Origin of the sequence: Chryseobacterium arachidis (genome assembly GCF_900129245.1) — a bacterium.
Taxonomy (GTDB): Bacteria; Bacteroidota; Bacteroidia; order Flavobacteriales; family Weeksellaceae; genus Chryseobacterium; species Chryseobacterium arachidis.
On sequence record NZ_FQUT01000008.1, the window covers coordinates 1 to 57,671 of the forward strand.

General features: G+C 35.6%; 49 protein-coding genes (1 of these 49 running past the window's edge). 17 read left to right on the forward strand and 32 right to left on the reverse strand.

The genetic code is table 11. From position 1 onward, the window contains the following. Positions 1 to 388 precede the first annotated feature (388 nt). The 3 genes from BUA89_RS14115 to BUA89_RS14125 all read left to right on the forward strand — a co-directional run bounded on the left by BUA89_RS14115 (position 389) and on the right by BUA89_RS14125 (position 3,745). Complete coding sequence (locus tag BUA89_RS14115) at positions 389 to 1,048, forward strand: YggS family pyridoxal phosphate-dependent enzyme (RefSeq protein ID WP_072959172.1); 660 nt, start codon at positions 389 to 391, stop codon at positions 1,046 to 1,048. Between the two features lie 56 nt (positions 1,049 to 1,104). Further along, positions 1,105 to 2,289, forward strand: coding sequence for a sigma-54-dependent transcriptional regulator (locus BUA89_RS14120; protein WP_072959176.1), 1,185 nt, complete (start codon positions 1,105 to 1,107; stop codon positions 2,287 to 2,289). Between the two features lie 94 nt (positions 2,290 to 2,383). Then, a complete protein-coding gene (locus BUA89_RS14125; protein WP_072959179.1) occupies positions 2,384 to 3,745 on the forward strand; it encodes an MATE family efflux transporter in 1,362 nt (453 codons plus the stop codon). 370 nt (positions 3,746 to 4,115) lie between these two features. On the opposite strand, the gene BUA89_RS14130 is transcribed toward BUA89_RS14125, so the two are convergent. Together BUA89_RS14130 and BUA89_RS14135 are read right to left on the reverse strand one after the other, a co-directional pair. Continuing rightward, complete coding sequence (locus BUA89_RS14130; RefSeq protein ID WP_083531686.1) at positions 4,116 to 4,619, reverse strand: GNAT family N-acetyltransferase; 504 nt, start codon at positions 4,617 to 4,619, stop codon at positions 4,116 to 4,118. A gap of 56 nt (positions 4,620 to 4,675) precedes the next feature. Continuing rightward, on the reverse strand, positions 4,676 to 5,260 hold the full coding sequence (locus BUA89_RS14135) for a Crp/Fnr family transcriptional regulator (RefSeq protein WP_072959182.1): 585 nt from the start codon (positions 5,258 to 5,260) through the stop codon (positions 4,676 to 4,678). Positions 5,261 to 5,349: 89 nt separating this feature from the next. Between BUA89_RS14135 and BUA89_RS14140 the strand changes: the two genes are divergently transcribed. After that, positions 5,350 to 6,036, forward strand: coding sequence for an HAD family hydrolase (locus tag BUA89_RS14140; protein ID WP_072959185.1), 687 nt, complete (start codon positions 5,350 to 5,352; stop codon positions 6,034 to 6,036). Between the two features lie 42 nt (positions 6,037 to 6,078). Here the strand turns inward: BUA89_RS14140 and BUA89_RS14145 are convergent, their stop codons facing one another. The 7 genes from BUA89_RS14145 to BUA89_RS14175 form a co-directional block, all read right to left on the reverse strand. Continuing rightward, complete coding sequence (locus tag BUA89_RS14145) at positions 6,079 to 6,807, reverse strand: hypothetical protein (RefSeq protein ID WP_072959188.1); 729 nt, start codon at positions 6,805 to 6,807, stop codon at positions 6,079 to 6,081. A gap of 38 nt (positions 6,808 to 6,845) precedes the next feature. Next, complete coding sequence (locus BUA89_RS14150) at positions 6,846 to 7,283, reverse strand: hypothetical protein (protein ID WP_072959191.1); 438 nt, start codon at positions 7,281 to 7,283, stop codon at positions 6,846 to 6,848. A 68-nt stretch (positions 7,284 to 7,351) separates the two neighbouring features. Then, complete coding sequence (locus tag BUA89_RS14155) at positions 7,352 to 9,754, reverse strand: alpha/beta hydrolase family protein (RefSeq protein WP_072959194.1); 2,403 nt, start codon at positions 9,752 to 9,754, stop codon at positions 7,352 to 7,354. Between the two features lie 230 nt (positions 9,755 to 9,984). Beyond that, positions 9,985 to 10,413: a DoxX family protein gene (locus tag BUA89_RS14160; protein WP_072959199.1), complete on the reverse strand. Its 429-nt coding sequence runs from the start codon at positions 10,411 to 10,413 to the stop codon at positions 9,985 to 9,987. 68 nt (positions 10,414 to 10,481) lie between these two features. Further along, positions 10,482 to 11,357: a GTPase Era gene (era, locus tag BUA89_RS14165; RefSeq protein WP_072959202.1), complete on the reverse strand. Its 876-nt coding sequence runs from the start codon at positions 11,355 to 11,357 to the stop codon at positions 10,482 to 10,484. A 110-nt stretch (positions 11,358 to 11,467) separates the two neighbouring features. Continuing rightward, positions 11,468 to 12,370, reverse strand: coding sequence for a carbohydrate kinase family protein (locus BUA89_RS14170; RefSeq protein WP_228420562.1), 903 nt, complete (start codon positions 12,368 to 12,370; stop codon positions 11,468 to 11,470). 23 nt (positions 12,371 to 12,393) lie between these two features. Continuing rightward, a complete protein-coding gene (locus tag BUA89_RS14175) occupies positions 12,394 to 13,392 on the reverse strand; it encodes a LacI family DNA-binding transcriptional regulator (protein ID WP_072959209.1) in 999 nt (332 codons plus the stop codon). Positions 13,393 to 13,734: 342 nt separating this feature from the next. Here BUA89_RS14175 and BUA89_RS14180 point away from each other — a divergent pair, with 342 nt between their 5' ends. From BUA89_RS14180 to BUA89_RS14190, 3 genes are all read left to right on the forward strand, one after another. Next, positions 13,735 to 14,298 (forward strand): Crp/Fnr family transcriptional regulator, encoded by a 564-nt coding sequence (locus tag BUA89_RS14180; RefSeq protein ID WP_072959212.1) that lies wholly within the window; start codon positions 13,735 to 13,737, stop codon positions 14,296 to 14,298. A 339-nt stretch (positions 14,299 to 14,637) separates the two neighbouring features. Continuing rightward, entirely contained in the window at positions 14,638 to 14,967 is a 330-nt protein-coding gene (locus tag BUA89_RS14185; protein WP_072959215.1) for a DMT family transporter, read from the forward strand. Between the two features lie 136 nt (positions 14,968 to 15,103). Beyond that, entirely contained in the window at positions 15,104 to 15,805 is a 702-nt protein-coding gene (locus tag BUA89_RS14190) for a T9SS type A sorting domain-containing protein (RefSeq protein WP_072959218.1), read from the forward strand. Between the two features lie 50 nt (positions 15,806 to 15,855). Here the strand turns inward: BUA89_RS14190 and BUA89_RS14195 are convergent, their stop codons facing one another. The 5 genes from BUA89_RS14195 to gpmI form a co-directional block, all read right to left on the reverse strand. Further along, the gene (locus BUA89_RS14195) at positions 15,856 to 16,623 is read right to left on the reverse strand and encodes a class I SAM-dependent methyltransferase (RefSeq protein WP_072959221.1); all 768 of its coding nucleotides are present in this window, start codon (positions 16,621 to 16,623) and stop codon (positions 15,856 to 15,858) included. After that, complete coding sequence (gene map, locus BUA89_RS14200; protein ID WP_072959224.1) at positions 16,623 to 17,432, reverse strand: type I methionyl aminopeptidase; 810 nt, start codon at positions 17,430 to 17,432, stop codon at positions 16,623 to 16,625. The genes BUA89_RS14195 and map overlap by 1 nt, the downstream gene beginning before the upstream one ends. A gap of 170 nt (positions 17,433 to 17,602) precedes the next feature. Beyond that, a complete protein-coding gene (locus BUA89_RS14205) occupies positions 17,603 to 18,034 on the reverse strand; it encodes a BT0820 family HAD-type phosphatase (protein WP_072959227.1) in 432 nt (143 codons plus the stop codon). A gap of 91 nt (positions 18,035 to 18,125) precedes the next feature. Next, positions 18,126 to 19,106, reverse strand: a complete 981-nt coding sequence (locus BUA89_RS14210; RefSeq protein ID WP_072959231.1) for an acyl-ACP desaturase — start codon at positions 19,104 to 19,106, stop codon at positions 18,126 to 18,128. Between the two features lie 140 nt (positions 19,107 to 19,246). Further along, positions 19,247 to 20,788 (reverse strand): 2,3-bisphosphoglycerate-independent phosphoglycerate mutase, encoded by a 1,542-nt coding sequence (gpmI, locus tag BUA89_RS14215; RefSeq protein ID WP_072959236.1) that lies wholly within the window; start codon positions 20,786 to 20,788, stop codon positions 19,247 to 19,249. Positions 20,789 to 21,340: 552 nt separating this feature from the next. Between gpmI and BUA89_RS14220 the strand changes: the two genes are divergently transcribed. After that, positions 21,341 to 21,664, forward strand: a complete 324-nt coding sequence (locus tag BUA89_RS14220; protein ID WP_072959239.1) for a translation initiation factor — start codon at positions 21,341 to 21,343, stop codon at positions 21,662 to 21,664. 164 nt (positions 21,665 to 21,828) lie between these two features. Here the strand turns inward: BUA89_RS14220 and BUA89_RS14225 are convergent, their stop codons facing one another. From BUA89_RS14225 to BUA89_RS14265, 9 genes are all read right to left on the reverse strand, one after another. Beyond that, positions 21,829 to 22,728, reverse strand: a complete 900-nt coding sequence (locus BUA89_RS14225; protein ID WP_072959242.1) for a leucine-rich repeat domain-containing protein — start codon at positions 22,726 to 22,728, stop codon at positions 21,829 to 21,831. A 59-nt stretch (positions 22,729 to 22,787) separates the two neighbouring features. Next, on the reverse strand, positions 22,788 to 24,932 hold the full coding sequence (locus BUA89_RS14230) for a PhoX family protein (protein ID WP_072959245.1): 2,145 nt from the start codon (positions 24,930 to 24,932) through the stop codon (positions 22,788 to 22,790). A gap of 249 nt (positions 24,933 to 25,181) precedes the next feature. Further along, on the reverse strand, positions 25,182 to 25,700 hold the full coding sequence (locus BUA89_RS14235) for a DUF2911 domain-containing protein (protein WP_072959248.1): 519 nt from the start codon (positions 25,698 to 25,700) through the stop codon (positions 25,182 to 25,184). A 36-nt stretch (positions 25,701 to 25,736) separates the two neighbouring features. Continuing rightward, positions 25,737 to 27,428 carry a sodium:solute symporter family protein gene (locus BUA89_RS14240; RefSeq protein ID WP_072959252.1) on the reverse strand — a complete coding sequence of 564 codons (1,692 nt, stop codon included), beginning with the start codon at positions 27,426 to 27,428 and terminating at the stop codon, positions 25,737 to 25,739. 100 nt (positions 27,429 to 27,528) lie between these two features. Continuing rightward, a complete protein-coding gene (locus tag BUA89_RS14245; protein ID WP_072959255.1) occupies positions 27,529 to 30,024 on the reverse strand; it encodes a PIG-L family deacetylase in 2,496 nt (831 codons plus the stop codon). 67 nt (positions 30,025 to 30,091) lie between these two features. Continuing rightward, positions 30,092 to 30,763 (reverse strand): hypothetical protein, encoded by a 672-nt coding sequence (locus BUA89_RS14250; protein ID WP_072959258.1) that lies wholly within the window; start codon positions 30,761 to 30,763, stop codon positions 30,092 to 30,094. Between the two features lie 204 nt (positions 30,764 to 30,967). Further along, positions 30,968 to 31,735, reverse strand: a complete 768-nt coding sequence (locus tag BUA89_RS14255; protein ID WP_072959261.1) for a hypothetical protein — start codon at positions 31,733 to 31,735, stop codon at positions 30,968 to 30,970. Positions 31,736 to 31,951: 216 nt separating this feature from the next. Continuing rightward, a complete protein-coding gene (locus BUA89_RS14260) occupies positions 31,952 to 32,797 on the reverse strand; it encodes a tetratricopeptide repeat protein (RefSeq protein WP_072959265.1) in 846 nt (281 codons plus the stop codon). Positions 32,798 to 33,051: 254 nt separating this feature from the next. Further along, positions 33,052 to 34,878, reverse strand: a complete 1,827-nt coding sequence (locus BUA89_RS14265; protein ID WP_072959268.1) for a cytochrome-c peroxidase — start codon at positions 34,876 to 34,878, stop codon at positions 33,052 to 33,054. Between the two features lie 240 nt (positions 34,879 to 35,118). Between BUA89_RS14265 and BUA89_RS14270 the strand changes: the two genes are divergently transcribed. Both BUA89_RS14270 and BUA89_RS14275 read left to right on the forward strand, forming a co-directional pair. Then, positions 35,119 to 35,577 (forward strand): hypothetical protein, encoded by a 459-nt coding sequence (locus BUA89_RS14270; RefSeq protein WP_072959271.1) that lies wholly within the window; start codon positions 35,119 to 35,121, stop codon positions 35,575 to 35,577. Between the two features lie 15 nt (positions 35,578 to 35,592). After that, positions 35,593 to 36,447: a nucleoside phosphorylase gene (locus BUA89_RS14275; RefSeq protein ID WP_072959274.1), complete on the forward strand. Its 855-nt coding sequence runs from the start codon at positions 35,593 to 35,595 to the stop codon at positions 36,445 to 36,447. Between the two features lie 116 nt (positions 36,448 to 36,563). On the opposite strand, the gene BUA89_RS14280 is transcribed toward BUA89_RS14275, so the two are convergent. Further along, positions 36,564 to 37,928 carry a hypothetical protein gene (locus BUA89_RS14280; RefSeq protein ID WP_072959278.1) on the reverse strand — a complete coding sequence of 455 codons (1,365 nt, stop codon included), beginning with the start codon at positions 37,926 to 37,928 and terminating at the stop codon, positions 36,564 to 36,566. A 531-nt stretch (positions 37,929 to 38,459) separates the two neighbouring features. Here BUA89_RS14280 and BUA89_RS14285 point away from each other — a divergent pair. The 4 genes from BUA89_RS14285 to BUA89_RS14300 all read left to right on the forward strand — a co-directional run bounded on the left by BUA89_RS14285 (position 38,460) and on the right by BUA89_RS14300 (position 40,706). Then, entirely contained in the window at positions 38,460 to 38,759 is a 300-nt protein-coding gene (locus BUA89_RS14285) for a hypothetical protein (protein WP_072959281.1), read from the forward strand. A 120-nt stretch (positions 38,760 to 38,879) separates the two neighbouring features. Continuing rightward, on the forward strand, positions 38,880 to 39,689 hold the full coding sequence (locus BUA89_RS14290; protein WP_062670284.1) for an enoyl-ACP reductase FabI: 810 nt from the start codon (positions 38,880 to 38,882) through the stop codon (positions 39,687 to 39,689). Between the two features lie 85 nt (positions 39,690 to 39,774). Next, a complete protein-coding gene (locus BUA89_RS14295) occupies positions 39,775 to 40,233 on the forward strand; it encodes a hypothetical protein (protein ID WP_072959285.1) in 459 nt (152 codons plus the stop codon). Positions 40,234 to 40,250: 17 nt separating this feature from the next. Then, complete coding sequence (locus BUA89_RS14300; RefSeq protein ID WP_143152348.1) at positions 40,251 to 40,706, forward strand: hypothetical protein; 456 nt, start codon at positions 40,251 to 40,253, stop codon at positions 40,704 to 40,706. Positions 40,707 to 40,782: 76 nt separating this feature from the next. Here BUA89_RS14300 and BUA89_RS14305 read toward each other — a convergent pair whose 3' ends face one another. The 7 genes from BUA89_RS14305 to BUA89_RS14335 all read right to left on the reverse strand — a co-directional run bounded on the left by BUA89_RS14305 (position 40,783) and on the right by BUA89_RS14335 (position 52,667). Next, on the reverse strand, positions 40,783 to 42,225 hold the full coding sequence (locus tag BUA89_RS14305; protein WP_072959288.1) for a glycoside hydrolase family 30 protein: 1,443 nt from the start codon (positions 42,223 to 42,225) through the stop codon (positions 40,783 to 40,785). Positions 42,226 to 42,282: 57 nt separating this feature from the next. Next, positions 42,283 to 43,092, reverse strand: a complete 810-nt coding sequence (locus tag BUA89_RS14310) for a glycoside hydrolase family 16 protein (RefSeq protein ID WP_072959291.1) — start codon at positions 43,090 to 43,092, stop codon at positions 42,283 to 42,285. A 392-nt stretch (positions 43,093 to 43,484) separates the two neighbouring features. Beyond that, positions 43,485 to 45,707, reverse strand: coding sequence for a beta-glucosidase BglX (bglX, locus tag BUA89_RS14315; protein ID WP_072959294.1), 2,223 nt, complete (start codon positions 45,705 to 45,707; stop codon positions 43,485 to 43,487). A 161-nt stretch (positions 45,708 to 45,868) separates the two neighbouring features. Then, the gene (locus tag BUA89_RS14320) at positions 45,869 to 47,311 is read right to left on the reverse strand and encodes a glycoside hydrolase family 30 protein (protein ID WP_072959298.1); all 1,443 of its coding nucleotides are present in this window, start codon (positions 47,309 to 47,311) and stop codon (positions 45,869 to 45,871) included. A gap of 22 nt (positions 47,312 to 47,333) precedes the next feature. Further along, the gene (locus BUA89_RS14325) at positions 47,334 to 48,194 is read right to left on the reverse strand and encodes a hypothetical protein (RefSeq protein WP_072959300.1); all 861 of its coding nucleotides are present in this window, start codon (positions 48,192 to 48,194) and stop codon (positions 47,334 to 47,336) included. A gap of 10 nt (positions 48,195 to 48,204) precedes the next feature. Then, a complete protein-coding gene (locus BUA89_RS14330) occupies positions 48,205 to 49,746 on the reverse strand; it encodes a RagB/SusD family nutrient uptake outer membrane protein (RefSeq protein WP_072959303.1) in 1,542 nt (513 codons plus the stop codon). Positions 49,747 to 49,757: 11 nt separating this feature from the next. Continuing rightward, positions 49,758 to 52,667 carry a SusC/RagA family TonB-linked outer membrane protein gene (locus tag BUA89_RS14335; RefSeq protein ID WP_072959307.1) on the reverse strand — a complete coding sequence of 970 codons (2,910 nt, stop codon included), beginning with the start codon at positions 52,665 to 52,667 and terminating at the stop codon, positions 49,758 to 49,760. Between the two features lie 177 nt (positions 52,668 to 52,844). Here BUA89_RS14335 and BUA89_RS14340 point away from each other — a divergent pair, with 177 nt between their 5' ends. From BUA89_RS14340 to BUA89_RS14350, 3 genes are all read left to right on the forward strand, one after another. Further along, on the forward strand, positions 52,845 to 54,032 hold the full coding sequence (locus tag BUA89_RS14340) for an MFS transporter (RefSeq protein ID WP_072959311.1): 1,188 nt from the start codon (positions 52,845 to 52,847) through the stop codon (positions 54,030 to 54,032). A 23-nt stretch (positions 54,033 to 54,055) separates the two neighbouring features. After that, a complete protein-coding gene (locus tag BUA89_RS14345) occupies positions 54,056 to 54,844 on the forward strand; it encodes an NUDIX hydrolase (RefSeq protein WP_072959315.1) in 789 nt (262 codons plus the stop codon). Positions 54,845 to 54,966: 122 nt separating this feature from the next. Continuing rightward, complete coding sequence (locus BUA89_RS14350) at positions 54,967 to 56,145, forward strand: acyl-CoA dehydrogenase family protein (RefSeq protein WP_072959319.1); 1,179 nt, start codon at positions 54,967 to 54,969, stop codon at positions 56,143 to 56,145. An 80-nt stretch (positions 56,146 to 56,225) separates the two neighbouring features. Here the strand turns inward: BUA89_RS14350 and BUA89_RS14355 are convergent, their stop codons facing one another. After that, positions 56,226 to 57,671, reverse strand: partial view of a PD-(D/E)XK nuclease family protein gene (locus BUA89_RS14355; protein ID WP_072959322.1) — the 3' portion only. It continues 1,248 nt past the right edge of the window; the window shows 1,446 of its 2,694 coding nt (coding positions 1,249-2,694); the start codon falls outside the window, past its right edge; it ends in the stop codon at positions 56,226 to 56,228.

A 57,671-nucleotide genomic window follows, 5' to 3' on the forward strand; every position in this document is an offset into this window, starting at 1 on the left:
TCTGGCAATCTGTTTAGTTCACTTTATTTTCTCTGGTTCTTCAGAATTATAATTATTATCTAAGTTAATGCTAAATCCTTTGGCAAATCTAAAGGCGATCTGTGGGAATTTATATATAAAACTTGTTTAAACTTTTTATTTAACCACAAAAGACACAAAAGATTTAGATAATATGTTTAAAGTTTATCATTAAATTGACATAAAAAGAACACATAAGTTTAAAAAAAATCTTTGATTTTTATTCTTTTGAGAGCTTTTATTATCTAATAATAGCTGGAAGAATATCTTTTGTGCCTTTTGTGGTTAAATTTAAAATTAGTTTAAACAGACTTATAACTAAATTCAATTTCATTCGTTTTTTGCTTTTAAAATTCAGAAATTTGCCTTTATGAATATTCAGGAAAATTATAACCATATAAAAAATCAGCTTCCGGAACATGTGCAATTGGTAGCTGTTTCAAAAACGCATCCCGTTTCGGCTATTCAGGAAGTTCATGATCTTGGACAGAGAGTTTTTGGCGAAAATAAAGTTCAGGAACTGATGGAGAAATATCCTCTCCTTCCTAAAGATATCCAGTGGCATTTGATCGGGCATCTTCAGACGAATAAAGTAAAATATATTGCTGAATTTGTGGACACGATCCAAAGTGTAGATTCTGACAAACTATTGTTGGAAATCAATAAAGAAGCAGGAAAACATAATAGGATAATTAAAGTTCTGCTTCAGGTAAAAATCGCTGAAGAGGAAAGCAAGTTCGGATTGGAAATTGAAGAAGCAAAAGATCTGTTCCAAAAATATATCAACGGAGAATATCAAAATATTGAGATCACAGGTTTAATGGGGATGGCAACATTTACCGAAGACGAATCTCAAATAAAAGAGGAATTTTTAAACCTAAAAAGTCTTTTTGACGAATTAAATCAACAAAAACCGTTAAAAACATTATCAATGGGAATGAGTGACGATTTCCCGATAGCCATTGATTGTGGCGCTAATTCCGTAAGAGTAGGATCGGCAATTTTCGGAAGAAGGGATTATTCGAAATAATGTTTTAGGTATAGTTTTTGCTAATAATTCAATCAAAAAAATCTAAATTTGCAACTATGCAAAAAATCCTTATTGTAGAAGACGAAAAAGCAATCTCAGGGGTACTTCACAGTATTCTTTCTGACGAACTAACTGACTATGAATTTGTAATCGCCGAAGACGGGTTGGAAGGTTATAAACAGGTAGAAAAAGAAGATTTCGCACTGGTGATTTCTGATATCAAAATGCCTAAGCTTTCCGGAACTGAACTTTTAAAACAAAGTTTAGCCTTAAAGCCCGATTCCACTTTTATCATGATCTCAGGACACGCGGACATTGATTCTGCGGTTTCCTGTCTGAGAGATGGCGCTTATGATTTCATTTCTAAGCCTATCGACATCAACAGATTGATTACCAGCGTAAAAAATGCGTTAGCCAAAGAAACTTTGAAGAAAGAAAACAAAAATCTTCAAACTGAAAATAAAACATTAAAGAAGAAAGTTAACAAAAAGTATCAAATGATCGGTGAATCCGCTGGTTTGCAGAAGATCCAGGATATGATCGAGAAAGTTGCTGCTTCTGATGCAAGGGTTTTGATTACAGGACCAAACGGTGCAGGAAAAGAACTGGTTGCTCATGCCATTCATAATCAAAGTGACAGAGCAAGAGGTCCGATGGTGGAAGTAAACTGTGCCGCAATTCCTTCAGAATTGATTGAGTCTGAATTATTTGGACACGTAAAAGGTTCTTTTACAGGTGCAATCAAGGATAAGCAAGGAAAATTCGAACAGGCAAACGGAGGTACTATTTTCCTCGATGAAATCGGAGATATGAGCTTAATTGCTCAGGCTAAAGTTTTGAGAGCACTTCAGGAAAGCAAAGTTTCTCCTGTAGGAAGCGATAAGGAGATAAAAGTTGATGTAAGAGTTCTTGCAGCAACCAACAAAAATATGCAGAAGGAAATTGAAGCCGGAAGATTCAGAGAAGACCTTTACCACAGACTTTCTGTGATCGAGATCTATGTACCGCCGTTGGATGAAAGAAAAGAAGATATCAAATTATTGGTAGAACATTTCTCTGGAATGATCGCCGATGAACACGGTACTGCCGTAAAAAAATTCGATGATAAAGCTGTTGATGCGTTAAAAGCACTTTCATGGACAGGGAATATCAGAGAATTGAGAAACGTTGTAGAAAGGCTGATTATTTTAGGAGGAAACACAGTTTCTGCTGAAGACGTTGCAAGTTTTGTAAGGAAGTAATGTAACATTACTCATTATAAATTATAAAAATTGCAGTATCATTTGTTACTGCAATTTTTTTTGTATTAGAACTATATATGAACGATAAACTATTATGAACTTTTTAAATAAAAATTACACGAAAGAATGCCTGACTCTGGCTCTTCCGGTCATGTTGACGCAGGTTGGACAGGTTTCGGTAAATCTTTTCGACAATATTATTGTAGGAAACCTTTTGGGGGCGGATGCACTGGCTTCTGTTTCATTAGGAAATGCAGTATTTTTCTCCATGTTTGTGTTGGCATTAGGATTTTCTTTTGCCATTCCTCCATTGGTTTCTGAAGCACATTCACAAAATGATCACAAAACGATCAATTCAGTTTTCAGTCATGGATTTGTTATTAATATAACGGTGGGTATTTTATTAATGGGTATTTTGCTTTTGGGAATGCCACTACTCTACAAATCGGGTCAGCCAGAAAAAATTATTCCGGATACCGTTGACTTTTTAACGATTATGGCCATCAGTATTGTTCCGTTCATGGCGTTTCAGACTTTAAGAGAGGTTTCTGAAGGGTTATCTTACACGATTGGAGTTACTAAAGCAACCATTATCGCCAACGTAATTAATATTGTTTTAAACTATGTTTTCATTAAAGGTCTCTGGATTTTCCCTGAAATGGGAGTGAAAGGTTCTGCATTAGCCAGTCTGATTGCCAGAATTTTTATGGTGGTATTTCTTTATTTCGTTCTTTTGAATGAGAAGAAAACCCAACAGTATATCAAGGATTTTTCATTAAAGATCCAGATTTTCACCAAAGAAATGTTTGAAAAAATGATCCGATTAGGCTTTCCGACCGCTTTGCAGATGTTTTTTGAAGTAACGGCTTTTGCAGGTGCGGCATTTATTTGCGGATTAATTTCTGCTCATGATATTGCTTCTCACCAGATCGCATTGAGTATGGCTTCATTTACCTTTAATCTCTGCATTGGTTTCAGTGTGGCCTCAACGGTGATGATCGGCCGAAAATTAGGAGAACAGAATTTTGTTGAGCTAAGAAAGATCGGGATCAATAATCTGAAAATTGCGTTTATTTTCATGACGATCTGCGGGATTATTTTCATTTTGGGACGAAATATTCTTCCGACATTCTTTACAAAAAAAGAAGAAATTGAGGTAATTACCTTAGCTTCAAAACTCTTGATTATTGCTGCTTTGTTCCAGCTTTCCGACGGAATCCAGGTAACAGCCTTAGGAATGTTAAGAGGTTTGCAGGATGTGAAAATTCCTTCCATCTATACTTTCATTGCGTATTGGATCATTACAATTCCTTTGGGATATTTGCTTTGTTTCGTCCTGAAAATGGGCGCTTTCGGAATGTGGATCGCATTAGGTTTGGGATTAACGGTTTCCGCCGTGATGCTCGTGAAACGATTTTTGAATATGTCTGCAAAGAGAATTAAACAGAATTTATAATATTGAAAGCGGCTTTTGGGATCGCTTTTTTGCTTGTTTTAAATTTCCAAACCTTTTTAACAGCTTATTGCTTTCATAATATAGTTAATGTATTTTCCGTATGAATTTCAGTTCATTTTTAAATTATTATGAAAAATTATTTTGTCTAGATTCCTACGGAATGACAAAGCGTGAAATCATACTTTACTATTGTAATACCTACAAATTCTAGCCCCGATTGAACGGCATGTTTGAGCTCTTTTCGGGTTTAGGCGGCGGCTTTTAGCCGCCGCCTAAACCCGAAAAAGCGAGTAGTGAAAGCGGGAAATAGCTCCTTAAAATAAATATTCTTCTGAGATTACTTCGTCGCTTCGCTCCTCGCAATGACAAACTATCCTACCCTTTTTCCCAAAATCACCAAAGTTCTTTCCACACCATCCAAAACCGCAACATCACGGAAAACACCCCAATCTTCAAAACCAAAATGCCTGAATAATTTCAGGCTCGGTTCGTTGTGTAAAAAGATGAAACCCAACAATGTTTTCACTCCGAATTTTCCGGCGTTGTCAATGCAGTATTGAAGAACTTTCTTGCCCAATCCTTTTCCACGGCAGCTTTCATCCATGTAGATGCTCATTTCCACGGTTCCGTTGTATGCAGGTCTGCCATAAAATGAAGAAAAACTTACCCAACCCATCGTTTTATTTTTCTGATCCTCGATTATCCAAAGTGGTCGTGTTTCAGCATTATGCTCTTTAAACCATTGCAATCTGCTTTCTACGGAAACAGGCTCTGTATCGGCAGTTACCATTCTTGAAGGGATGGTGGAATTGTAGATTTCAACGATTTTTGGTAAGTCCTCCAGGTTTGCATTCCTGAATTTTATTTCTTCCATTGTATGACAGCATATTTCTGCAAAGATACAGGAAGATTTCTACTGTAGGACAGGAATTATTCTTCGTTATTTTTTTCTTTTTCTTCCAGTTCTTTCAGAGCACGGTTGAGACTTCTCACCGTAATTCCAAGATAGGCAGCCATATCTTCTTTTGAAATTTCCATTTCTTTGGATTTCAGGTCAAGAAGCTGGGATAAAGTATGTTCTGTCGTATGAAGCTGTTGGTAAGATGCTCTGCTCGAAGTATTAACGATACGTTCTGCAAAGACATCAAGCAAAAGATTATTTAAGCCCAAATCATTTTTAATTAATGACTGAAAATAAGGAATCGTCATGGAATATGCTGTAACTTCCGTAATCGCTTCAATGCTGCAAAGACAGGGAACATTTTTAATGACCTCAATTTCACCGACAATTTCGCCTTTTCCTAAAAATTCAACAATATATTCTTTGTCGTTTTCTTCCACGAAATAACATTTGGTAATTCCGTTTTTCACGAGCATTATCTTCGTTGATATTTCATTCTGCGTCAATATTTTATCACCTTTATCGAAAGATTTCAATACAATATTTCCTTTATGATCTTTTTTGCTGTAAAGCTCTTCCAAATAATCTAAAAATGTCTGGTTTGTACGTAACATATCTCGTTGGGGACAAATGTCCTTTTCTGGTTTATTTATTATACTGAATTTTGTCGGCAGAAAATTACAAAATCTAAAATGAATACAATATGAATTCTATTACTACCATTGCTTTTGATGCAGATGATACACTTTGGATTAACGAACCTTATTTTCAGAAGGCTGAAAAAGAATTTTGTACTTTGCTGGAAGACTATCTTCCTCAACATAATGTTTCCCAGGAATTATTTAAAACCGAAATGCAGAATCTCAGTTTGTACGGATATGGCGTAAAAGGTTTCATGCTTTGTATGGTGGAAACCGTTTGCAGGGTTTCAAATAATACGGCATCATTGGAATTAATCAATAAAACGATCGAAATTGGGCATGAACTTCTTCAAAAACCGCTCGAATTGTTAGAAGGAGTTGAAGAAACACTGGAAAATTTAAAAGGAAAATACAGGTTAATTGTTGCTACAAAAGGTGATTTGCTCGATCAGGAACGTAAACTTAAAAAATCCGGACTGCAGAATTATTTTCATCATATCGAAATCATGAGCGACAAAAAAGAAAGCGATTATTTAAAACTCTTAAAGCATTTGGATTGTAAACCGGAGAATTTTTTAATGCTTGGAAATTCAATTAAATCAGATATTTTGCCTGTATTAGAAATCGGAGGATCTGCAGTACATATTCCTTATCATGTGACTTGGGCGCATGAACAGCATGATTTGAATTTGGAGGATGAACGTTTTTTAGAGTTTAAAAGTATTAAAGAAGTTTTGAATTACTTATAAAAAAATCTCGTTCAAAACTGAACGAGATTTTTTTAAAACAATTTATTTTGAACAAAATTCAATATATTTTTTGATTATTTCTGAACTATATTTTTCATTAAAATAAATGAGTTTCTGGAAATAAGGGCGTTTTGTCTCTGTATAAAAATTCAGTTCAGCTACCATTTCAACCAAACGTTTTGAAGATTCATGATCGTCTAAAATAATGATATCTAATTTATTGATTAAAGAATCAATTTCTTTTTGAGTCCAATTTGTTTTTGTATTAAGTAAATTTTCTGTTCCTAAGTATTCTGCGGTGTTTTGCTTATTATTAATGATCATACTGTCTTTCCATTTTTTTTTCCATTCCGTCTGTTTTATAACTTGCTTTTCAAAGAAAATATTCAAATACATTTCCTCATCTAAACGTGAAAACCCACCTACACATCCTTTCAAAATCGATACAGAATCATTACTTTTTCGATAATGTCTGAATAATTTTTCTAAAGATTTTGATTTTTGTCTAAATAGATTAATCATAGCATAATATTTAGGGACGTGATGTCCATTGTAAGCAATATATTCCAATTCCTTATTGCTAGCTGCGTCTCCCATGTTTTCGCCAACTTTATACAAATCGCTTTCATGTCCATCTATACTTATATTTTTACTTTCAGCCCTTTTTGACTGAGATAATTGTTGATACAGTTTATTTACTTTCGGAGACAACTGTCCAAAATATAAAATCGGAATACATGTTAAAAGAATTAATATTTTCGTTTGTTTCATGGTTATTATTATTGTGTATTTAGTTTTTTAGTGATTTTTTAGAGCTCTTTTATTTCTTTATATAAATTTCCCAGTTCCAAGTTATCTTTCCAGCCACCCGATTCTACCATAGAAATAATAATCATCTTTTTGAAATCTTCAAATTGTCTGGTTTCTCCTCTCACAACAGCATTTCCCCATGGAGCTGTGTCTTTAGGAATTACATATTCAACAGCAAATTCATTATAATTTTCCGATTGATATCCAACAATTACAACATAATGTTCATTACTTTTATCATGGTTAAACAAAAGTAGATGAGCATGTGAAGTCAATCCATAAATCTTAGTATTCATAAAGCTTATATTTAAAAATTCCAATACCTTCAACATCGGAGTTCCTATATCTGAAAATGTATCTTCAGGTTTAGGAATAAATTCTTTATAAAATTCTTGAAGTGTTTGTCTATCTTGTTCTGGCCGTCTTACAATTGGCATATTTTCGATTTTAATACAAATAAAAACAAAAAACTCGTCCAAAACTGAACGAGTTTACTATGAATTTATTATTTCTTCAAACATTTCTCCAAGAACTGATCCTGTTCCCAAAGTAAATGCAAGATATTTTCTTTTGCGGCATATCCGTGTGCCTCTTTAGGTAAAAGAACCATTTTTACGGGTGCTCCAAGGTTTTTCAAAGCCTGAAAATATCTTTCTGTCTGCAAGGTGAAAGTTCCTGGGTTGTTATCCGCATCACCATGAATCAATAGCAAAGGAGTCTTCATTTTATCAGCATTCATAAATGGAGACATTGCGTTGTAAATTTCCGGAATATCCCAATAATTCCTTTGTTCGCTTTGGAACCCAAAAGGCGTTAAAGTTCTGTTGTACGCTCCACTTCTCGCAATTCCGCAAGCATAATCTTTAGAATGTGTCAAAAGGTTTGCTGTCATAAAAGCGCCGTAAGAATGTCCTCCCACAGCCACTTTTGTTCTGTCGATGTAGCCTAATTTATCTACCGCATCAATGGCTGCTCTTCCGTTAGCAACCAATTGCGGAATAAAAGTATCATTCGGTTCGGTTTTTCCTTCTCCAATGATCGGGAATGAGGCATCATCCAAAACCGCATATCCTTTTGTCGTCCAATACACGAAAGATCCGTAATATGGGAATGTAAAATCGTTCGGATTTTGTGTATTTTGTCCTGCAGTATTTTTGTCCTTATATTCTGTCGGATACGCCCAAATTAGCAAAGGAAGTTTTTCCGTTTTTGCCTTTCTGTCGTAGGTTGCGGGAAGATAAAGTGTTCCGGTCAAAGTAACTCCGTCATTTCTTTTGTAAGTAATCACTTCTTTGTAAACATCCTTGATACTTTCAAAAGGATTGGCGAAATTAGTTACGGCTTCAGCCTTATTTGATTTTATATTCTTTTTAAAATAATTCGGATATTGACTTGAAGATTGTTCAATTGTTAAAACTTCACCCTTTGAAGGATTCAGAATATCAATAATTTCTTCTTTTGAATTTTTAAGATTTGAAGTGTACAATCTTTTTTTCTTCAACGTTTTCATATCCATTTCGTCGATGAAGGGATGCTGTCCGTCTTTGGTAAAACCTGCTCCGATAAGGTATGACTTTCCTCCTTTCATATCCACCACATATCTTCCGTATTGATTTTTTGTGGTATTAAAATTCCCCGGATCACTGTAAACATCCTGATAATTTCTATCGTCGATTACTTTCGATTCACCATTATTAAGATCAACCAAGAAAGATTTTGTGTTCCTTGTATCATACCAGCCTTCGGAAACGATTGCATAATGATCGTTGGTCCAGCTTACATCTTCATATCTTTGTTTTGTTTTAAAGAAAGACTTTGGCGCATTGTTAAAAGGTGCTTCCCAAGTGAAAATCTCATCTCTGTAATCTGCAGTTTTCGACTGATCTCCACCATCCAAAGCTTCCGCATACACCAAAGTTGCGGGAAGGTCGCTTCTCCAGCCCATATCTCTTTTTCCGGTTCTTACGGAAGAGAAACCTTTTGGCATAATTTCATTAAGCGGGGTTTCATTCACCACTTTTACAACGTTTCCATTATTATCGTAAACTGTTGTTGTCATCGGGAATCTGCCTAAAGGCACGATGTATGAGAAAGGCTTTTTAATGGTTGTCGCCATTAGGTAATTGCCGTCCGGAGAAAAGCTTAAGCCGTAATATAAATCCTGATCCTTCATTTTTTTCAAACCTCCGTTCAAATCAACATTATAAATTTCGGATGCGGTAAGAATCTCAAAATTCTTTTCATCCTGAGGATTTTTCAGTAAGTCTTGATACGTTCTGTTTTGTGAAACTTTTCCGTCTGCTGTAGAAACAATCGGGCCTGTCGGAAGATCTTTACTCGAATCAATTAAAGCCTCTCTGTTTTGCGGAAGCGTTTTGATCAATAAATTTTGAGAATCTTTATTCCAAACATATGGACTTCCTAAGTTGGCATTCAGATTGTCGTTGGTAATTTTCTTTGCTGTTGCCGTTTCCAGATCAACAATCCAAAGCTCTACTCCTTTATTGGTTGTATTGGTAAAAGCTAATTTCTTCTCATCCGGGGAAAATGAAGTATAGGTAATTTTTGGGTTTGATGGTAAATTTTTAACCTGAACTTCTGTTTTGTCATTTAATTTCCTGACCTTTAGATTATTAATATACGTTACAGAACTTGAAATATTCGTTACAGGATTGATTCTCAACCCTCCCAACTTCATTTCCTGCTGGCTGAGATCTTCCAACGTTTTATACGTCGGGCGGTAAGTGAAAACGATCCAGTCCTTTTTACTGTTCATTAAAACGCTTGGAGGTCTTTCATAATCAGCCAATTTTAAAATTTCGGCAGACGGTTTCTGGTAAGTTATACTTTCCTGAGCTTCGTAAAAATTAAGAAACGCAAGAAGGCATATCGTTAGTTTTATCTTCATAATATTTCAATTTTCACGAAATTAAGGAAAATAAAAGAATATTTTAAACTTTAATTAATACGCATTAAAGTGATTTAATTAAATATTTATCTCTATTTCAATTCAATTAAAATATATGGAAAAGTTGGCTCAAACATGAAGAATCTTGATATTTATTTACTCTGAACGGACGGGTCAAAAAAAATAAAGAGCGGTACATTTTACCACTCTTTATTTATATTTAAGAATAATTACCAATCGTTGGCTCTTTTTCTCTTTTCGATCATATAATCTACAGAAATTTTTCCGACACCGAAAACCATTAACATTAGATAAACCGAAAGATAAATCAAGCTCATTTCTTGCTTTTCAAAAGGATCTGTCCCATGAACCACAAAGCCTGCTATGATCATCGTGAAGATCAGGAAACCTAAAGCAACTCTTGAAAACAGCCCTAAAATAAGAAGAATTGAACATACAAACTCTGCGAAAACAGTTAATCCTAAAGATATCTGCGGCCCCAATCCTAAAAAATTAAAGAAGTCGGTCTTCCCGTCCAACAGCATCTGAAGTTTAGGAAATCCGTGTGAAAGCATGGCAAAACCGATAAATACTCTCACTACCAATAATGTAGTATCTTTTAAAACCGAATTAGAATTTGTTGAGCCTGAATAGTTCATTAAATGAGGATTTAAATTTAAAGATAACAAAAATCTTTTAATACAACGGCTAATAAAGACTTTTTAGTCTATCGGTACCCGAAATTTTTCAAATCTCTGTCATTTTTTCTCCAATCTTTTTTCACTTTTACGAAAAGATTCAGGTGAATTTTTTTGTTGAAGAATTTTTCAAGATCAATTCTCGATTCTGTTCCTACTTTTTTAATTGCCTCTCCTTTATGCCCGATAATGATCCCTTTTTGGGTATCTCTTTCAACATAAATAATAGAATCTATAAAAATAATTCCTTCTTTTTCTTTGAACTGTTCTGTCACAACTTCTACCGAATACGGAATTTCCTTTTCATAATTCAATAAGATTTTCTCACGAATTGCCTCATTTACAAAGAATCTTTCCGGCTTATCCGTATATTGATCTTTGTCGTAGTAAGGTGGATTTTCAGGAAGCATAGACTTCAGCTTAGGTAGAATAACATCCGTATTGAAAGCATTTAAAGCAGAAATCGGCAAAATTTCAGCCTTTGGAATTCTTTCGTGCCAGGTTTCTACCAATTTTTCAAGACCTTCCTGGTTGGTCTGGTCTACTTTATTCAATAAAAGTAAAACCGGAACAGGAATTTTATTCAGCTTATCAATTAAAAATTCTGAAGGTTCTGCTTTATCCGTAACGTCTACAATGAACAGGAAAACATCAGCATCCTGCAAAGAATCCTTCACAAAATCCATCATTTTTTCCTGCAAACCGTACTTCGGATCCAGCACTCCCGGAGTGTCTGAAAATACGATCTGTAAATCATCTTCATTATAAATTCCAAAAATTCTGTGGCGTGTTGTCTGGGCCTTTTGGGTAACAATTGCCAGTTTCTCCCCCATCAGTTGATTCAACAAGGTAGATTTTCCGGCATTCGGCTTTCCAACTATATTTACAAATCCTGCTTTGTGCATAAAAATTATATTAGGATTTGCAAAGTTAGTAAACAAAATCGGTCTTTGGAATTAATTGGGAACTTTTACCAACAAAAAAGCCTTTCCTGAAGAAAAGCTTTGTTCTATATTTAAAAATAAAGTCCTTTAAATTGTTCAAATTCCTGAGAAGTGTAATCCGGACAGGCGCCAGGTTTTGAAGTAATGAATGCACCCAAGGCAATTCCCTGTTTTATAATTTCTCCGGGATTATCATCTTTAATTCTTTTCGAAATAAAACCGGCAAGAAAAGCATCCCCGCTTCCCACTGTATCTGCAACTGTTATCGGAACGGCAGAAAAACTGAAATTCTGATCTCCGACAAAATATCGTGCTCCTTCATTTCCTTTGGTTAAAACAATTTCATTGATATTAAAATTTTTCTGAATAAACGCAACGCTTTCTTCTTCACTTGAGTATTCTTCACCCATAAAATCAAGGATTTGCTGCATTTCAGCTTTATTCATTTTAACGATATCAGCCTTTTGTAAAAGTATTTTAATTAATCCGAAATCAATGAACGGTGGCCGGAAATTGACATCAAAAATCTTCAGCTTTGCCAGATCCAGCAACTGGAGCAATGTTTCTTTTGTCTTTTTATTCCGTGCAGACAGGCTTCCAAAAACAAAAGCTTCAGCATTGGAAACCAAATCTTTATCTTCAGACAGAAATTCTATGTGATCCCATGCAACATCGTTTATAATTTCATAAGTTGCCTCATTATGTTCATCAATTTTGCCAATTACGGTACTTGTAGGATAATTTTCGTCAACTTGAATATATTCTGTGGTTATTCCCCAGTTTTTAATCTGATCGGTTAATTTTTTTCCTAACTCATCAGTTCCGATTTTGCTTAACATTTTCACATCAATACCCATTTTATAGACATTGTAAGCTACATTGAAGGGCGCACCTCCTGCTCTTGAACCTTCAGGAAAAATATCCCAAAGAACTTCACCAAAACATACGATATAAGGTTGTTTTTCTATCATCATAAATCTGCTAGCATTTCAATTTATTAAATTACCGAACTTCTTTCCATAAATTTTGCATTGAAAGTCACTCTTTTTCCGTTATTTGTATAGTTCGTAATCTGGTCATCCAATAGTTTCACCGATTCTTTTGCCATGTCTACCAAGGGCTGCTGTACGAATGTTACCTCGGTAGGGAAAAGGTAATACGCTTCCGTTTCATCAAAAGCGACTAATGAAATCTGCTGTGGAACCTGTATATTATGATCAATTAAATATCTTAATCCTGCTATTCCTAATTTGTTGCTTGAAAAATAAATGGCTGTTTTTTTCGAAAGATCAAGATTCTCTTTCAGTTTGGTATGAACTTCTTCCGTAATATTATGAATCCCTATTAAAATTTTTTTGGATAAAACATCAGATTCTGTAATTCTCTTGTCAAAACCGTGCTGTCTGTCCAACAAATGCGGCAGCTCTGTATCGTAACCCACATAAATAATTTCGTCGAAATTCTTTTTAACCAAATGATCACAGATATATTCTGAAATTTCAAAATTATTGATCATCACGCCCGGCAGACTTACATTTTTCAGGTATCTGTCGATGGTTACGATGGGATATTCTTCATTGATTAATTTAATAATCGCTTCATCAGAATCTACAACCGGGGCGATAATCATCCCGTCTACCTGCTGTTCGGAAAATAATTCGGTCAGTTTTTTGAATTTTTCCGGATTTTCGTCGCAACTTCCAATTAAAAGCGTGTATCCCAGCTTCATTGCTTCATCTTCGATACTTCTTGCAATATTAGAGTAAAAGTCATTGGAAATATCGGCTACAATTAAACCTATCAGCTTGCTTTTATTCATTTTCAGGCTTTTAGCAATCTTATTTGGTGTATAATTAATGCTTTTGGCGACTTCCAGAATTCTCTTTTTGGTAGCCTCACTGATGCGGCTTCCTTCTTTCTTGTTGAGGACATAAGAAACCGTCGCCACCGATACTTCTGCTATTCTTGCAATGTCTTTTATAGAAGCTCTTTTCATATTCTTTGACTTTAATGCAAAAATATTTCATAAAAGAAATAAAAAACAATAGTCCTAAATTTTGGCTGTATTAAAAATAATTGTAGCTTCGCGGATTTTTAAATTCAAGAACACAAAATCATATAAATAATTGATTTAAAACAGTTTAAAATATTAAATAAATTTTTATTCTTTCAAATATGAATTTAATATTAACAATTAAGCTGTATCTAAGTCAGGATTCGGTTAAACGTTTTACTCTTTAAAATCGGTTTAAATAAGAAATAATTCATTGTCCTACCGAAATATTTTTTACTTTATGTTGTTAAAACTTATAATTTAGACAAATTTAGATATCCTGATATGGAAATTGATGCAATTCTTGATACAATATATATTCTTCCTGAAACTTCAAAAATAAATTTAACGCAAAATATTACCGAAGTATCACATCCCAAAAACTATTGTCTGATGCAGGCTGATAAAGTTGTCCCTTATGTTTACTTCATCAAAAAAGGAATTGTACGGGCTTACGCTTCAAAAGATGAGAAAGATATTACTTTCTGGTTTGGGAAAGAAAGTGAACCCATAGTTTCAATGAAAAGCTATGTGGAAGATCAGCCCGGTTACGAAAATATAGAACTTCTCGAAGATTGTGAACTGTATAAACTTGAAACGCAGTGCCTCAGAAAGCTATTCGAAGAAGATGTCCATATCGCCAACTGGGGGCGAAAGTTTGCAGAAAGAGAGCTGATGAAAACAGAAGAACTGATTATTTCAAGGCAGTTCAAAACCTCTTTGGAGCGATATAAAGATCTTACGAGAGATAAACCTGATCTTCTTAAACGTGTTCAGCTGGGACACATTGCATCTTATCTGGGAATTACACAGGTGAGCCTGAGCAGAATCCGGGCGGAGATTAAGTGAGAGAGTTAATGAGTTGGAGGGTTTGAGAAAGTTTAGAGTCTGTTTAAATTTAGGATTTACTTTTAACATTAAGAAATTAAGAGTATTTAGCTTAAAAAACTTAATAAAAAACAATTTATTGATTTCTTAACCAAAAAATATCTTAATCAACTGTATTGCTTAATGTTAAGAAAAAGAATAAACAACGTTTATTTAATTTAGAAAAATTAAGAAAGAGCTAAAAAAATTTAAACAGGCTCTAAGAGATTGGGAATTAGGTGGAAATTATTTTCATTTTTTAACAATTGTAAAATTTTAATCTTATTTAAATCCTGACCTTTGCCACAGAAAATCAAAAAAATGAATTGGATTATCTTAATTATTGCGGGATTATTTGAGGTTGCCTTTGCATCGTGCCTGGGAAAAGTAAAAGAAACAAGCGGAACGGCCATGTATTTTTGGTTTGCCGGCTTTTTGATTTCCTTAACGGTAAGCATGCTTCTGCTGATCAAAGCGACCCAAACTTTACCGATCGGGACAGCGTATGCCGTATGGACAGGAATCGGCGCAGTAGGAACTGTTTTAACGGGAATTTTCTTCTTTAAAGATCCTGTAAGTTTCTGGAGAGTTTTCTTTATTGTAACTCTAATCGGCTCTGTCATTGGATTAAAGGCAGTTTCTTCTCACTAAATCAAAATTAAAGATAAATTAATCTTAGAAATAATCTTGTTAAATGCTTTATAACGAAGCCGTTTTCATAGTTTGAAGGCGGCTTTGTATTTCGTGAGAAAATATAAATCATTATCTTTCGATAAAATTATTAACCATGAAAAAAACTTTACTTTTATTATTTACAAGTAGTCTTTTATTTGCTCAAAATACTTCTGAATTATTCAATACAAACTGGTACATCTCACAAATGATTATCGGAGGACAGACAATTGTTACCCCAACAATGGATCAGTCGCTTCAGCCTTCTACATTTATTGCCGGATCCGGTAATTCTGGTTTTAGCTCAAAATATTTTAATGTCGCCGTAATGTCGTTTACATTCTCTACTCTGGATAATTCATTTATAAAGAATAGCTCTGGATGTACATTGGGACAATATGGCGGAAGCAATACGGCAGCTGTACAAGGATATGATCAAAAAAACTGCGATTTTTATGGATATCCTGCTAATGGAAGTGTCTTTAATTATCAGGTTATTCCCAATGGTTCCGGAAAAACATTGATTATTACAGATTCTAATAACGGAAATAAAGTTTATTATAACAATATGTTTTTAGCGACAAAAGAAAATCGTTTTAAAACATCAATTACTTTCCAAAATCCAGTAAAAGAAAGTTTAATAATCGAAAACGTTGAAAATGATCTTACAGTGAAGGTTTTCAATATGCTTGGACAAGTGGTTTATGAAGGAAAAACGGCTGACAAAAAAATAAAAATCGATACCAAAAATTTTTCTAAGGGACAATATATCTTAATGATACAAGGACAACAGTCTCAGAAATTCATTAAAGAATAATTATTTTAACTTAAATAAATAACAAACGTCTCCAAATTTGGAGACGTTTGTTATTTTTTATAGACTACAGGAAGAATTTCATTCACTCTTAACCCGTATTTTTTAATTTCTTCTTCTGGAAAGGTCTGAGAGTAGAAATTGATATCCGTTTCAAAACCTGCTTTTTTCAGGCGATCAAAATAATCCATTCCGTACCAGCGAACGTGATCGTACTGCCCGAAATGTTTCTGACGTTCTTTCGGATCTTTAATCGTGAAATCCTCATACGTTTTTTCCAAAGAATTTTTCATCGGAACCTGTAGAATTCCCCATCCTCCAGGCCTTAAAACTCTGTACAATTCACTCATCGCCTTTGCATCGTCCTCAATATGTTCCAAAACGTGGTTGCAAAACACGATATCAAAACTTTCATCCGCAAAAGGAAGATCCAGAATATCCGCTTTTACATCTACAATCGGAGAAAATAAATCGGCTGAAATATAATCCAGATTCCTCATTCTCTTGAATTTCCTTAAAAATTCCTGTTCCGGAGCAATATGTAAAACCTTATAGTTTTTAATAAAAAAATCGGTCTCATTCTGAAGATACAGCCACATCTGGCGGTGTCTTTCCAAACTTAAAGTTCCGGGAGACAAGGCATTTTCACGCTGGCTTCCGTATCCGTAAGGAAGAAACTTCCGATAATATTTACCGTCAATAGGATCCTGAAATTTGTCACCTTTGAAAAACTGATAAATAAGCGGTCGTGCCCAGATGCTCATTTTAATAAGCAGTGGACGCGGGATTTTATTTAGTAAAAGCTTCGTTACTTTTTTCATTAAAAATCCAATTGGAACGCTTTTTCTTCATCATTTACAATTCCCAATGCATCATAAATGTACTGGAAGGTAGACAGCAATACCGGTTTTCCGTTGATTACCGCTACATCGTGCTCGAAGTGCGCCGAAGGTTTATTATCCAAAGTAGTTACCGTCCAGCCGTCATTATGGAACTTCACTTTTTCAGTTCCAAGGTTGATCATCGGCTCGATGGCGATGGTTAATCCGTCTTTAATCACCTTTCCGCTGCCCTGTCTTCCGTAGTTCGGAACCTGCGGATCTTCATGCATCTGTCTTCCCACACCATGTCCTACAAGCTCTTTTACCACTCCGTATCCTTCTTTCTCGCAGTGGCTCTGGATGGCATAAGAAATATCTCCGATTCTCTTTCCCCTGATGCACTGTGCAATTCCTTTATAAAGAGATTCTTTTGCTACTTTAAGGAGTTTTTTGGTTTCAGGGCTTACTTCTCCAATTTCAAAAGTATAGGCATGATCTCCTACGAAACCATTTAGAACTGCTCCGCAATCTACCGAAAGTACATCACCTTCTTTGATCTCTTCCTTGCTTGGAAAACCGTGAACAACCTGTTCGTTCGGTGAAATACACAAAGAATACGGGAAACCTCCGTATCCTAAAAATGCAGGTTCAGCGCCATGATCTTTGATAAAATCGTGCGCTAATTTATCTAAATACAAAGTGGTAATCCCAGGTTTGATCTCTTTTGCCAACATTCCCAATGTCCTAGAAACCAACTGAGCACTCTGCTTCATCAGACGAAGTTCGTCTATTGTTTTTAATTGAATCATTTTTGTATAGATGTTAGATAGTAGATGTTAGAAGTTAGACTTACAATTTTATAAATATTTTGAATTCTATTTAAACTTCTAATGATCTATATTATCCTGATAAACTTTAAATTAAAAGCAAAATTTTCAAAACTAATTTCTAAAATCCAGCTTCTAATTTCTAATAAAATCTACCAGAAAAGTCCTTTTTTCTTTTCTTTTTTAAGTTTCGAATAGGCTAAAACTTCTTTACCTTCAACACGGAATTCTATTCTTTCCTGAATAATATTGTAGATCTCGCCCCAGCCCGGAAATCCTCCAAGATTTCTATCATCAATGAACCAGTCTGCATCCAGCTTTCTTGATTGATTTTCTGAATCAAAAACCTCTCCTTCAAAACTTGAATTAACAGCATAAAATTCAATCCCGTTACTTTTGCAGAATTCTACAGCTTCATCCAACGTTTTTCCGTGTCTGTACGTCCAAAGAATCAATCGGTACCCTTCTGCCTGAAGTTTTCTTAATGTTTCAAAAGCAAACGTTTTGGTTTTGCCAATTGCCGGATAAGCATCATCAACAATAGTTCCGTCGAAGTCTACAGCAATTTTTTTGTTATTCATCATATTGAATATTTTTTGAAATGCAAAGATACAAAAATAAAAGAGTGCTAAAATACTTAACACTCTTACTTTTTATATTAAAACCAATATAGAATTAGCTTTTTACCCAATTGAACTGAAACTGCAGATCCGGAGTAGAAATTCTGTCCGTAATTTTCTGAAGTCTTGCAGGAAGTTTCATTAAATATTCCTGCGCTTTTTCAGCTTTTTCATTCAAGCCTTTTACGTGCTCTATTTTCCACTCATCCAACAGATCTTTCATAATATTAATATAATCCTGACCTGTATACACCATGCATCTTTGCGCCGCATCCGAGAAATGCCCCCAAAGCTCACCCGCTTTTTGCCCCGACTGTCTCATCATGTGAGCCGGCATCACGATCTTTTTACGCATCATATCTTCAAACGCCAGGATCATTTCCGAAGGATCTATTTCTAAAATTCTTGCTACGAAATACTTGTATGCTTTTGCGTGTCTTGCTTCATCTGCCGCAATTACCCCACACATTTTTGCTAATTTTCCGTTTCCGGTTTGTTTTGCCAATGTCCCTACTCTTCTGTGAGAAATATTGGTCGCCGTTTCCTGAAAACTTGTGTAAACGAAGTTTCTGTAAGGATCCATACTTGTTCCCAAGTCGAAACCATCATTAATTAAATATTGAGTAGTGACTTCCATCTCTCTCATATTCACCCTCCCACACAGATAAAGGTATTTTCCTAAAAGGTCTCCGTGTCTGTTTTCTTCAGCGGTCCACGCTCTTACCCAGTTTGCCCAGCCTATTTCTTTCTGCTCCTGGTCTACTCCATCTACTCCCATCAGCCAGGATTCGTAAGACGGTAAAGCTTCTTCTGTAATACAGTCACCGATTAATGTTACAAATAAATCGTAAGGCATTTCACGTGCGAAAGTCTGAATTTCTTCTAAATCATACTTAAAATCAGCACTTGAAGGATCCGGAAGATAATCAGAAGGTTGCCATATTTTCTCGATTGGTGTTAAAAACTTATCCAGAAAAGAACCGACTTCCTTTTCTAAAATTCCCATTACTTCTTTCCTTACGAGCTTTTGATACATTTTTAGAATTTAGATTATAATTTGCAAAGATATGATTATTTTATTATTTAAGGCATAGCAATAAGTATGCCTGACATAAATCATAAAAAATTGCCGTCATTAAAGTTATAACGGCAATTTTCATTTAATAGTATTTCATCTTAGCTCACTAAGATATCTCCTGTCATTACTTCGGGCGCATCCACTCCCATTACTTTAAGAATTGTCGGAGCTACGTCTCCTAATTTTCCGGGTTTAAGATTCCATGTACGATCTTTATCCATCACAATAAACGGAACAAGATTCGTTGAATGCTGTGTATTCGGTGTTCCGTCTGCATTGATCATGACATCAGAATTTCCATGGTCTGCAAGGATGAAAACTGCATAGCCGTTTTCGTAGGCCGTTGTTGCCACTTTTTCGATACAGCTGTCAACAACTTCTGCCGCCTTTACTGCCGCTGAAAAAACGCCCGTATGTCCCACCATATCTGTATTGGCAAAATTTAAACAAACAAAATCTGCTGTTCCGTTTTGCAATTCAGGAACGATTGCGTTTGTGATATCGTAAGCAGACATTTCAGGCTTTAAATCGTAAGTAGGCACATCTTTCGGGCTCGGACAAAGCAATCTTCTTTCTCCCACAAATTCTGCTTCTCTTCCACCTGAAAAGAAAAACGTAACGTGAGGATATTTTTCAGTTTCGGCAATTCTGATCTGTGTTTTATGATTTCTTTCTAGAATTTCGCCCATCGTTTCGTGCAATACCTCTTCATCAAAAACAACGTGTACATTCTGGAAAGTTTTATCGTAATTCGTTAAAGTAACATAATACAACGGCAATTTTCTCATGAAATACTCAGGATTATCATGCTGGGAAAGCACTTCCGTAATCTCTCTACCTCTGTCTGTACGGAAATTGAAGCAGATTACGACATCATGATCCGTAATCTTTGCAACAGGAACCACATTTCCAATCTGTGTAGAATCGATCATAATGATAGGCTTAATAAATTCGTCCGTTACATTATTATCATAAGATCTCTGGATCGAAAGCAAAGCGTCTGTAGATTGTTCGCCAACCCCTTCCACCATTGCATCGTAAGCCAGTTTTACACGCTCCCATCTTTTATCTCTGTCCATTGCATAGTATCTTCCGACAATGGTTGCCAGTTTTCCGACGGTTGTCTCCATGTGGTTTTGAAGTTCTTCGATAAAACCTTTTCCTGAATGCGGATCGCAGTCACGGCCATCTGTAAAAGCATGAACAAAGACGTTCTCTTCCAACCCAAATTCATGGGCTGCCGTTAAAAGACCTTTCAAATGATTGATATGGGAGTGTACCCCACCGTTTGAAACCAAACCGATGAAATGTACTTTTTTGTTTTCTTTTTTAGCATATTCAAACGCATCCTGAATGACCTTCTGCTGGCCTAATGAACCGTTTTCAACCGCCATATTCAGCTTAACCAGATTTTGATACACTACTCTTCCTGCTCCCAAGTTCATATGTCCCACTTCGGAATTTCCCATCTGTCCGGCAGGCAATCCCACAGCTAAACCACTTGCTTCCAGTGTTGTATGCGGAAAATTTTTAAGGCAGTTATCTATAAATGGTGTGTTTGCTTTATCAATTGCTGAAACGTCCGGATTCATTCCCAATCCCCATCCGTCAAGGATCGCTAGTATTGCTTTTTTCGACATTATGTATAAACTTTTATACTACAAATTTATTTAATTTGAAATGAATGGAAGAATTGGCGGACTTAAATTTTAAACAAGTTTAAAATTTTTATTAACCACAAAAGACACAAAAGATTTAGATAATGTGTTTAAAGTTTATCATTAAACTGACGAAAAGAGCACATAAGTTTTAAAAAAATCTTTGATTTTTATCCTTTTGAGAGCCTTTATTATCTAATAAATAATAGCTGGAAGAATATCTTTTGTGACTTTTGTGGTTAAATTTAAAATTAGTTTAAACAAACTTTTTGTTTAAATTCTTCATTTTCTTTTGTCTTGAAACAAAAAATAAAAATTCAAGACCTGGAAACTCCGGCTAAAAACTGAAAGATAATCCTAAAATTTCCAAAACTCACACAAATTTGTATGAGGTCTTCGGCTCTAAATTTTATACAGACTTTTAAAACTTAAAAATGGTATCATTATAAACTTCCATCACCCATCTTCCAACTTCCAGCCTTTAAACCAGGTGAACTATTTCTTCAACCTCAAATATTTTATTAATTTTGCTTTATGGATTTAAGAGATCAACTGAAAAACCTTTTTCCTGATCATGAAGAGCAGGATTTTGAGATGCCTGAAGAACAGTTCAAGCAGAAAGAACCTTTGGTATGCAAGTTTGAGAAAAAAGGCAGAAACGGAAAACCGGTAACGATTGTTGAAGGCTGGGAAGGCAGCGAGGAAGAACTTAAGAAAATCTCAAAAAAAATAAAAACCACCTTGGGAATCGGCGGTTCAGAAAAGGATGGGACGATTATCATTCAAGGGGATAATCGTGATAAGATTATGGATATCCTTAAAGAAATGGGGTATAAAACTAAGAGAGTTGGCGGATAGTTTTTATATTGAATAAACCTTGTTTTAATTAAATCTCTAATATTTTAAACGTTAAGGTCACAAAGTTTTTTAATTAAACGAAAATATTTTTCGGCCGCAAAGGCACTTCGCTCAGCAAGTGATAACGGAAGCCTTGCGGATCTTGTATTATAATATTTTTAATTTTAAAAATAAATCTGTGTCTGCGGCATGATTGTTTTTAATCTTTCAATGGTTGATCTTTCCATGGGATTGCCCGTTAATATTAATGTTTTAAGATTCTTCAGTTGTGAAAATTCGGCTGGAAGATCTTTTAAATTATTATTGGCTAAATTGATGCTGACTACATTTTTCAAACCTCTTACTTTGGACGAGATTTCTCTGATATTGTTCTGGCTTGCATTTAAAAATTCAAGACTTTTCAAATGAAAAAGCTTTTCAGGAAGTGCTGCAATGGAATTTTGCTGCAGTTCCAAGTATTTTAACTGTTTAGGAAATTCTAAGTTTCCCAAATCGTTAATCTGATTGGCTGAAAGATTTAATGATCTTAAATTTTTAATCTGATCCAGATCTTTGGCGATAAAACTAATCTGATTTCCCTGCAAATTAATTTCCTCCAACGTCGGAATCTGTAATAAAGCATCTGGAAAAACGTTCAGGTTGTTGGCATCAAGATGAATTACCTTTAATTTCTTTAGTTTTGCCAAGTTTGGATTAACGCTTGTTAAGCTATTTAAATTTATTGAAAAACTTTCCAGTTTCTGAAGTTCCGCAATTTCGTCGGGAATATATTTAATGCTGTTTTCGTTGATATTTAAAATCGTCAATTCTTTTAATGCAAAAATTGACTCATCCATTTTTTCCAGCTTATTTTCCATTAAATTCAGAAAGAAAATAGAATTTAATTTTTGAATTTCCTTGGGGAGATTAAACATTTTTTTTCCTCTGAAACTCATGCTGTAGACGGTTTTTCCGCTTTTCAGAGCATCATCAACGTTGGTATATGTAGGATATTTCACCGGATCGATCTGGGCTTTTGCCTGCGAAAGAATTAATAATGAAATAGAAAAAAATAGCTTTTTCATAAAAATAAAAAACTACCGGCAACACAAGTATTACCGGCAGTAGTGTAAATATTAATAGTTTATTTTTTTAATAGCTTTACCGTTTGCTGGAATCCTCCTTCCGCTTCGATATTTAAAACCAATACTCTTGAAGCCTCAAGCTGTTTCGTAAAATCCAAATCCAGAGATTTGTTTGTTCCAGAGTATTTCTGGTTGAAAACGATTTTACCGTCGATGCTGTAAGCCGTTACCATGATGTTTTTCAATCCTTTTGGAGAATTGATCTTTACCAATCCTGAAGTCGGGTTTGGTGCAACTGTTACGGTATTTTCAGCATGAGTTTCAATAGTTCCCAATGTTCCTGTTGTACCTAAATTATTTTTAAGAGCTACTACGATCGTTGCAGACTTTCCTCTGTAATCAATTGTATTTCCTGTTGCATCAATGTCGGTGGAAATTGTAGAATCAGGATGCTGAATAGAAAAGAATCCGAATTTGTGATCCGGGGTAAAGGTAAGACCAGTTGGCTCAGATCCTGCAGGCATAGAGGCGAATAATCTCACCTTTGGATTTGCCTGAGTGTGATCCGGAGCAATTACCCAAATGTAATTTTTACCACCATCCTGAAGAACCCAAAGGTTACCAAGCTCATCGAAAGTAAGATTATCATTTCCATCTCCCCAAGCTTCAGTTTTTGTTCCCTGAGAGGTCTCAAATGAATAGTTTGTTGTAAGACCTCCTACGAAAGTTTCGACGTTTGAAGCCGTAGTTCCGTTATCCTGTAATCGATAAACTTTATTCAAACCTTTTGCTGTAAAATAAATTTTTCCATCAAGCGGACTGATATCAACATCTTCGATTCCGTTAAAAGAAGTACCACCCAAAGATTGAGCCAAGGCTGTAGTATTATTTTGGTCAGCTTTTGTTTTATTAGGAACCTGAATCCAGGTTGCAGTCGTTGCCACAGGATCTCCATTGCTTAATCCCTGATCTAATTTTAATACATAAAGATTTCCAGACGAAAGGTTATTCGGGGTATCCATCACATATTTGTAAACCATGTGCGTTCCGCCGTCTTCGCCATAATAAGCTGTAGTTCCCGCATTATTGATCACAACGTTTTCGTGATTCATAATACCCATCTGCCAAAGCTTTCCTTTAGATCCATCTGCGTTTTGAGAGATTACCTCAGCTGTTGCAGGATTGATTTCTACCAACCAACCGTAATCTTTCATTCCGTCTGCATTCACATCATTTGACGTTACAGATTCTTCAGCCGTAACTACCGTTCCCCAAGGTGTAATACCTCCTGAACAGTTTCTGATGGTCTGAACCAAGCTCGGAGCCGAGAAGCTTACCGCTCTTGATCTCGTCAGTTGCCAAAGTTTTGTTGTAGCGTTATAATTAACTTCCGCCATGGTAACACCTCCAGGGTTTGTCTCATGGTTTACAGAAAGATATCCGTCTGTGCTGCTTGAATTTTTAGCAACATATGCTGTAAAGTCGTTTTGTCCACCTACTAAACCTCCGCCTTCAGTATAGTTATCTCCTTCTTTAAGGATCAACTGATATTTATGTTCTGTAGGAATGATTAATTTACCCGTCTGAGCAGTTGGTACGATAGAAGTAAAGCAGCTGATATGATTGGCGTTGCAAGGAACCGGCGTTACCGTTGAAGTAGTTTTAAGATATGCATCGATTCTTAAGTCCGAACTTGAAGCTCCTCTGTTGTGCAATTCGATAGAAATTCTGTTGTTTCCGTTTACGAATTTAGATTTTGGGATTGAAAAAACATTATAAACACTTTCTGCCGCTCCATCGATTGTAGTACTTGACCAAGTATTGAAATCAATGGATCCCGCAGGCATATTGTCTCTTACAACTTCTTCTCCGTTAAGATAAACAACGATACCATCGTCTCTCATAACGCCTAATTCCATCGTTGTAGAAAGATCGTTTAAGTTTACTGTAAAGTCTTTAGCAAAATAAGCTGTTACAAGACCCGTAGCCGTAGTAGTTGTCACCGGGTCACCGTAGCCAAGAGGTCCGTTTCCTTGTGACCATGTGGTAACATCATAAGTAGCATCCTTCCATTGTGCCGCCAGAGCGGTATTATTGTCGTTATACTTCCAAGAAGAATTCTTGTTGAAAATAAAAGTCTGAGCGTTTAATAACGAACCCGTGACCATTGCAAGAGCTGCAACTGTAAGTAGTTTTCTTTTCATTATAAATTTTCGATTTATTAGACGATGCAAAACTATCAGATTACTGTGAAGGCCCTGTTAATAGGATTTTAAATAAATCTTAGTCAATATTAATTAATAGAAAACCGAATGTTAATTAGATTAATTTTATGTTAAATTAAAAAAATATTAAAAAGTTTTTGATAGAATTTTAATAGATAAATTATTAAGGGGTGTATGTTAAAAACAGAAAAATCCCGTTAATTCGGGATTTTTTTCTTCTATTTCAATTTATTTTACCTCTACAGGAACCGAGATCTTATCCCAATCCATGGTGAAGCCATTATTATTTACTTTATAAATTAACGATTCTTGTTTTGTCGGTAAAGACTTTGTTTTTACATCAACACGTAAGGCATCTTGTGCTTCCTGGTATTTATAAGCACCCCATTGTTTTGATTCTTTATTAAAAATTGCTGTCCATGTTCCAGATTCTTTAGGGATCAAGAAAAAGCTGTATTTACCTTTAGGAAGTTTTTTACCCTGAACGGTAATGTCTTTATCCGTTTCGAAGGTAGTAGCTTCATTGGCACCTGCACGCCACACTTTATCATAAGGGACTAAATCGCCCCAGATTTTACGGTCCTTAACAGAAGGGCTGTTATAAGCTATAGTGATATTGGCATCTTTAATTTTTCCCGTAGCAGTAGCCGGAGGGCTGGCAGGTTTTTTAGCTTCCTGAGCAAAAGCATTCACTGAAATCGTCATTGCAGCAAAAACCATAGTAGCTGATTTAATCATTGCTTTCATATTATTTTTAATTTGTTTGTTTTAATTATTATTCGCTTACGAATTTACAGCTTTCGGCTTATAAAACAGCAACCCTATTGCAGAAAATATAATGACTGCCGCCGCCCCGATCACATTTAGCCACAGGAAAGAGACGATATCGAACTGATAAACGGCAATCACTGCAATTTCTGATAAAATGGCGGCCATAAACACATTCGGACCTGTGATTTTTTTATAATAAAATGCCACCAGAAAAATCCCCAATATCGGCCCGTAGAAAAACGAACCCAATACATTCACCGCTTCAATAAGCGAACCCATTTGAGTCGCAAACATCGCCACACCAATTGAGAAAATCCCCCACGCTAAAGTGTGTAGGCGGCTATACATCAATTCGGTTTTATCATCAGGAATTTCTTTTTTAAATAGTAAATGAACATCTTTCAATGAGCATGCAGCAAGAGAATTCAGCGCTGCCGAAATGGAACCCCAGCTCGCCAGAAAAATGACAGCAAATAGCAAACCGATCATCCCTACAGGCAAAGTACTTTTCACGAAATACAGGAAAATATAATTCGTATCCGTTTTCTCTGCATTAAAATTTGATTTATTTATTGCTTCTTCTACCCTGCCGTGAAGCGCTTTTACTTCGGTTTGTGTATTTTTAAAATCCTGAATTGTTTTTTGAAGTTGAGGAGATTGAGTTTCTTTCAACTTTAAAATTTCTTTCGATTCTGCATTAAATTTTATTTGTAAATCCTGATGCTCTTTTTCAAAAACCGCAGCCTGTTCAGGTTGTTTTTCCTTTAAATTCTGATAAGATCTTTCATTAAAATAAATCGGAGCCGGTTTCAAAGAAAAGAAAGCAAAAAGCAAAGCCCCAATCAAAAGAATAGCAAACTGCATCGGAATTTTCACCAATCCGTTCAACAGCAAACCCATTTTAGCATTGGTATTGTCTTTCGCAGTAATATACCTCCCAACCTGACTTTGATCTGTCCCAAAATATGAAAGTGCCAGAAAGAAACCTCCAATTAATCCGCTCCAAATATTATATTTATCTTTCCAATTGAATTCTGTGGTGATAACATTAAGCTTTCCTGATTTTCCTGCCAGATAAAGCGCATCATTAAAACCAATTCCATTTGGCATATTTTCAATTAACAGATAACCTGCAAAAGCCATTGTTCCCAAAATAATCAGAAATTGCAATTTTTGAGTGTGAGCGATTGCTTTTGCGCCGCCAACATAGGTGTAGATCAACAGAATACCACCTGTTAAAACATTGGTTAAATAAATATTCCAGTTTAAAACACTTGACAAGATGATACTCGGAGCGTAAATACTGATTCCTGTCGATAAGCCCCTGGAAAAAAGAAAAAGAAGTGAAGTCAATACCCTTGTTTTTTTATCGAAACGGTTTTCTAAATATTCATAAGCCGTATAAACATTCAACCGTTGAAAAATCGGGATGAAAGTGATACAGATCACAATCATCGCCAAAGGCAAACCAAAATAGTATTGCACGAAACGCATTCCGTCTGTATAAGCCTGTCCCGGAGCTGAAAGAAAAGTAATCGCACTTGCCTGGGTTGCCATAATACCGATCAACACAATGTACCACGGCATTTTGTTGTCTGCTTTCAGGTAAGATTCGTTGCTTTTTTGTCCACGACCGATGAATACGCCGTAAACGACCACTGCTACCAGTGTAAAAATAAGAACTGTCCAATCTATCGTACTCATGCCCAGAATTTAGTAAACCAATAATAAAATACGATCTGAGCTACTAATGCACATCCCAAAAGCAGATACCAAATATTCCAATTTTTAAGTTTCTTGTTCATTAGTTTTTTTGTGCAGATAAGAAGTTTAAAAATAATCGTGCCGCACCCACATTTCCCGCAGGTAACTGTCTGAAAAATGCCAATGGTGTATAAATAAAATTACCCTTTCCATATTTGGCATATAGAGTTGATCCCTGCAAAGGTTCTTCACCCGTGTCGTGCATTTCAAAAAGAGGTTCATACGCTGCGTTCCATTTGTCTGGGAAATACGCTCCACGCTCCTGTACCCAGCCTTTGAAATCATCCGCAGTAATTTTGTTTGGATAGTTCAGTAATTTATGATTTGGATTTAAAAATTTAACCTCAGCATTTTCTTCGGTAATACGCTTATTGGCAATCGTAAAATTGTATATTCCCAATTGGTCAACCGTTGTATCCTGATTGGTGTTATATTGCATCACCAAATTTCCTCCGCCTTTTACATAAGACCATAAAAATGGCATCCAACGACCCAATTTTTTCTCTGTGTTATTGGCACGAACACCAAGAACAATCGCATCATATTGTGAAAGTTTATTTTGACTTCCGCCAGATTCATCTAAATTACCATAAAAATCTTCGTCTTTCAGAACATCTACCTGAATTCCTGCAATACGTAAAAACTCGGGAATGAAATCTCCTGCACCTTGTACATAACCTACTTTTTTAACTTTCGTTTGAATATCACCTTTCATCACAGCAACCGTCGCAGGTGTAAAATATTGTAAAGAAGGTAAATGAGGATATTGAATTAGTACCTGTTTTTTGTTATACGTGATTCCATCCGCAACAAAATTGGCATCCAATTGCAACTGATTTGATTTTATTGAAGCAAGCTTGGCTTTTGGAATGACATAATCAACGGTAACATCTTTTCCATTGATTGATTTTAAATCACCACCGCCTAATCGTTCTCCATTATATAACAAATTTACTTTTCCATTATTAAACTGTTTATTTGAATTAACCTTAAAATTTAAACTCAAATGTAAATCTTCATTTTCTTTGACTAAATAAAGTGGTTGTGTAAATTTTATTTCCAATGCAGGAACGATTCGCAAAGCTTCAACCACATCACCACGCACCGGATCTAATTTCTTGAACGATAAAGGAAGTTTAACCTGAAACTTCTCCGAACCAATTTTTAAATCAATCAAAACATTCAGTGGTGATTCTGCCTCGGGTAAACCGACTAAAGTATCATTAGGAACAGAGAAAGTGGCCGCGTTCACAGCTGGTTTTGCCAACCAGTAAGGTTCTGTAAGAGCTGCATCAGCAGGAATCTGAATATCATGCTGAATGGTAATTAAAGAATCTTTTGATAGTTCTCTGTTAAAGTTTTCTGACTGATTTAACCATTTTACATTTTCCAAAACGACAGGGTTTGCAGCTCTTGAAATTAAATTTAATCTGAAATTATAATTATCACCAGCAACAGCCTCCGCTTGATTAGTAAAGACCTCACCCATAAAACCGACACAGCTTAAAATAATATGATCAAGAGATTTAATTTTATCTTTTTTTAAATCTGAATCTTTTGATGCTAAAACTTTTTTTCGCAAATCTAGCAAAGCAGGCAAGCAAAGATCAGGATGATTGAAATTGAAAGCGGAAATAATTTTATCTAATGACTGGTCAATATCAGTGTTTCCTTGTGAAGTCCAGGTTTTAGATATTCCATCAAAAAGCGTTGTTTTTGCAGGTTCACCAGCAACGTGAGAAAAATATTCAGTTTTGATTCCGGCTACAGACTGTGTTCCTGCACCTTGGCTTTTATGTAAACTTCTGCTTAACCCTGCCAACTCACCATAGCCCATTCCGAGTTGCGCATCATATTGTCCAACCGTAATTTTCAGTTGATTTTCAGCGGTCGTATTATTGTTCCCAAATCGGAACGTATTCCACAATACGCGTTTGGGTTGCCATACATTAACATATTTCAGCTGTTCTGGAAAGGCAGTTTTGTCGCCTGCAAGCTTGAAGGCTTTTTCTGCCACAACAGCCGAAGCCGCATGTTGTCCGTGGCCTGCCGCAGCAGTAGGCGGAAAACGACAAATGATCACATCCGGACGGAATTGACGGATTACCCAAACGACATCTGCTGTAATATTGTCTGCATCCCACTGTTTAAAGGTATCGGTTGTATTTTTAGAGAACCCGAAATCAATCGCTCGGGTAAAAAACTGTTGTGCGCCATCTAACTTTCTTGCTTCTAAAAGCTCATGTGTTCTGATTAAACCCAATGCAGCGCCTTGTTCTGTTCCTAATAAATTCTGACCACCATCACCTCTGGTTAAAGACAAATACCCTGTTTCTACATTTTGGTCGTTGATTAACCATGAGAGCAATCCTGTATTTTCATCATCGGGATGAGCCGCAAGATATAAAACTTTAGGCAGATGTTTAAGGGTTTTGAGTTCGCGGTAAATTTCAGATGATTTTGAAGGCCGAATTTGTTGCGCCGAAAAAACGGTATACAATCCAAGGATGAATACAGTGCTTACTTTTTTGAACATATGAATTTGCTTTGTTGCATGGCAAATATAAGTAAATCGGTTTTATTTCGATCTTAAAAGAAATCAGTTATGTTTTTCTAATTGTATTCCGCGTAAGATTGATATAATTGAACATACAAAATGTTGCTACTGCTCCAAAAGTATGCCATAGAAAGTGTGTACCGAAGCCTAACCACTCCCATTTATCCGCAATGCGAAAAGTTAATGCAAAAACAAATGATAATAAAGCAAAACCTACCCATTTTCCGGCTTTCCATTGGGTATAAATCAAATATCTTAGTACCGAAAATAGTACAAATGAAGCCATGATGGCATAATTTACATTGATGAAAAGAGAAGTATTATCAATCAAAATCCAGTTTCTTAAAGCAAACATGAGCAGTAGATATCCGAAAACCATTAACACAGCAAAATACCATCTGGTGCTTTGCGCTACAAAATAAAATCCGGCGGACAAGCAGAGCAACATGATGGGAAGCCAATCCATCATGATAAATACCGGCCATTGTCTGAATGAATGATAAATAGTTCCACCAATAGCTCCAATATACAATAAAACTAAGCAGTAGGCTAAAAAAGGATATTCTTTAAAATTACCTTTTATTTTAATCGTCCAGAAAATGGCTAAGGCTAAAAAAAATACAGCAGTTATCGCGTTTAACGGCTCAGGGAAAAACTGAGCCATATCTGTTTCTTTGTATAACATGCCTCCATCAGGAGGTATTTGGTTTATCGGCATCGTCTTTTTTATGTTTGTTTACAGGCAGAGTTCAGAATGCAAACACAGCCTTTTATTTAATAATAGTAAATCGTTCAGTACACTTATTTACTTTCTAAATATAGACAATTGATTTAATTTTTAATTCATTCTTAAAAAAGACTTTTTTATTCGATCCGTCTTTTAATTTTTTGGATTACACATTCCTTTTAGCAGAAATGATTGTTATCCATAGTTTATTACATTTTCTAATCCAAGTTCTTTTACATCTATTTTGACCGACAAAGGCGATTGTATCAATTTCAAAAACCCTTCATTCATATTTTTTCCGGAAATTACCCCTAAATCGTTTTCAATGGCAATTTCTATGAATTTATAGAAATCTGAAAAATATTTATCTGCGTCTTCCCCGGCAGAGTACAGATTTTCCTTATCAAGCCATAAAAGTTGTAAATCTTCATTTGTCACCCAATTTATAAATCCATTATAATTTGAAAATATACTGCCCAAATCATTACTTGTAAAGTCGGAAATAATGTATTCAGCAATAGATTCCTGTTTTGCATTCACACACCCTGTAAATATAGTTCGTCCCAAAATGAGATGAGGATTAAATGCAGCGCATTCAGAGAAAATAATTAAGGTCAAAATGAGGTTAAAATCTTCAATTACCTGTCCATTTATTGTATAAAAGTCATCTTCGTCTTTATTTCGTTTTTGTATAAAACTACTGTATTCTACATCTACATTTTTTTCCCTCTTTTGAATATTGAGCAAAGTTTCGTGTATCTTAAATTCATCATCTAAAGATTGACTAAATTCAATAATATCTTTAATTCGTCTTTCATCTTGGTCGTTATCATAGACTATATATTTCCCAAATTTTGAATTGAAATAATTCCTCAGCAACTGTCCTTCACCTAATAGATCGGGAACAATTTTCGAATAGAATTTTTTGTCATCAAAATGATGTAAAGTATTCCAATCACCCATCGATTTTGTTATTATTAAGGTTGAGTATTTTTGTTGAATTGAATGTCGTATTATTCATGTTATCATTTTTAAATAAAGACTTTTGGACGTTATTTTTTCGTCAGAAAAAGGCACTGCTAATATAGTATATTGAATTTATTGAAATCATTTATCATTATTAATCAATAAAAAAAGCCATATAAATATATATATGACTTTCAATTATTTTTAAAATATTTAAGACAGGCTATACCATTTTTTGAATAAACTGTCGTAATCTTTCTGATCAGATTTTGTCTTGATTAATGTAGCAAGCTGAGGCAAATGAGTTTCAGCATCAGCTTTTCTCTTGTTATAAACTAAAAAGTCGCAATAGTTCCACACATTGGTAAAATAAGGTTCAATACTAATGCTTTTCTGATAATTTGCTTCCGCTGTAGCCAGATCTTTATTCATCAAATGACACGATGCCAACTGATCGTACAGAAAAGCTTCATCCTGCTGATCCCAACTTTGGGTAAGCGCTTCATTATATACATCAATCGCATTTTGATACTCCCCTTTCATCAAAAATTTTCCTCCGCGGTTGATAAATTCGTTGGTTCTGTTACTTATATTGGGTCCGGAATCCTGTTCAGAATAAACCACACCAATCTCACCCGACATAGCTGCTTTTTTCAAAAATTCAGCTAATTTTTCATCTGATTCTGTATTGTCAAAAAATTCATTAATCGGTTTTAGCAAATACTCTTCAATCTCAATATTTCCTGTAGCCTCATTCAGTCGTTTATACAATTTAGACGTTATTTTATCACTCGTCACATTCATACCGTTTAAAATCTCTGTCAAAAGGTCTAAAACACCTAATACATGAGTTCTGTATTCGAGGGTAACTTTATCTCCAAATGGAAGAACAAAAGCCTCCTTCAGTTCTTTTAAAGCGGCATTGGAGTCACCGTTAGCCTGCAATTTTCTGGCATTGATTAATTTTTCGGGAGCGTTTTTAAGACTTTTACGGCTGGAAATTACCGTGTAGATAATGATAACAGCAAGAATTGCCGCAACAATGATTACGTACTTCATAAATTTTAGTTTTTTAGGTAAATAGTTTTATTGATCGTATTATTTTTTAGTCCTGAAAATCCGCTACGATCCGCAGTTACAGGTGAAATCGATTGTCATATTTTTTTATGAGTGTTGCAATATACTCATTTAAAATAACTTTACAGATAAATTTTTGCCGATAAACAAAAAAGCCTACATCCAAATGAAAATGTAGACTTGAAATGATATAGAATTATAAAAATTTCACGAGATCAATTAGACAACTCTGTCAGCTATTTCCTGCTCACATCCGTTAAAGAATTCAGAAACGCAATAATCTGTTTAATTTCTGTCTGATTTAAATTCAGTTTATCCGGAGCTAAGGTTTGATTTTTTACTTTCAAGCCAAGACCTTCTCCTCCGCCTTCGTTATAAAAATCCATCACTTCTTCTAATGTCCTGAAAGCTCCGTTGTGGAAATAAGGTTTTGTTAAGGCAATATTTCTTACCGTTACCGTTTTGAAAGAATTTTCATAAATCCACGAATTTTCTTTTTTCACAGGGCTGTTTATCCTTCCTTTATCTGCATCCAATTCCATAGGCTTTTGGCTGATGGGTTTTGTTGTAATTCCTAAAACTTCAGATTCATTTTCATTAAAAAACGGTGGAACCAATCCTGAAAAGTTCGGGGCAAAATGGCAGGTAGCACAATTGGCTTTCCCCATAAATAAATTAAATCCTTTCTTCGCATCCGAAGAAATTTCTTTTTCATTTCTCATAAATTTATCAAAATCACTTTCGTAAGAATAGAGCGAGGCGACATAAGAACTTAAGGCTTTAGAAAAGTTTTCTTTGCTGATATTTCCCTCTTTAAAAGCAGTTTTAAATGCCTTTTTGTATTCAGGTTTTGTCTTTAATTTTTTGATGATGCTTTCATAACTTGTATTGAATTCATCTTCGTTGTAAATAACGTGTTCTGCCTGCTGTTCAAGATAAAAAGCTCTTAAATCATAGAAAAATCTTTTGGCAAAAACAGCATTATACAGAGACGGAGAATTTCTTAGCACGGTTTTCCCTTCAACATTGCTTTGAGATTTAGTTTTTAAATCAGTAAAAGCATTTTCGGGTAAATGACAGGTCGCACAGCTCATTTTTCCGTTATCACTTAAATTCTGATCATAGAAAATCTCTTTTCCCAATTGTTTCAGGGCTGCATTGTCTTCCTCTTTCTTTAACAATGTATAAAAATAAGGATTAAGAAAATCGCTACTGAAAAGGTTTTTATTATTGACATTCCAGCCTGAAAACTCTTTTAAATCATCACTCCTTCCATCCCAATTTCCAAATTCTTCATACAATGGCTGAATATATTTTTTGTAAAATTCTATCCTGTCAAATGTTTCAAAATCAGTATTTCTTGCCAAATAATCAATCCCTTCCGCTAAAATTTTATTTGCTTTCTCAACATTATAGTTTTTGAAGTAAGGATCATCATTAATATACCTTTTCATTCCTAAAAAAGCATGGCTTGCCTCATCAGAAACATTTAAAGATCCGGGAGTATCAAAACCCGTCACACCCAAACTGTACATTCTAATCAGTTCGATTCTTAATGGCAGTGTTTTATTATTTCCTTTGCTTAAGCCATTTTTAACCGAGCTTAAATAAAAACTTGCAAAGCTGTTGTATAAAAAATCGGTAATTGTTTTGATCTCTTCCTTTTGTTCGGCTGCTTCGTCAGAAAATATCAGTTCATCCAAAACCTGTAACCCTTCCGGAGGAAGTGTGTATGCTGTTGTTCCGGCTGCTTCGATATGGAATAAAGGCGCTGCATTGAGGTGAGTTTTTGTAAATTCAGGATAATGATAGGCAACGTAAAATTCAATTTCCTTGAATGAATTTCTGGTTTCTTTTAATGATTTTTGCAGGTGTTCAAGAGAGATTCTATCCTCAGAAAATTCGTAAGCATTGGATTTCAACCGGTCAAGTTTTGATTTAAAATCAGTTAATCCTTTATTGACAACAGAATTTTCGGTTTCAACACCTTTGTACGTCGGATTGAATGACATTATTGCAAAACCTATCAAAAGAATTACAATAAGTAACGGATAAGATCTCATGAATTTTTTGCGCAAAACTATTGATAGCAGGCGGATTCAACGTTACCACAACTTTAAATTTGAATTAAATTATGTTTACATTTTATTTAAAGTATTTTTTATTAATTTTAAACCCCGAAAATCAAATTCATTACTAGCAGCCGGCCGGTTTCCATATCGGATTACTTTAATAATGATGAAGGATATTTGGGGAGGAATTTTTAATATTGATGCAAATCCATCATAAAATTTAATAATAGTATGAAAATAAAAATACTGCTGGCTTTTGTGGCAAGTTCTTTTTCGCTGGCTGCTTTTGCACAGAAATCTGAAAGTGAAATGGCGGTGTACGCAGAGAAAAAAGGCAATGAATATTACCTGATACGCCTTCCGAAGGGAAAAAACATCCCAAACGTGTATGTATATTCCAACGGAGAAACAAAGCCTTATAAAAAATATGCAGAGCTGAAAGATGTTGTCATGGATTTTCCGAAGATGATGGAAACTAATAATTCTACCAAAGAAGAACTGGTTTCCGTCCTGAAAAAGGACGATCATTTCTACGAAATCACATCCCAAAGAAAAGATCCGAAAAATTTTGAAAAAACAACATTCACCGTTTACGAAGTCATGAACGGACAAAAGAGAATTGTAGACGATTACGATTCTATCTACGGCTTTATGGCCTCACCTTACAAAGAAGCCATTTTCATAAAATAAATAAAAAAACATATTATGCTTAATAAACTTGCAGCGTCAGAACTTGTTCTGAACGAGGACGGAAGCGTTTACCACCTTAACCTTTTGCCTGAAGATATCGCAGAAAAGATCATCCTTGTTGGCGATCCCGACCGCGTTCCAAAGGTTTCTCAATATTTTGATAAAGTTGAAGTTAAAAAAAATAAAAGAGAGTTTTACACTCATACCGGAACTTTAAGGGGAGAAAGAATCACAGTAATGTCTACCGGAATCGGTACAGAAAACATTGATATCGTGATGAACGAGCTGGATGCTTTGGTAAATATTGATCTTAAAAATAAGGAGTTTAAAAAAGAACATTCGGCACTGCAATTATTCAGAATGGGAACCTGCGGAAGTGTAAACCCTGAAGTTCAGGTTGATAATATGCTGGTGACTCAGAATGTAGTCGGTCTGGACGGATTGATGCATTTTTATCAGGATTATGATTTTGAAAACGAATTTTCGAAAAACTTTTTAGAGAAATTTCCATATGCGAAAATAAAACCGATGTTGTATTTTGCAGATTGGGCGGAAGAATTGGGAGAATTGTACAAAGACGCAAAATATCACGGAAATACGGCAACTTTCCCGGGATTTTACGCTCCACAAGGAAGACAGCTTCGTTTAAAGGCAGTTGATGACAAGTTTCTGGAAACGCTAAATGATCTTGGAGTCACCAATTTTGAGATGGAAACCTCTGCGATTTATGCTTTATCTAAACTTTTAGGCCATAAAGCTATTACTGTAAACAACGTTATTGCCAACAGAAGACGTGGAGAATTTTCTTCAGACCATCACGCTTCCGAAAAAAGCCTTATTACATGGGTTTTGGATAGGATTATTCAGTAAAGATGCTTAAATAAATTATAAAATAAAAGGATTTCATGACTGAAATCCTTTTTTATAAACCATTAAAGAAAAACTTCATAAGACATGAAAACTTATTTGAAGTTATATATTGTTTGTTAAAATTCATTAACTGTAACATAAAAATGAGATGAGTTCAAACTCTCCGGGGTTCCTGAAATATTAGTTAAATTAATTGTAATATTTGAGGTTGACGTCATCCTTGGATTGGAAATTGAAAATGTAGAATTGCCTGCAAAATCTCCTGCTGGGGTAACAACAATCGTTGCTTTTGTGGAACCCGGAATCAATGCTGCGGGAATCGCAATATCCATTGTCGCAGATTTTCCTGAAGGCAGGTTATTGATCGTAACATTCGGCCATACCTCAAAACTTATCTGATTTTTATTTACTGTTCCTCTGCTTCCCAGCTTATACTGTCCGCTTACATCCAATTTTGCAGTATTATTTGGGGTACTTGTACCTATTCCCACACTTGCGTTATTATCTCCTAAAACAATGGCATTAGGTTGTGAAGTTGAAGCATTATAACCAATGGCTGTGGAGTTCTGTCCTGTTGCCACTGCTCCTGATCCCAACGCCGTTGAGTTTTCATTATTCGTCTGTGTATTGTATCCTAAAGCCGTTTCGCTGTTAGCATTTGTTTTGGCATTGTATCCAAGAGCAATCGACTGGAAGCCTCCTGCCTGAGAATTGTTTCCAATTGCTGTAGACTCGTTTTTCGTTGTTTTGGCATTGTAACCAATTGCCGTAGACTGAAATCCTGATGCCGTAGAATTGTTACCAACTGCCGTAGCTTCGTTTACCGTAACTTTGGCATTAAAACCAACCGCCGTTGCCTTGAAACCAGAAATACTGGTATTTTCACCAACAGCCACCGACTGGTTTTGTGTAACATTAGAATTTATACCAATAGCAATTCCCTGATAAGCCGTACTTGAAGTCCCCAAAGCAATACCGTTCTGAGAAGCATTTGCCCCTACCCCAAAACTTATGGAGTTATATACGCCTAATCGGCCCATCACATTAGAATTTACCTTAAAAACCAAATCATCCAGAGTATTGGTACCTAATGCTAATGTAGTATTGTTAGCAGCATAGGTTCCGCTGTTTGTTCCTGATAAATTCCATCCTGAAGCATTCGGATTTATTGCGGCTCCGGAACCCGAAGAAACGATATTCCATTTTGAGTTATTCCAGTAATAAAACCCTGTTTCTGTTAAGCCTCCTGTTCCGTTGTTCCAAACGATCAATCCGGTAGATGGTGACGGAACTGTAATATTGTCGGTTAATGATTTTAACGAAATGCTTGGTAAAAGCACCCCTTTATTTTTAGAATTTACTTCCAGCATTGCAGAAGAATCGGGATTTGGAGTTCCTATCCCTACTTGTGAATAAGCAAAATTAAAATTAATAAATAATAAAGCTGTAATTACTAATTGACGTTTCGTTTTTTTCTGCATACCTGAATTATTAAATGGTTAATAGTTTCTGTTGCAAATATATAAAATTTATAATAAATCAACCATTTTTTTATAAATTTCATAATTTAACACAGAATAGTGAATAAAACAATAAAAAATATCTATTTAATCACTGTTTAATGAAGCTCAATATAGAATTAATTCTATACCAAAACAGGGTTAAAACTGCTTAAAACCCACATATTAAGTCTTCATGAAGTGTATTAAAATTTTACTTTTATCAATGAAAATCACTAAAAATTGAATAAAATATAATTTATCACTACTTGTTGAACATATTATTATGTTAAATCCCTGGATTTTAACACCTTTCAAGATCGAAAAAATCGCGAGGCAATAGAAAATTCTTATGATGGTAATGAACTATAAAGTTGGAATTATTTTAATATTATACTCTTACTGTAAAAATCCATGCAATGAAAAGTTTTATGAAAAGTTTAACAATGAGCGGAAATTTTAGGAATGGTTCTTGTTTAAATCATTACAACGAACACTATAAATATTAAAATTATGAACAATTCAGAGTACAACAAAGCGGAAAATGCAGTAAACAAGACGGAAAACTCTTTAAAAAATGCAGCAGATAGTACGAAATGGAAAATCGAAGAACTGGCAGACAGAGCCAAAGACTATATCAATGAAAAAAGAGCCAATGATGAGGAAGCACAGCAGGAAGATTGGTTCGACAGAGTGAAAAATAATGTTTCCGATGCATGGGATGATATTAAAGATAAAGCAAATGATGCGTGGGAAAAAACCAAAGATGCGGCAGAAGATGCAAAAGCAGAATGGAACAAGAAAACCAATTAAAATTTCAGTTATATAAATATTTTCAAGAAAACGGAGTCTTTTTACGTAAGGCTCCGTTTTTTATTATGTTATCAACACAAATATTCCTACATTTGTACTATTAATAAACATTAAAAAATTATGTCATACGGTTTACTTAAAGGCAAAAAGGGAATTATTTTTGGAGCCCTTAATGAACAATCAATCGCATGGAAAGTTGCAGAAAGATGTCATGAAGAAGGTGCTGAATTTATTTTGTCTAATGCTCCTATTGCTTTGAGAATGGGAGAACTTAACGGTTTAGCAGAAAAAACAGGTTCTGAAGTTATTGGTGCAGACGCTACCTCTATCGAGGATCTTGAAAAGCTTTTTGATGCTGCAGTTGCCAAATTTGGTAAAATCGATTTTATCCTTCACTCTATCGGTATGTCTATCAACGTTAGAAAAGGAAAACATTATACAGAAATGAACTACGACTGGTTGGAGAAAGGTTGGGATATCTCAGCAGTTTCTTTCCATAAAGTAATGAGAGTGGCTTGGGAAAAAGACTGTATGAATGAATGGGGAAGTATCTTAGCGCTTACTTATATTGCTGCACAAAGAACATTCCCGGATTACAATGACATGTCTGACAACAAAGCGTATTTGGAAAGTATTGCAAGAACTTTCGGAAACTATTGGGGTGAGAGAAAGGTACGTGTAAACACGGTTTCTCAGTCTCCTACAATGACTACTGCTGGCAGCGGTGTGAAAGGTTTCGGAGGTTTCCTTGGATATGCAGAAGATATGTCTCCACTAGGAAACGCTACCGCTCTTGAATGTGCAGATTACTGTGTAACATTATTCTCTGATCTTACAAAGAAAGTAACAATGCAGAATCTTTTCCATGACGGTGGGTTCAGCAGCTCTGGGGTTACTCAGAGAGTTATCAGCAAGTATGATGCTGAATAATTTTTAAAAATAATATTAAATATATCAACCAAAGTGAATTTTTGCTTTGGTTTTTTTATTGTTTCTTTAGAAAAATTATTTCATAATGTTAAAAAACTTAATAACTCTGTTCACCGTATCAGTATTCTTTAGCTGTCAAAAGGATCATACGACAATTAATAAAAGAAAGCCTGACACTTTAAAATCTTATCCCACAGAAAAACAGATTACTAAAAAATATACTGATCCCAAAAAGTCAGATCCTTATCGATGTACTATTGATAATGCTTTACAAACTATTATTAAATTACCTGAAGTACAGAAAGAGTCTGCTTTTGTAGATTCAATTTCTGCAGGTAAAAAAGCACTGTCTTTCATGCTGGACAGCTTAGACATGGGAAGTAAACCTTTCTATATGGTAAAAACAGGATTTAATGGTGAAATGCGCTGGGAAACATACACAACCTTTTACATTGATAAAAACAATTGCAAAACAATATTTGTAGATGAGGTCGTGTCGGGTGATATACTTTCCTTAGAAGATTGGAGAAAGAGTCAGAAATAATTAATATTAATTTTGGTATGAAAAATCTGTTTATATTATTTGTTATGGTAAGTTTATATTCCTGTAAACAAGAAAACACAAATAAAAGAAGCTATGAAGCAGTTTCTAAAAATGATATTGTAATTCCTCAGAAAGATTCATTACATAAAGTTTCAACCGCTGTTATTCAAGAAATAGCTCAGGAAAACTGTTACGATTATTTAACCGAACTGGTAAGAAGCAGTGACTTCCCTTTTTCAGAATGGAAAATAGAGAGAAATAAAGTTAATTTGTTAATTGACAATCAAGAGGCTGACAGTATTTCATGCAGGTTGTTTTATGACACAGAAGGTAGCGGAACGATCGGCTGGATAAAATACAATACGAAAGACGGCATATTAATGAATACTTCTGCTAATTTAGAAAATCCGGTTACATTACAATATGATTCAAAATGGAAGGCTTTATTTGACCAATGCTCTTCAAAGAAATAATATAAGGCTAATATAATGGGTTCGGCGGAGCCTTTGGCTCCGCCGAACTTAAATAATAAAAATGTTAATATGAAGTCTATAAAATTACAGTCTGTATAGAATGTGCAGGTGCATTCAGCTTTGCCGACATTCCTTCGATCCAGAGATTCGTATCGATATCATTATCAGTATCGTTCATGATTACCGTTACCAATTGTCCGTTTTCATTCATAAAAGTTGTAGAAGTTAAAGCAACCCTGTTTGATGAGCTTCCCACTCTTCTGGCATTGGGTTTAATGAACTTCGAAACGTGCCCTACATAATAGTATTCATACGTATAATGAACTTCTCCCGTTTTGGTGTCTGCAATAATTGGTGCAAAACAGAAATTCCCTACATGATTCGGACCGCCCGTCTCATCCAAAAGAACATTCCAGTCTGTCCATAAAGCTGTTCCTTTATTGAAATCGTTGAGCATATTTCTTCCGTAAAGTTCACCTAACTTAACATCATAAATTTTAGACATATCAAATTGTTCCTTACAACCTTCCGTAAATGCCAGAAATTTATCTGGAAAAGCTCTCTGCGTTTCAGTTAAATTATCAAAAAGCTGAGTTTTATTATTCCATGTTTCATACCAGTGATAGCCAATTCCGTGAGCATATTTCGAAGTTTCAGGATCACTTAGAGTTGTGGTGGCCCTCTGATAAATTAAATCGCGGTTGTGATCCCAGATCATCACTTTTTTATCTTTAAATCCGTTTTTCCATAAAGTCGGACCCAAATTATTTTTCAAAAATTCGCCTTCTTCTTCCGCAGAATAAATACAGGATTCCCATGTTTGTGTCGCCATCGGTTCATTCTGAACAGTCAGTCCCCAAACATTAATTCCCCTTCTTTCGTATTCTTTGATGAATTTAATATAATAATCTGCCCACGTCTGATAAAAAGCATTTTCCAGTCTTCCGCCCTTCAACATACTTTTATTTGATTTCATCCATGCGGGCGGACTCCAGGGTGAAAAATAGAATGTAAAATCTTTTCCAATTGATTTTTGCGCTTCTTTGATCATCGGGATTTTATACTTTTCATCATGTGCAACATTGAAGGATTTCAACGAATTGTCATTTTCCTGAACATACGTGTAAGAATCGCTTGAAAAATCACAAGAGTTCATATTCGTACGGACAACCGTATATCCCAAACCGTTTTTCCCGTAGTATGCTTCAATTATTTCTTTCTGCTTATCTTTCGGAAGCTTATAAAAAGTTTCCGCAGACGCATCGGTTATCGCGCCTCCAATTCCTATTAATTTCTGATATTTAAAATCCGGATCTACAAAAATACAGGCATCCGTTTCTTTCGGCTGACCAAATTTCTCGAACTTCACCATTCCTTTATCAACCATTTTTTCGTTGGTTTTAGAATTGGTCAAAAAAACTTTTGCTGTTGTCTTTCCCGCATTCTTTTTCCAATAATTTTGTGCATTTGCCTGAAATACAAATCCAATTACAAAGCAACTTACAATTAATCTCTTCATTATATCTTTTCTATATTTTTATATTTAAAATCATTCCGCAAAAATTTTCCTTGAAATTTATTTATTTTGATAAACTCTCACATAATCAATATAATATTTCTGAGGAAAAATGCTGTCGTCAATTCCTTCTTTTCCACCCCAGAATCCGCCAACCGCCAAATTCAAAATAATGAAATAAGGCTGATCAAAAGGCCATGCGCCATAGGTTTTTTCTCTATTTTCGTAGGTAAAAAACTTTTTATCATCTACATAGATATCGATTTTTTCAGGTGTCCAGTCTGCTTTGTAAACATGAAATTTTTCACTGGCGTCTTTTACGAACAACGTATCTGTTTTCTGGGTATTGATCTTATGGTTATAATTTTTTGTATGTGCTGAAGCATGAATAAATCCCTGATGGTAACCCACATGTTCCATAATATCCAATTCGCCGTCATCCGGCCATTTTTTCATATTTTCACTCATCATCCAGATTGCAGGCCAGGTTCCGCGGCCCATTGGAAGCTTTGCCCGAACCTCAACTGTACCGTACTGAAAAGAAAATTTTCCTTTCGTTAACAATCTTGCGGAAGTGTATTTGCTTTTTTCCCAGTTCTCTTTTCTGGCTTCGATCACAAGATTTCCATTTTCAGCTCTTGCATTTTCCAGGCGGTTTTTGGTGTAAAACTGCGCCTCTTCATTTCCAAATCCATGACCACCAACATCATAGTTCCATTTGGATGAATCCGGTAATCCTTTATAATTAAATTCATCGCTCCATATCAATTTCCTGCTTGAATCGGGCTTGTTTGAAGCACAATTCAATGAAGAAAAAACGAAAGTTCCTCCGATGATTAAATGAAATATATGTTGACGTTTTATTTTCAAAGTGTACAGCTTTAGTTTTATATTTTAACGCAAAGATTTATTTAATTAAACAAAATATTTAAGTGAGCAAAGGGTTGCGACAAGTCGCTTATGAAGCATTATGATAAGCGTTTGCTTCATCAAATCAACTTTGTTGATTATTTCTTTGCCTCCTTAAAATCAACGTTTCTTAATCTGAATCTTTGCGTTAAAAATTTTAGATTAAGATTATTTCCAAAGTTTGTCATTCCGAGGAACGAGAAATCTCAACATTATTTTTTAGAGATTCTTCAATACGCTTCGCTTCTTTCAGAATGACAAACGTTATATTTTATCATTCTTTTAGAAAATGTAATGTCTTCTACGGCCAAAAGCGGGTTTTATCCCGCTCTTAGTAAGTAAACTAATATTTATTATTTTGACCAATTAATTCTTTTTGTCTGAACATTCTGAGAATCGGTTCCGACCATGATGTCGAATTCGCCGGCTTCCCAGTCGTAATTCAGCTGATCGTCATAAAATTTCAGATTTTCCGGTGTTAAAGTGAAATTGATGGTTTTAGTTTCCCCCTTTTTAATGAAAACTTTCTGGAAACCTTTCAATTCTTTTATCGGTCTCACTACCTTCCCGAACAGATCTCTTATATACAACTGCACTACTTCTTCCCCATCGTAACTTCCACTGTTAGTCACATTAACACTGATGCTTAAAGTTTGATTTCCTTTAAGATTCATTGAACTTAACTTCATATCAGAATATGTAAACTGAGTATAGCTTAAGCCATAACCAAACGGAAACTTCGGATCGTTATCCAAATCAATGTAAGCCGAAACGTAGTTTCTGTCGGTATTGTTTTTCGCAGGTCTTCCCGTGTTGTAATGATTATAATAAACTGGAATCTGCCCTTCTGTTCTCGGGAAAGTCATCGGAAGTTTTCCGCCCGGGTTTACAGTTCCGAAAAGAACGTCTGCGATAGAATTTCCAGCTTCCGTTCCCAACCACCAAGTATACATAATCGTTGGAATATTGTCTGCTGCCCAGTCAAAAACCAAAGGTCTTCCTGCATTAATCATTAAAACAATCGGTTTTCCGGTTTTCGCAATTTCTTTCAAAAGATCTTCCTGAACGCCTGTAAAATGTAAATTACTTCTACTTTTTGCTTCACCACTCATTGCAGAACCTTCACCTAATGTCATGATCACAACGTCAGCTTTCTTCGCTGTTTCCACCGCTTCTGCAAACATCGATCTGTCCTGATCATCAACATTAGCACCTTTTGCGTACAATAATGTTGAATTTTTATCTAATTGATTTTTAATTCCGTCAAATTGAGTAATGATCCTTTGATTATCATCTTTAAATGCAACCGACCAAAATCCGTGATTGGCAGAAGTCTCTTTTCCGAAAGGACCAATTAAAGCAACCGTTTTCGTCGATCTGGAAAGAGGTAAAATATTCTTCTGATTTTTAAGCAAAACAATACTTTTTGAACCAAATTCTCTTCCGAATTTTCTGTTTTCCTGATTGTTTAGCTGCTCTTTCTGTCTTTTTTCGTCGCTGAATCTGTAAGGATCGTCAAATAATCCCATCTCAAATTTTTTAACCAAAATTCTTCTGGCTGCATCATCAATAAATTTCGGATCAACCTTGCCTTCCTGAACCAATTTTGGAAGCTCTGCCATGTAAGCACGGCTTTCCATATCCATATCGCTTCCGGCAAGAATTGCTTTTTCCGCCGCTTCTTTATTGTCTTTTGCATAGCCGTGAGGAACCATTTCGCCAATGCTTCCCCAATCCGAAACCACAAAACCTTTGAAATTCCATTTGTCTTTTAACAAATCTCTTAAAATGTATTCATTTGCCGTTGCGGGAATTCCGTTGATATCATTAAAAGAATTCATAAAAGTGGCAACTCCCACTTCTGCAGCCGCTTTGAAAGGAGGAAGATACGTTTCGTTTAATTGTCTCAAACTCATGTCAACGGAATTATAATCTCTTCCGCCAACTGCCGCTCCATACGCTGCAAAATGTTTGGCACAAGCCATAATTGCATCCAGATTTCCAAGACCTTTTCCCTGAAAACCTCTAATTCTGGCAAGACCAATCTGAGTTCCCAAATAGGTATCTTCACCGGAACCTTCCATTACTCTTCCCCATCTCGGATCTCTGGCGATATCAACCATTGGCGCAAAAGTCCAGTGAATTCCGTAAGCCGAAGCTTCTGTTGCGGCAATTCTTTCGGATTTTTCAATTAATTTTAAATCCCAGCTTGCTGCCTGACCTAAATTTACAGGAAATGTTGTTCTGTACCCATGAATGACATCCTGACCGAACAATAATGGAATCCTCAATCTTGACTTTAAAGCTAATTCCTGAAATTTTCTGGTCTCTTCAGCTCCCGCTACATTAAGCATCGAACCGACTTTGCCTTGTTTTATTTCATTTAAAACCGTTGCAGAATTGGAATTCTGAGGGCCTGTTGCATATTCAAAACCACTGTATTGAACCAACTGCCCCACTTTTTCTTCTAACGTCATTTTCGACAATAGTTCAGAAACTTTCTGATCGATCGTCTTTTGCCCGAAAGCATTCATCCCAAATGCTGTAATTGCTAATAAGAAATAAACTCTCTTCATTTTTACTTTAATTTTTTGACTGTATATCTTTTGTTTAATTAAATTTTAACGCAAAGTCCACAAAGGTTTTTACAATTAATACTGTTTATTTTTAAGTTCACAATGGCGTTTCACTTAACTAAGATCACAAAGACTTTTCAATCAATACAATTATCTTTTATTTAAAATATATATGTCGCGGTAGAGCTTCCTGAAATCGTTACAGGAGCTGTTTTTTGATTATATTTAATATTAAAGTTTCTATCCGTTGTGTTGCTGTTCTGAACAATCAAAACAGTTTTTCCGGAAGGAGTTTTAAAAGCCACTGTTGAAAGGTTATCGCCCTGTGTAGAAGCAATTCTCTGAGAATTTACCGGGACGAATTTCGAAGCGTGAGCGATGATGTAGTAGGCAACATTTTTATCATAACCCGCTGCTCCGTTCACTGTGACTGCGCCTTTACACTGTGTACAGCCACCTGGTGTGTGTGGTCCGAACGATGCATCATTTGCTACATTCCATTCCAACGCCGTCTTACTCCAATTTCTCATTGATCCAATAATAACGTTTTTCACGTGCCAATCCAAATCTCCACCGAAGTTTCCCGTAGAACTTGTCCATTGTTCTGTAAAATATACATTTTTGGATGGAAATAAATTATGAACCGTACTTAAAGCCGAAATATCTCCCGCATATAGATGGAAAGCCGATCCGTCTACATACGGATTTGCTGATGTGTCATTTAAAACCGCCAAAGGATACGCCGGATTATCACAGTTGTGATCGTAAGCAATAATTTTTGTGGTTATGTTAGCCGCCTGAAATGCAGGACCTAAATGATTTTTAATAAAAGTCGTCTGGTCGCCTGAAGACATGTACATACTTGGATTATTTCCCGGATGTAGAGGTTCGTTCTGTGGTGTGATGGCATCGATTTTAATTCCCTGTGCCTGCATTGCCTGAATGTATTTCACGAAATACTGAGCGTAAACTCCGTAAAACTCAGGTCTTAGACTTCCTCCCATGCTGTTTCCGTTGTCTTTCATCCAAACCGGTGGAGACCAAGGTGTTGCAAGAATTTTAATATTTGGATTAATAATTAAAATATCCTTTAACATCTGAATTAGAGCCTGATCTTTAGTTAGGCTAAATTGTGCAAGCGTAGGATCCGTCTGTCCTGTCGGCATATCGTCATAAGAAAAAACTTCACTGTTCAGATCTGAAGCTCCAATGCTGATTCTTAAATAACTTACTCCAATTCCGTTGCTGCTGAAAAGATCATTTAATAATTCTTGCTTTTTAGCTGTATTTAATTGATTAATGACCTGAACGCTTCCGCCTGTGAGTGTATATCCAAAACCGTCAATAGTCTGGAAAACCTGTGAAGCATCCACCTCAATAGTCGTTCCCGAGCTTAATTTTCCTGAAAATGAAGCTGCACTTTGTTGTTGTAGTTTCACTGACTGATCTCCTTTCGTTAACCAAACCTGTACCGGATCTTTCGTATTTTCACCATTATTGGCTAAATCTGAAGCCGTACTGCTGCAGTTTAAAAAAGAAAGAAGCGCTACACCGCAAAGTGCAGCACTTCTAAGTACGAAACTATATGAATATTGTGAAATCATATCATTTTAGTTGTGTAGGGAATTAGGTTGTTTTTCTAATTTCAACTTTATCAACACTTAAGCTGTTGACTGTTTTTCCACCACATTTAATTACTAAATACATTGTTCCTGTAGTTGTAGCCGTAAAAACACCACCGTTTTTACCTGCATTACAACCTATGGATGAAACTTTTCCTCCAAACGCTGTTGTACCACAACCGTCCCAAGTATTTATATTTCTATATACGGTACCGGTGATATCATTTCCGGGTGCCGGCAAACTGTTGAGCATGTAAACTTCAAACCATGTATCTTGTAACCCTGTAGCGGAAGAGGCTACCAAGTCTATTGCATATTTTTGCCCGGCTACAACATTTACAGCCTGATAAAAAGCCTGTTGATTGCTGTTAGAAGCAACAATCGTCGCTTTTCCGTTGGCAAACACCCACTGTGCCCCTGTAGAACTGATAGGAAAGATTGTCCATTTTGCGATTTCTTCAGGTGTATCAAATCTTCCTCCCTGAATAATATTTCCAGCCAAAGGATCCGAAGTAGGAACCACAACAGTCTGGCTTGTCATTCCTCCCGACTGTCCGCCAATACCTACTGCACTATGTTGAATAACATAAGTTCCTGCATCCGGAAGGAAAATATCTATTTCATTTTTTCCGTTTACAAAACCATCACCATCAATATTCCATTGAGAATTGATGAAATTAATATTATTATTCTGTACTCTTTTTAAGTGGTATCTGTTCTCGCTTGTTTTGGTAATCGTAAAAGCAGCATCAGCGGAAGGCTGTGTCAATCCGTTCCCTTCTTCCACCGTTTCCGGAGAGCAACTTGCCAGGAAAAAAGCAGCAGAACCTATTAAAAGGCTTTTATTAATATATTTAGTTATCATGTTTTAAATTTTAGTATCCAGGGTTTTGTTTTAAAATTGTATTGGTCAATTCGTTGAAAGGAATCGGAAGAATTTCGTGCTTGCCAGCCACAAAACCTCTTGCTCCTAATTTTGCCGGAGCATCTCCCCATCTCACCAAATCGAACCATCTGTGTCCTTCTCCTGCCAGTTCTCTTCTTCTCTCATCCTTAATAGCCTGCATCGATACAGGAACTGAAGGCAGATCTACTCGGTCTCTTACAGCATCTAATAATGCCTGTGCTCTGGAACCCGTTCCTCCCAATGCTTCTGCTTCCATTAAATAAGTATCTGCCAATCTTATCGCAATATAATTTTGACGGAAATTTAATTCTACAGCACCCGGCTGAGTAGTTTCGTCAGTGGTTCTCGGCAAATATTTATTTAAGAAATACCCTGTATCTTTAAATCCTGCAGAATACGTCACTTTGCCTTGCTGCACCCATGATTTCGCATTGAAAACAGTTGCATTCAGACGAGGATCACCCTGCATAAAATTAAACAGATCTTCCGTAATAGGGTTGAATCCCCAGCCTTTGTGAATACTTGGAGCATCGTTTATAAGAGGCGAAATATCCACTTTACCATAAGAAACAATTCCTACCATCTGGTTTACAGAGTTTCCTTCGTCTTTTCCGGTTCCCCAGAATCCCCAATCTGCATTACTTGCGTTGGTATGCATCACTTCAAGAACAGATTCTGTAGTGAATTTATTATTAACCTCCCATAATGTAGAGAAATCATCCACCAGCTTATAACCATACTGACTCGTTCCTCCCGGTGTACCATTCACCATTTCAAATTGCGCAGCCGCTAAACTGTACTTTTTATCATATAGATAAATTTTTCCCAAAATAGCTCGAGCCGAACCTTGTGTCAGTCTTCCTTTTTCGTTGGCTGAATTTATTGTCATCGGAAGATCTCCAATAGATGCAAGAATATCACCTTCTATCTGAGCATACACATCTTCCGGTTTTGCCTGTGGAACATTGTAATAATCATCATTATATTTGAATGGCTTTAAAATTAAAGGAACGTTTTTGAACATTCTTAACAATTCAAAATAATATAATGATCTCAAGACTTTCGCTTCCGCAATAAATCTGTTTCTGGTCTGATCATTCATCGTAGCGGCAGGAATTTTTTCAAGCAAAATATTGGCTTTTGCAATTCCCTGATAGTAATCTCTCCAGTAGCTTGGAGGCATGATAATAGGGTTAATGGAATAATTTGAAAAACCCTGAATCCCTGCACCGTCTGAAGAGTTTCCTCCTCCGGAATAAAAATCGTCAGAAGCTGCGTTGAAAAATGTCACCATATTTTCAAAACCTCCCGAATATTTTCTTAACATATCATAGGTTGCCACAAGACCTGAAAATGACTGTTCCTCGTTCTGGAAATAAGTACTTTCGTCGAAAGTTCCTGTATTCTGTACATCTTCCAGATTTCCATTGTTACACGAAACAGCTCCAAATCCTACGCCTGCAAGCATTAGAACCGCTACACTTTTATATATAAATCTTTTGTTTTTCATTTTTCTTTAAATTAAAATTGAACATTAGCACCGAAAAGGAAAGTTCTTGCCTGCGGATAGAAAGCTCTGTCTATCCCGAAAGTATCTGCACCTGCAATCTCAGGATCGTAACCTGTATATTTGGTAAATGTAAACAAGTTTTCTCCCGTTACATAAAACCTGATTTTTGAAGCTCCAATTGTTTTTGCAACATCTTTGGATAAGGTATATCCAATCTGAACCAACTTAATGCGCAAATAATCACCTTTTTGAAGATAATAATCAGACATTCTGGTATAGTTCTGGTTCGGGTCGTCTTTAGTAACTCTTGCGACCGTATTTGATGTTCCTTCGCCTGTCCAACGATCTAAAATCGCTGTCTGATAGTTTGCTTCAGGAATATCAAGTCTTCTTAGACCCTGGAATATTTTATTTCCTGCCTGGCCTTGTGCAAATACCATTAAATCGAAGTTTTTATAGTTCATATTTAAAGTAAATCCAAAGGTATATTTTGGCACAGAACTTCCTAAATTGATGTAATCTGCCTCATCAATCTTACCGTCTCCGTTGGCATCCAGTCTTTTGAAATCTCCAGGTCTTGCATTAGGCTGAATTAGTCCTCCGTTAGCATTTCTGTACGCATCGATTTCTGCCTGATTCTGGAAAATACCTAAGTTCTGATATCCGTAGAAAGATCCGTAAGATTCTCCAACCTGCTGTCTGGAAACTGTTCCTAATGTCTGGAAAGAAGCAAAATTCACATATTGTTTATTCGCTTCAAGTCTTGTTACTTCATTTTTCAAGTATCCGAAATTACCATTCGCGGAAAGTCCAAAGTCTCCCCAGTTCTTTTTATAACCTAAGCTTACTTCGATCCCGTCATTATTCATATCTCCGATGTTTCTCCACGGGCTGTTAATTAAACCTAAATATCCTGGCAGATCTACTCTTCTTAAGATATCGGTACTTTTCTTTCTGTATACATCAACACTTAAATCGAAGTTTCTGAAAAGTTTAAGGTCTGCAGCAATGTTGAACTGAGAAGTTCTTTCCCACTTCAGATCCGGATTTTCCAATGTACTTGGCGCATATCCTACATGAACGATATTATCTCCAAAAGTATAATTGCTACCCGCTACAAAGAAATTAGCAAACTGGAAATCATCAATAGCATCGTTACCTAAAACGCCATATCCTCCTCTTAATTTCAAGCTGTTAACCACATTATTTTCCGGCCAGAAACTTTCGTTTGATACATTCCATCCTAAAGACATTGCAGGGAATGTTCCCCAATGGTTGGCTCTTGCGAATTTAGAAGAACCATCTCTACGGATTGTTCCTGTGAAAAGGTATCTGTTGTCATAATCATATACCACTCTCGCAAAATAAGAAGCTTTATGCGTTTCTTTTCCGTCCCATGCGTTTGACGTTTTATCGGTTGCTGAAATATCGTAGTTGAAGGATGCTTCTCTCCAATCGTTGGTCGGAAGATTTTTGTATGTCGTATTTTGTCCGTAAGAAATATTATACTCGTAATATCCCTGCCCCAATAAAACATTTAAACTGTGCAACCCGAATTTATTTTGATAGGTCAATGTATTTTCTGTATTCCACTCAAATTTTCTCTGGATTTCTCTAAATAAGCTATTGGTGGAATTAGAGTTAGCCGAACTCAAATAAGCTTTTGGTGTAAATGCCTGATTTCCCCAATAAGCAAGCTTTCCGTTTACACTAGATTTAAAACTAATATGTTTATTGATTTTCAAATCTGCAAAAACATTGGCAACAATATCATCAGACCATCTGTATTTTCCTCTCTGTGTTTCCTGAAATGCCAATGGATTCGACATTTCTTTACTTACCCAGTGAGAAATTCCGTAAGGATTCCCGTTAGGATCTCTTATAATATTTGCGTTATTGGTATAGTCACTTGGAAAGGGCTGGCTTGCAATATCAGTAACAACAAGCGGTGTTGTAGGATCAAGATTGATCGCGGAACTCAAAGGTCCCCCGAATTCATTATTATCGCTGATTCCCTGAGCTTTTACGTGAGTGTAGGCAAAGGTTTGCCCAATTGTTAAAAAGTCAAAAACTTTATGTGTTGAATTAAATCTTGCATTAATTCTTTTATAGTTCGAAATATCTCTCAAAACAATACCTTCCTGATCGTAATATCCGAATGAAGTATAGAATGTAGATTTATCGTTACCCCCGTTAATGCTGAACTCATGAGACTGACGCTGTGCCGTATTGAAAATCTGCTTTTGCCAATCTGTACCCGCACCCAGTGCATTAACATTGGAGAACATTGGACCACGTCCATCGTTTACATTGGCCTCATTCATAATAGTGGCGTACTGTGTTGCATTAAGCAGATCCAGCTTTCTGGCAGCATTTCCTACTCCAAAGAAACCATTGTATGAAAGATTCATTCTTCCTTTCGCGCCTTTTTTTGTAGTAATTAGAATTACCCCTTTCGCCGCAGAAACCCCGTAAATTGCTGCTGAAGCACCATCTTTCAGGATTTCCATGCCTTCAATATCAGATTGGTTCAGCCAGCCGATATTATCAACTACAATACCGTCTACTACCCAAAGCGGGTCGTTACTTCCTGCTCCAAAACTGGTAATCCCACGGACACGAACCGTAGGTGCGCTCCCCGGCTGCCCGGAATTTGATACAACACTCACCCCGGCTGCTCTTCCCTGAAGTACTTGCTCGGGTCTGCCGGCAACGGGAGCATTTTCGATGTCAGAAGCCTTAATACTGGAAATAGCTCCGGTCACATTACTCTTCTTTTGTGTACCATAACCGATCATTACCACTTCCTCGATTTTGGTCTCTTTGGAAACAGTATCTTTCTTTGTGTTTTGGGCGCTGAAATTGGCAGTAAAATAAAGCACTGCAACCATTCCCAAACTTCTAGATATTCTTACATTCATATACAGTTAGTTTTTTAATTCTCAAATTGAGACAATAAAAATATATTTTTTTTTAAATAATTAACATTTTATTAATAAATATTTTAATATTTCGTTTATTTTTGGGGGTTTAAAGGCCTATATTTATTCCAAAAAAACATCGTTTTTTGTAAAAATACCATAAAAACAATCCCCAAAATGACGACTCAACTCCATAAAATTTCGCTTCCCCTCAAGTTGACTTTTCTAATTTTCTCAATGGTATTAAACTGTGTAGGCATCGTAATTCTGCAACTTTCCGAGGAAAAAATAACGTATGATCAGTTAGGTTTTTTAGAGTCATTTAAAGATCTGCCCATTGCATTTATTTCGCTTTTTGCAGTTAATTTTATTGGTAAGTTTGGGACTAAAAAGTCATTAATTTCGGCTTTAACAGTTGTTGGCTTTTGTTCACTTATTTTACCATTTGTAGAAGTGTTTTGGTTTTACAAATTATGGTTTGCCGTCATCGGGACATGCTTTGCGTTAGGAAAAATCTGTGTCTACGGAATTCTCAGAAATAATATTTCGGATGAAAAGTCTCTTGCCAAAACAATGAGCAGTGTAGAAGCCTCTTTCATGATCGGAGTATTTGTAGTGAATACAGGATTTGGGTGGATTATTTCAAGCCAGTTTTCCCAATTCTGGAAATTTGGCTTCCTGTCAATTTCAGTATTATCTGCTGTTACTATTTTCTTATTTTCCAGGTTATCCATTTCAGAACCTTTAAAAACGGAAAAGGAAAATATCTTCAAAGATCTTCTCGCATTCATTAATCCTTTGGTTATTATATTTTTAGCTGTTATTTTTTCTATTGTTTTTGTAGAGCAGAGTTTCAATTCCTGGCTGCCTTCCTATTATAAAAACCATTTGAAGGTAAACTCTTTTTTTGCGCTTCAGGCCTCTTCATTTATGGCTTTGTTTTCTTATATCGGAAGAACCATCACCGCCAATATCATCCACAAATTTTCATTGAACAGATATTATGTACTTTGTTTATCACTAATAATTCTGGTGCTTATCTGCATCCTTGGAATTCAGTATCTGGATAGTACCGATTCACGGGCGTTGTTGTTTTTATTTCCTGTTATCGGTTTATTTCTGTCACCACTTTATCCTGTAATTAATTCTAAAATGATTGCCCATACCAATAAGGCAAAAGCCGGGCTCCTCACCTCTCTGATTGTTATATTTTCATCACTGGGAAGTTCAGTAAGTTCCATTATCATGTCGGTACTGTTTAATCAACAGTTATTGGAGTTTTATTCCATGTATATCTTATGCGCTGTAATTTTAGTCTTTATTATTAGTATAATTTATTTTAGATTTGCTGATAAAAACAATTAGAAAATAATTCTATTTTTACAACCATGAAGACTGATCATAACAAAAACATAGAAACATTAAAAGAACTTATTGAGAGTAAAGACCTTATACCGAACGTTTCGGTAGACTGCACCATTTTTGGTTTTCATGATAATATCCTTAAAGTACTTTTATTAAAATACCATGACCTTAATTTGTGGTCGTTACCCGGTGGTTTTGTTTTCATTGATGAAGATCTGCGTGAAGCTGCAGACCGCGTTCTGTATGAAAGAACCCACCTGAAAGGGCTTTTTCTAGAACAATTCCACACTTTCGGAAGATTAGACCGGACAAAAAATAATGTTCACAAAACCCTTATCAACAACAAAGGCTTAGACGTACCCGTTGACCACTGGATTTTACAGCGTTTCTTAACGGTAGGATACTGCAGTCTAATCGATTTTTCTTTAGCCAATACTTTTCCGGATGCCTTCAATGAAACCTGTGCATGGTTTGAGGTGAGTAAATTACCAAACATGGCTTTTGATCATGACAGAATTATTGCCGAAGGTTTACAATACCTTCGTAAAAATATTGATACTCAGATTGCTGCAAGCAATTTATTACCGGAAAAATTTACGATGAAAGATCTTCAGTCTTTGTATGAAACAATTCTGGGCGAAAAATTCAGAAGAAACAATTTCCAACGTAAGATACTGAGCATGAATTCATTAGAAAGAATGGAAAAATTATATGACGGTTCTGCCAATAAAGCTCCCTATCTGTATAAATTTAAAAGCGATCTTAATAATTCTTCAAACAGCTCATCCATTTTCAACGATGATGAAATCTGATATTAAGATTCCAAATAACGAAAAACAAAGAATAAGTCACTGAAATTCAACCTATAAAATACATGATAAAAAAGTTTTTCTGTAATGCCTAAAAGTGTTATTTTTAGAAAAATTAAAATATAATGTCATATTATTCCCTTACGAGCATTCCTGATTATTACGGGATTGATGCCTTACTTACCGAAGAACATAAACTTATCCGCCAATCTGTAAGAGATTGGGTAGAAAGTTTTGTGATGCCACAGATTGATCATGCAGCACAAAACCATACAGATATCCCGAATCTGATGAAAGAATTGGGGCAAATTGGGGCTTTAGGTCCATATATTCCTGTTGAATACGGAGGTTCCGGTCTCGATCAGATTTCTTACGGTTTGATTATGCAGGAACTTGAAAGAGGAGATTCTGCTGTTCGTTCTGCCGCTTCTGTGCAAAGTTCTTTGGTGATGTTCCCAATTAATGAATTCGGTTCTGAGGAACAGAAAAGAAAATACTTACCAAAATTAGCTGCGGGGGAAATGATTGGTTCTTTTGGTCTTACAGAGCCTAATCATGGTTCTGATCCGGGTTCTATGGAAACTCATTTTAAAGATATGGAAGATCATTATCTTTTGAATGGGGCAAAAATGTGGATCACCAACTCTCCGCTTTGCGACATTGCGGTAGTTTGGGCAAAAAATGAAGAAGGAAAAGTTCAGGGACTGATTGTTGAAAGAGGAATGGAAGGCTTTACAACACCTGAAACACACAATAAATGGAGCTTAAGAGCTTCAAAAACAGGGGAATTGGTTTTCAACGATGTAAAAGTTCCGAAAGAAAATTTACTTCCGGGAGTTACAGGTCTGAAAGGACCTTTATCTTGTTTAAATTCAGCGAGATATGGAATTTCATGGGGTGTAATTGGTGCGGCGATTGATTGCTATTGTACTGCTGTTCAATATTCTAAAGAAAGAAAACAGTTTGGAAAACCAATTGGTTCTTACCAGTTGCAACAGAAAAAATTAGCCGAATTTTTAACAGAAATCACTAAAGCTCAATTACTTTGTTTGCAATTAGGGAATCTCAAAAATGATCACAAAGCAACTCCTGCACAGATTTCTATGGCGAAAAGAAACAATGTGAATATGGCGATCGAAATTGCAAGAGAATCCCGTCAGATCCTTGGAGGGATGGGAATTATGGGAGAATTCCCAATGATGCGCCACGCTGCAAACCTTGAATCTGTAATTACTTACGAAGGAACTCATGACGTTCATTTGTTGATTACAGGTCTTGACATTACAGGAATAAATGCTTTCTAAATTTTAAAAATTTAAAAATACAAAAGAGCTTGATGATATTGTCAAGCTCTTTCTATTTTATTTGAAACCATCAGATCATATTAATTTGAATAGGTTTTAATTTCTTCAATAAAATTAATATCCGGATTAAGGATTTCTTCGATCAGGCTTTTTACGGAAGCCATCGCATCATCAATATTTCCTTTCTCAAACTGTAGAGAAACCACCCCTTTTTTGGCTTCGGCAAAACTCCAGATTCCGGTTTCTATCGGGAGCCCCCAAAATTCGGGGAGATTCTGAACGACGTATTGATAAATACACAATTGCAGTGCCTGCTTTCTGTCGCTTTTATGAAAATAATCTTCACGGTTTTCTTCATCTATTTTTACAATCAGATTTTTGATTTTTGCCGTTTTATAATCAATAATTCTTAAAGTTCCGTTTAGCTTATCAATCCGGTCAATAAATCCAAAGAAAGAAATTTTATTTTTTTCATCAAGATAAAAATCGACATTTTCAAAGCGTTTTTCAATGTCTAAAATCTCTAATTTATTTCCGCTTTTTACCAATTCCAGATCATAATTAAGGATACTTTCCACTACTTTTTTGGCAATGGCTTTATGAATAAAGTTCATTCCTTTTTCATAAAATTCGGGCTGGTGTTTTAGCTTGCCAATCGCAGTTTCAATATAGTGATCTATTTCTTTAATTGAATTTTTTAAATCACTTTCCTTTAATATTTTACCTTTTAATACTTCATATACTTCTTGAAGTGTATAATGCACTAAATTCCCGTAGTTTTTAACAGATAATTCTTCCTCAATTTCATCACTTTCGGAGGTATTCAAAATCTTGGAAAGATAAAAATCAATCGGATTATAAAGATAACTTGTAAGGTGTGACGCAGAAACTTTTTCCTTCCACTTTTCCAGTCTTTCCAGAACAATATTTGTCTTTGAAATTTCGATCGGTTGTGTAATAATAGGCTCGGAAGAATTTTCAATAATCAGGTGTTCGATCTGGTGAGAGCTTTCCATTTCAATCTGAGTGATGAACCTGCTTTTTTCACCTGTATTTACCCCTGAACTTAATGCATTGAACAGCAAATGAACATTTTTAGTATCCTGGATGAGACGGTAAAAATGATAGGCATAAATACTGTCATTTTCCAAAAACGTATGAAGATCGAAAAATCTTCGGATATCAAAAGGAATATAGGTATTCTGCGAATTTCCGAGGGGTAATTTTCCTTCGTTCACGGAAAGCATAATCACGTTTTCAAAATTCAAAAGACGAGTCTCCAATAAACCCATAATCTGCAAACCCCGCAAAGGTTCTCCTTGGAAATCAATACTTTCTGAATTAATATGCTGATTAATCAAAATTTCCAGCGTATCCATTTTAATTTCAAACTGATACGGTGACAATTGATTTCTGATGATCCTGAAAGCATTCTCGAAGTGAGACACATTTTCATACTGAATATCATCTATCTCCAGCCATTTTATCTGTTTACAGAATGCTATCAAAGATTCTAGATAAATGTT

What these genes read in the sequence shown, in the direction of transcription:
- BUA89_RS14145 (WP_072959188.1), bottom strand. Translation starts at nt 6,807, where the DNA reads ATGAAACAAACGAAAATATTAATTCTTTTAACATGTATTCCGATTTTA.
- BUA89_RS14140 (WP_072959185.1), top strand. Translation starts at nt 5,350, where the DNA reads ATGAATTCTATTACTACCATTGCTTTTGATGCAGATGATACACTTTGG.
- BUA89_RS14125 (WP_072959179.1), top strand. Translation starts at nt 2,384, where the DNA reads ATGAACTTTTTAAATAAAAATTACACGAAAGAATGCCTGACTCTGGCT.
- bglX (WP_072959294.1), bottom strand. Translation starts at nt 45,707, where the DNA reads ATGAAGAGAGTTTATTTCTTATTAGCAATTACAGCATTTGGGATGAAT.
- BUA89_RS14300 (WP_143152348.1), top strand. Translation starts at nt 40,251, where the DNA reads ATGAAAAATCTGTTTATATTATTTGTTATGGTAAGTTTATATTCCTGT.
- BUA89_RS14275 (WP_072959274.1), top strand. Translation starts at nt 35,593, where the DNA reads ATGCTTAATAAACTTGCAGCGTCAGAACTTGTTCTGAACGAGGACGGA.
- BUA89_RS14345 (WP_072959315.1), top strand. Translation starts at nt 54,056, where the DNA reads ATGAAGACTGATCATAACAAAAACATAGAAACATTAAAAGAACTTATT.
- BUA89_RS14320 (WP_072959298.1), bottom strand. Translation starts at nt 47,311, where the DNA reads ATGATTTCACAATATTCATATAGTTTCGTACTTAGAAGTGCTGCACTT.
- BUA89_RS14195 (WP_072959221.1), bottom strand. Translation starts at nt 16,623, where the DNA reads ATGAAAAAAGTAACGAAGCTTTTACTAAATAAAATCCCGCGTCCACTG.
- BUA89_RS14155 (WP_072959194.1), bottom strand. Translation starts at nt 9,754, where the DNA reads ATGAAGATAAAACTAACGATATGCCTTCTTGCGTTTCTTAATTTTTAC.
- BUA89_RS14135 (WP_072959182.1), bottom strand. Translation starts at nt 5,260, where the DNA reads ATGTTACGTACAAACCAGACATTTTTAGATTATTTGGAAGAGCTTTAC.
- BUA89_RS14280 (WP_072959278.1), bottom strand. Translation starts at nt 37,928, where the DNA reads ATGCAGAAAAAAACGAAACGTCAATTAGTAATTACAGCTTTATTATTT.
- BUA89_RS14350 (WP_072959319.1), top strand. Translation starts at nt 54,967, where the DNA reads ATGTCATATTATTCCCTTACGAGCATTCCTGATTATTACGGGATTGAT.
- BUA89_RS14205 (WP_072959227.1), bottom strand. Translation starts at nt 18,034, where the DNA reads ATGATGAATAACAAAAAAATTGCTGTAGACTTCGACGGAACTATTGTT.
- BUA89_RS14185 (WP_072959215.1), top strand. Translation starts at nt 14,638, where the DNA reads ATGAATTGGATTATCTTAATTATTGCGGGATTATTTGAGGTTGCCTTT.
- map (WP_072959224.1), bottom strand. Translation starts at nt 17,432, where the DNA reads ATGATTCAATTAAAAACAATAGACGAACTTCGTCTGATGAAGCAGAGT.
- BUA89_RS14265 (WP_072959268.1), bottom strand. Translation starts at nt 34,878, where the DNA reads ATGAGATCTTATCCGTTACTTATTGTAATTCTTTTGATAGGTTTTGCA.
- BUA89_RS14260 (WP_072959265.1), bottom strand. Translation starts at nt 32,797, where the DNA reads ATGAAGTACGTAATCATTGTTGCGGCAATTCTTGCTGTTATCATTATC.
- BUA89_RS14180 (WP_072959212.1), top strand. Translation starts at nt 13,735, where the DNA reads ATGGAAATTGATGCAATTCTTGATACAATATATATTCTTCCTGAAACT.
- BUA89_RS14150 (WP_072959191.1), bottom strand. Translation starts at nt 7,283, where the DNA reads ATGCCAATTGTAAGACGGCCAGAACAAGATAGACAAACACTTCAAGAA.
- BUA89_RS14330 (WP_072959303.1), bottom strand. Translation starts at nt 49,746, where the DNA reads ATGAAAAACAAAAGATTTATATATAAAAGTGTAGCGGTTCTAATGCTT.
- BUA89_RS14230 (WP_072959245.1), bottom strand. Translation starts at nt 24,932, where the DNA reads ATGAAAAGAAAACTACTTACAGTTGCAGCTCTTGCAATGGTCACGGGT.
- BUA89_RS14120 (WP_072959176.1), top strand. Translation starts at nt 1,105, where the DNA reads ATGCAAAAAATCCTTATTGTAGAAGACGAAAAAGCAATCTCAGGGGTA.
- gpmI (WP_072959236.1), bottom strand. Translation starts at nt 20,788, where the DNA reads ATGTCGAAAAAAGCAATACTAGCGATCCTTGACGGATGGGGATTGGGA.
- BUA89_RS14270 (WP_072959271.1), top strand. Translation starts at nt 35,119, where the DNA reads ATGAAAATAAAAATACTGCTGGCTTTTGTGGCAAGTTCTTTTTCGCTG.
- BUA89_RS14290 (WP_062670284.1), top strand. Translation starts at nt 38,880, where the DNA reads ATGTCATACGGTTTACTTAAAGGCAAAAAGGGAATTATTTTTGGAGCC.
- BUA89_RS14295 (WP_072959285.1), top strand. Translation starts at nt 39,775, where the DNA reads ATGTTAAAAAACTTAATAACTCTGTTCACCGTATCAGTATTCTTTAGC.
- BUA89_RS14340 (WP_072959311.1), top strand. Translation starts at nt 52,845, where the DNA reads ATGACGACTCAACTCCATAAAATTTCGCTTCCCCTCAAGTTGACTTTT.
- BUA89_RS14240 (WP_072959252.1), bottom strand. Translation starts at nt 27,428, where the DNA reads ATGAGTACGATAGATTGGACAGTTCTTATTTTTACACTGGTAGCAGTG.
- BUA89_RS14335 (WP_072959307.1), bottom strand. Translation starts at nt 52,667, where the DNA reads ATGAATGTAAGAATATCTAGAAGTTTGGGAATGGTTGCAGTGCTTTAT.
- BUA89_RS14235 (WP_072959248.1), bottom strand. Translation starts at nt 25,700, where the DNA reads ATGAAAGCAATGATTAAATCAGCTACTATGGTTTTTGCTGCAATGACG.
- BUA89_RS14160 (WP_072959199.1), bottom strand. Translation starts at nt 10,413, where the DNA reads ATGAACTATTCAGGCTCAACAAATTCTAATTCGGTTTTAAAAGATACT.
- BUA89_RS14305 (WP_072959288.1), bottom strand. Translation starts at nt 42,225, where the DNA reads ATGAAGAGATTAATTGTAAGTTGCTTTGTAATTGGATTTGTATTTCAG.
- BUA89_RS14255 (WP_072959261.1), bottom strand. Translation starts at nt 31,735, where the DNA reads ATGGGTGATTGGAATACTTTACATCATTTTGATGACAAAAAATTCTAT.
- era (WP_072959202.1), bottom strand. Translation starts at nt 11,357, where the DNA reads ATGCACAAAGCAGGATTTGTAAATATAGTTGGAAAGCCGAATGCCGGA.
- BUA89_RS14250 (WP_072959258.1), bottom strand. Translation starts at nt 30,763, where the DNA reads ATGCCGATAAACCAAATACCTCCTGATGGAGGCATGTTATACAAAGAA.
- BUA89_RS14220 (WP_072959239.1), top strand. Translation starts at nt 21,341, where the DNA reads ATGGATTTAAGAGATCAACTGAAAAACCTTTTTCCTGATCATGAAGAG.
- BUA89_RS14190 (WP_072959218.1), top strand. Translation starts at nt 15,104, where the DNA reads ATGAAAAAAACTTTACTTTTATTATTTACAAGTAGTCTTTTATTTGCT.
- BUA89_RS14115 (WP_072959172.1), top strand. Translation starts at nt 389, where the DNA reads ATGAATATTCAGGAAAATTATAACCATATAAAAAATCAGCTTCCGGAA.
- BUA89_RS14245 (WP_072959255.1), bottom strand. Translation starts at nt 30,024, where the DNA reads ATGTTCAAAAAAGTAAGCACTGTATTCATCCTTGGATTGTATACCGTT.
- BUA89_RS14285 (WP_072959281.1), top strand. Translation starts at nt 38,460, where the DNA reads ATGAACAATTCAGAGTACAACAAAGCGGAAAATGCAGTAAACAAGACG.
- BUA89_RS14175 (WP_072959209.1), bottom strand. Translation starts at nt 13,392, where the DNA reads ATGAAAAGAGCTTCTATAAAAGACATTGCAAGAATAGCAGAAGTATCG.
- BUA89_RS14210 (WP_072959231.1), bottom strand. Translation starts at nt 19,106, where the DNA reads ATGTATCAAAAGCTCGTAAGGAAAGAAGTAATGGGAATTTTAGAAAAG.
- BUA89_RS14325 (WP_072959300.1), bottom strand. Translation starts at nt 48,194, where the DNA reads ATGATAACTAAATATATTAATAAAAGCCTTTTAATAGGTTCTGCTGCT.
- BUA89_RS14130 (WP_083531686.1), bottom strand. Translation starts at nt 4,619, where the DNA reads ATGGAAGAAATAAAATTCAGGAATGCAAACCTGGAGGACTTACCAAAA.
- BUA89_RS14225 (WP_072959242.1), bottom strand. Translation starts at nt 22,728, where the DNA reads ATGAAAAAGCTATTTTTTTCTATTTCATTATTAATTCTTTCGCAGGCA.
- BUA89_RS14170 (WP_228420562.1), bottom strand. Translation starts at nt 12,370, where the DNA reads ATGATGATAGAAAAACAACCTTATATCGTATGTTTTGGTGAAGTTCTT.